Below are 57,671 nucleotides of genomic sequence, written 5' to 3'. Positions count from 1 at the left end.
AAGCGGGAGAGTCTCATCGTGGGTCTCTGTAAAAAATCGATTGGGCTTTTTAAGCTTTTGTGGTGAGGGGGCCAGCCCGCTCACCGCAGGCAAGCCTCTCACCAAAGGGTTCTTCAGTGACGGCTAGCCCGGATCACGGAAGCCTGGGTGGAAGTCTTCCGGCACCGAAACGCTGACATTATTGCGCGTCGCTATATCGATCCCTTCACTGGCGACCTCTGCCAGAAAATCAATCTGCTCCGGGGTAATCACATAAGGCGGCAGGAAATACACCACGCTGCCCAACGGACGCAGTAACGCACCGCGCTCCAGCGCATGCTGGAAGACCTTCAGACCACGGCGTTCCTGCCACGGGTAGGCTTCCTTGGTCGCTTTGTCCTTGACCATCTCGATGGCCAGCACCATGCCGGTCTGGCGCACTTCCGACACGTTCGGGTGATCCGCCAGGTGCGCGGTGGACGTGGCCATGCGCTCGGCAAGAGCCTTGTTGTTCTCGATGACGTGGTCTTCTTCGAAAATATCCAGGGTCGCCAACGCAGCGGCGCACGCCAACGGGTTGCCGGTGTAGCTGTGGGAATGGAGGAAGGCGCGCAAGGTCGGGTAGTCGTCGTAGAAGGCGCTGTAGACATCTTCGGTGGTGACGCAGGCCGCCAGCGGCAGGTAGCCGCCGGTCAGAGCCTTCGACAGGCACAGGAAGTCCGGGCGGATCCCGGCCTGTTCGCAGGCGAACATGGTGCCGGTGCGGCCGAAGCCGACGGCGATTTCGTCGTGGATCAAGTGCACGCCGTAGCGGTCGCAGGCCTGGCGCAGCAGTTTGAGGTACACCGGGTGGTACATGCGCATGCCGCCGGCGCCCTGGATCAGCGGCTCGACGATCACCGCTGCAACCGTGTCGTGATGCTCGGCCAGGGTCTGCTCCATGGCGGCGAACATGTTGCGCGAGTGTTCTTCCCAGCCCATGCCTTCCGGTCGCAGGTAACAATCGGGGCTCGGCACCTTGATGGTGTCCAGCAGCAAGGCCTTGTAGGTCTCGGTAAACAGCGGCACATCGCCCACCGACATCGCCGCCATGGTTTCGCCGTGGTAGCTGTTGGTCAGGGTAACGAAGCGTTTCTTGTTCGGCTGGCCGCGATTGAGCCAGTAGTGAAAGCTCATTTTCAGCGCGACTTCGATGCAGGACGAGCCGTTATCGGCATAGAAGCATCGGGTCAGGCCTTCCGGCGTCATTTTCACCAGGCGCTCGGACAGTTCGATCACCGGTTGATGGCTGAAACCAGCGAGGATCACATGTTCCAATTGATCGACCTGGTCCTTGATCCGCTGGTTGATGCGCGGGTTGGCGTGGCCGAACACGTTGACCCACCAGGAGCTGACCGCGTCCAGGTAACGCTTGCCTTCAAAGTCCTCCAGCCACACGCCTTCGCCGCGTTTGATCGGGATCAGCGGCAGTTGCTCGTGGTCTTTCATCTGGGTGCAGGGATGCCACAGCACCGCGAGGTCGCGTTCCATCCACTGTTTATTGAGGCCCATTTTCTGTCTCCTGGAGGCGGCTCGCGGCGTGCGCGGGCAAACAATCGCGCAAGCCTATGCAATGGCAGGCCGGGGGACAACCCATTGCGTCGATTGCGCTACTTTGGGCAGGCCGATAGACGTCGCTGGCGGGCGTAGGAAGCGTGACGTATTCTTCGCCGTTCTGTGAGTCGTCTGACTCGTCAAACTGCTGTTTCCTCGTTTTCCGGAGTTCGCTGAATGTCTGCTGGTTGGCTGCGCGCCTGTGCGCTGGTGATGATAGGGCTGTTCAGCGTTTCGGCGCTGGCCAAGGATAAAACCGCAATCGTGATCGGCGGCGGCCTGTCGGGTCTGACGGCGGCCTATGAGTTGCAGAATAAAGGCTGGCAAGTCACCTTGCTGGAAGCCAAGCCCAGCCTGGGCGGGCGTTCCGGCATGGCGACCAGCGAGTGGATCGGCAACGGCAAGACCCAGCCGGTGCTCAACAAGTACGTCGAAACCTTCAAGCTGAGCACTACGCCAGCGCCGGAATTCGTGCGTTCGCCGGGTTATCTGATCGACGGCGTGTACTACACCGCCGCCGACCTGGCCACCAAAGACCCGACCACCGCCGAGGCGCTCAAGCGTTTCGACAAGACCGTGGATGACCTGGCGCGCTCGATCGAAGACCCGCAAAACCCTTCCGCAAACAGCACGCTGCATGCGTTGGATCAGATCAACGTCTCCAATTGGCTGGATCGCCTGAGCCTGCCGCCGACCGCTCGTCAGTTGATCAACCAGCAAATTCGTACGCGCTACGACGAACCTTCGCGTCTGTCGCTGCTGTATTTCGCACAACAGAGCCGCGTTTATCAGGGTGTCGCCGACCGCGACCTTCGCGCCTCGCGCCTGCTCGGCGGCAGCCCGGTGCTGGCCCAGGCTTTCGTTAAACAACTGAAAACCATCAAGACCAGTTCGCCGGTTTCCGCCATTACCCAGGACAAGGACGGCGTCACCGTCAAAGTCGGCAGCGTGGGTTACCAGGCCGACTACGTGGTGGTTGCGGTGCCGCTGCGCGCCCTGAACAAGATCATCATGACCCCGTCGCTGGATGCCCAGCACATGGCCGCAATCAAGGGCACTAACTACGGCTGGCGTGACCAGATCATGCTGAAGTTCAAGACCCCGGTCTGGGAAAGCAAGTCGCGCATGTCCGGCGAGATCTACAGCAACACTGGCCTGGGCATGTTGTGGATCGAGCCTGCCCTGAAGGGCGGCGCCAACGTGGTGATCAACCTGTCGGGCGACAACGCACGGGTGATGCAGGCCTTTGGCGACAAGCAAATGGCCGATCAGGTGTTGATCCGCCTGCACGCGTTTTATCCACAGGCTCGTGGCTCGTTCACCGGTTATGAAATTCGTCGCTACAGCACCGACCCGTCGATGGGCGGCGCTTATTTGGCCTTCGGTCCTGGCCAGATCAGCAAATACTGGCGCCTGTGGGAACGTCCGCTGCAACGCGTAACTTTCGCCGGTGAACACACCGACACCTTGTACCCTGGCACCCTGGAAGGCGCATTGCGCACCGGCCAGCGCGCCGCCAGCCAGGTAGAAGACCTGGCCGCCGGCAAGTCGTTCGAACCGGCCAAAGTCGTCCCTGCCGCGACCGCAGCCGCCGCTGGCGCCGTGGCCGCGAAGAAAAAAGGTAACTTCTTCACCAACCTGTTCGGCGGCTCGTCGGACGAAGAGAAGAAACCGGAGCCGGTCAAGGCCCCCGAGCCCGTCACTCCGCCAGCCCCTGCTCCCGCCCCTGCGCCAGCCCCGGCCCCAGCGCCAGTGGAAGCACCCAAACCCGCAGCCCCGGTAAAAGCAGAGCCGGCCAAGAAAGCCACCAGCAAAACCCCGGTGAAAAAACCGGCGGCCAAAACCGAAACCAAAAAGGCCCCGGCCAAAGCGCCCGCCAAAAAAACCGAGCCGGCGAAGAAACCGGCGGCGGCGACAACTGAGACTAAGGCTCAGTAACGTTCAGGAATGGAAAAAGCGCGGCCCGAGGGTCGCGCTTTTTTTGTTCATTGATTGAGTGGATGGTAGTTATGCGTCTTCCACGGGCAAACTTTCAGCTATTTAAACTGCCGGTCCTACACGAATCGGTCATCTATCAGAGACTTCCCACAAGTCATTAGGAAAGAAATGATAGGTGGCTCCTGGTCATAATTTATATGCTCCTCAAAAATGGAGGACATATGAAATCACTCTTGCTGCTGACAATGTTGATTACACTTTCAGGCTGTGTCATTGGGGACTGTAAAAAGAATGAACTGATGATTCCGAAGAGAGATCCTGACTTGGCGCACAAGTGTCGAATGGATCCCTATAAACCGGAATGTTCAGTTAATTAAGCTATTGTAGTTTGAGCGCCTCCTCCATAGGAGGCGCAGCAACAGCATTAAAAATTCCACGTGAACATCGGCTCAAGGTTTGGCAGCGTTCTGATCCATCTTTGCGCTGGTTTTGGAGTGCGGCCTGGGACGAATCCAAACCGCGCCCAGCGCAGATCACCCGTCCTCCGGTCATAAATGACCAGGTTCCCATCGTCTTGAATCACCATACAGGTGTTGTACCACAGCGACTTGTCAATACTATGAGTACTTTCTGCAATCCATAACCGCCCTCTAGACGGGTCATATAGAAACCCGCTGTTGCTTATTACAAACTGCAGCGGTTCTCGCATTCTCCTCGGATGCAACGTCTTGCTATAAGCCTGATTGCCATCGGCGACCCAGCCAATAGCTCCATGATCGGTAATGACCAAGTTTCCGTCAGCCTGCAGCACTAACTTGAATCTCCCGCTTTCAGACATTAAATATTGCCCAGCGGACATTGCCTGATTGGCGGGCAGCACTGGCGATCCAGTTCCTTGAAAAGGGGTGTACGCAATAGCCATGATTTATCCTTAATGAGTAGTGGCCGAGCGCTTATCTAATCAAGGAGGGCTACATGAAAGGTCATATATATTTATCGCTTTTGAAAAAAATTCGCGTAAATGGTCAAATCGCCAGGGTCGGGCCTCCGGAATGAAGGGGCAAGCATCCTCGAGAGAGCTGCGGTTCTCATCCGCGCGACAAATCCTCAACCGCTGGCGAATAAAGCGACTCTCCCCGGTGTTATCGAATTGAGCTGCATTTTTTCCGAAAATTAGCCTTTAATCTCTGCTTAACGCGTGTTCCTGAGACTCTTGATCGTATTTCCCGATATTTCAAAGCGAAATTTTCCGCTTTAAATCGATAGATAAGTCGATAGTCTTGGGCCAGCTCTTACAGGATCTAGGCAATGCAGCTACGTAATTCTTCTTCGCGCTACGGTTGGGTCAGCATTTTTCTGCATTGGGGCGTGGCGCTGGCGGTGTTTGGTTTGTTCGCCATGGGGCTATGGATGGTCGGTCTCGACTACTACGACACCTGGCGCAAAGACGCGCCGGACCTGCACAAGAGTATTGGTCTGACGCTGATGGCCGTGATGCTATTGCGAGTGGTATGGCGTTTCATCAGCCCACCGCCGCCGACGCTGAGCAGCTACAGTCGAATGACCCGCCTGGGCTCCAAACTCGGCCACGGCTTCCTCTACGTCAGCCTGTTCGCGGTGATGATTGCCGGTTACCTGATTTCCACCGCAGACGGTGTCGGGATTCCGGTGTTCGGCCTGTTTGAAATTCCTGCATTGGTATCCGGACTACCGGACCAGGCAGACAACGCCGGTGCCATTCACTTCTACCTGGCGTGGGTGCTGGTCATTTTTTCCGGCCTCCATGCGTTGGCAGCATTGAAGCACCACTTTATCGACCGTGATGTGACCCTGACGCGAATGTTTGGTCGCAAAGCCTGAATTCAACCTCGACTCAAAGGAAAAGAAAGCATGTTGAAAAAAACGCTCGCTGCACTGGCCATCGGTTCGGCCCTGCTGTCCGCCAACGTCATGGCCGCTGATTACGTTGTCGACAAAGAAGGCCAGCACGCCTTCGTTGACTTCAAGATCAGCCACCTGGGCTACAGCTTCATCACCGGTACTTTCAAGGACATCGACGGCAAGTTCAGCTTCGATGCTGCCAAACCTGAAGACAGCAAAATCGAGTTCAACGTGAACACCGCCAGCGTGTTCACCAACCACGCTGAACGCGACAAGCACATTTCCAGCGCTGATTTCCTGAACGCCGGCAAATTTGCCAAGGCCACGTTTGTGTCCACCAGCGTCAAATCCACTGGCAAAGACACGGCTGACGTCACTGGCGACCTGACCCTGCTGGGCGTCACCAAGCCAGTTGTGGTCAAGGCCACCTTCCTAGGTGAAGGCAAGGATCCATGGGGCGGCTACCGTGCCGGCTTCGAAGGCACCACGACCATCAAGCGTTCCGATTTCGGCAAGCAGAAAGACCTGGGTCCTAAGTCTGATGCAGTCGAGTTGTACATCTCGTTTGAAGGCGTCAAAGCGAAGTAACTTTCGCCGTCGACACAAAAACGCCTCTGATCTTGCGATCAGGGGCGTTTTTTATTGGCCGGTAGAAAGCCATCGGCCTAGCTGATGCCGCCTGATATTCGACCGCCATAAAAAATGCCCCGAATCTCACGATCCGGGGCATTTTTCAGTACGGCGTCAACTCAGCGATTGCGTGTCAGCAAGGCTGGCTTCTCACCACGAGGGCGGCCTGGCAACTGATCGAGCTGCTCAGGTGTCGGGAAGCGATCCGCTTTCGACTCCTTGTGGATGATCTTCGGTGCCGGGCCGCGCGGGTTTTGTACCGCGGGTTCCTGACGTGGCTGATCATCGCTGCGAGCCGGACGACGGTTGCGCGACTCTTCGCGACGGGCCTGACCGTCACGGGGAGCACCGTTGCGCGGGCCATTACGCTTGGCCGGCGGTGTGCCGGTGGTAGCGCCGTCGCTGCTGCGCGGACCGCTCTGGCGACCTTGTGGCTTGCCGCCACGCGGAGCGCCAGCGCCGGCTGCCGTGCCCTGCGCCGGAGCGCCCGGACGACGGCCGCGACCCTGGGCGGGTTTGGCTTGCGGCACGTAGTCGACACGGTTACCGAAGTTATCGATATCGTCGTCGAGGAACTCGTCAGGTGCACGGTCAGCGGCAGCGCGGGGCGCTGGACGCTGTTGTTCACGGGCCGGGGTGCCTTCACGGGGTTTCTGTTCGCGGGCCGGGCGTTCGCCGCGACCGCTGGCCGCCGGTTTGTCCTTGCCGCCCTTGTCTTTGCCTTTGTCTTTACGACCGCCGCCACCGCCGCCGCCGTTCGGACCATCGCCGCGCGGGCCACGTGGATTGCGCGGGTTACGCACATCCGGACGCTCGCGCACTTCCGGTTTCTCGGCTTCCACGGCGCTCGAATCGAAGCCCATCAGGTCGCCGTCGGCGATTTTCTGCTTGGTCATGCGTTCGATGCTTTTCAGCAGTTTTTCTTCGTCCGGGGCCACCAGCGAGATCGCTTCACCCGAGCGACCGGCACGGCCAGTACGACCGATGCGGTGCACGTAGTCTTCGTCGACGTTCGGCAGTTCGAAGTTGACCACATGCGGCAGCTGGTCGATGTCGAGGCCGCGAGCGGCGATGTCGGTGGCAACCAGGATCCGCACTTCACCGGCCTTGAAATCGGCCAGGGCTTTGGTGCGGGCGTTCTGGCTCTTGTTACCGTGGATGGCCACGGCGCTCAGGCCGTGCTTGTCCAGGTACTCGGCCAGACGGTTGGCGCCGTGCTTGGTGCGGGTGAACACCAGCACCTGTTCCCAGGCGCCGGCGGTGATCAAGTGCGCCAGCAGCGAACGCTTGTGGCTCGCGGCCAGACGGAATACGCGCTGTTCGATGCGCTCGACCGTGGTATTTGGCGGCGTGACTTCGATGCGTTCCGGGTTGTGCAGCAGCTTGCCGGCGAGGTCGGTGATGTCCTTGGAGAAGGTCGCCGAGAACAGCAGGTTCTGGCGTTTGCTTGGCAGGCGCGCCAGGACCTTCTTCACGTCATGGACAAAGCCCATGTCGAGCATGCGGTCGGCTTCGTCCAGCACGAGGATTTCCACGTGGGACAGGTCGACGCTGCCTTGGCCGGCGAGGTCGAGCAGGCGGCCAGGGCAGGCCACCAGCACGTCGACGCCGCGGGACATGGCCTGAACCTGTGGGTTCATGCCGACGCCGCCGAAGATGCAGGCGCTGACGAACTTCAGGTCACGGGCATAAACCTTGAAGCTCTCATGCACCTGGGCCGCGAGTTCGCGAGTAGGGGTCAGGACCAGGACGCGCGGTTGGCGCGGGCCGTGACGCTGGGATTTGTCCGGGTGACCGTCAGGGAACAACCGCTCCAGGATCGGAAGGGCGAAGCCGCCGGTTTTACCAGTACCTGTCTGTGCCGCAACCATCAGGTCGCGACCTTGCAACACGGCGGGAATGGCCCGCTGTTGCACCGGAGTAGGCTCGGTATAGCCCGCTGCCTCGATGGCGCGGACTAAAGCCTCGGAGAGACCGAGGGAAGCAAAGGACATGAGTAATCCTGTTTTAGTTAGGGCTTGGCCCAATGGGATAGTCTTGCCGGGCGCGAACTGCGTTTGAGAGGACGCAATCCCGTCCGGTCCTGCTGGGCTTCGAAGGCTCCACTGCGACCGCTCGCGCGGGCTGAAAAGCTGCGCTGTAGCGGGGTCGAGAGGCCTTTAACGAGTCCGAGCGTCCGGGCGTGAGCCTGGCGGGAAGGCCGGAGTATAACAGAGCAATCACTGCGCGCCGCTTTCCTGCTGCTCAACGGTTTTATTCGGCTCGCCGGCGCTCGACACCGCCTGCCCGGGCAGGCCCGGCGTCGCGCCATACCGTGCGCTTAACTCGGCGTAAGCCGGTTCGCGCTTGAAACGCTTGAGTTCGGCGCCGAAGCGCGTCACCAGCAAGTCCATGCCGGCGTTGCGGCGCACCGCCAGGTATTGGCTCTGCCGGCTGATGACGGTCGGGCTTTCGCTGATCTTGTCGCGCAGGTTCAATTCGTCGAGTAAATGCTGGCCCACCCGGCGGTCGGTGATCAGCAGATCAATACGCCCGCGCAGCAATTTGCCGAAATTGGCTTCATGGGTGGGGGCCGGCTCGCGGGTGAACAGCGTCGATTGGCTGAAGTCCTCGCTATAGAGGTAGCCCGGCGAGATGCCGATGGTCAGGCCGGTGAGGTCTTCCAGGCTGCGAATCACGTGTGGCCGTGCATTGGCATAGAACATCACGAATTCCACGTCCGACAGCGGTTCGCTGGGGTAGAGCAGAGTGCTGTCGCGCTCTTCGCTGTGGAAAATATCCAGCGCACCGTCAGCCAGGCCTTGGTCGAGCATCGCCAGGCAGCGTTTCCATGGCAGGAACTGCCATTCCACTTCGATACCCAGGCGCTTGAACACAATGGCCGTGGTTTCATAGTCCAGGCCTACGGGCTTGCCGCCTTCTTCGTAGACGTAAGGGGCCCAGGGTTCGGTGACAATGCGCAATTTCTCGCCCCAAGCGGCGAAGCTCAGGCAAGTGCAAAGAAACAGGGTCAGGCACCGCACGATAAAAGGCATGCCGCTGAGATTACGTCGAGAAACCGCAAAGAGCCAGAAACAGCCGCCGCACGCTCTATCTCAGGCGCTCGGCGAGCGGAGTCGACAGTCTTCAAAAAAAACGCAGCCGTTATCGGGCTGCGTTCGGGGTCTTGCAAAGGGTCTTCAGCCAGAGATGCAGCGCTTAACGCGGCAACTTCAGGTTGTTCCACACCGCCAGGCTTGGTTCAGCCTGATTCAAGGTGTAGAAGTGCAGGCCTGGCGCGCCACCTTGCAGCAGGCGTTCGCACATCTCGGTGATGACTTGCTCGCCGAAGCCTTGAATGCTCTGCGTGTCATCGCCGTAGGCTTCCAGTTGCTTGCGGATCCAGCGCGGGATCTCCGCACCGCAGGCATCAGAGAAGCGCGCCAGCTTGCTGTAATTGGTGATCGGCATGATGCCTGGCACGATCGGGATGTTGACGCCCAGTGCCCGCACGCGCTCGACGAAGTAGAAATAGCTGTCGGCGTTGAAGAAATACTGGGTAATTGCACTGTCGGCGCCGGCCTTGGCCTTGCGTACGAAGTTGGCGACATCGTCTTTGAAGTTGTGCGCTTGCGGATGCATCTCCGGATACGCGGCGACTTCTATGTGGAAATGATCAGCGGTTTCTTCACGGATGAATTCAACCAGATCATTGGCGTGACGCAACTCGCCACTGGCCATGCCCATGCCGGATGGCAGGTCACCGCGCAGGGCCACGATGCGCTTGATGCCTGCGGCCTTGTATTGGCTCAGCAGGCCGCGCAAGTCGTCCTTACTGTCGCCGACGCACGACAAATGCGGTGCGGCAGGTACTTTGACTTCGCTTTCCAGCTGCAACACGGTGTTGATCGTGCGGTCACGGGTCGAGCCGCCCGCGCCGTAGGTGCAGGAGAAGAAATCGGGGTTGTAGCTGGCCAACTGACGGGCAGTGGCGAGCAGTTTTTCATGTCCAGCATCGGTCTTCGTCGGGAAGAACTCGAAGCTGTAGCGACGGTCTTGGGACATGGGGATACCCTTTGAAACGCATAAGCCTTGAAGGCTTGCATAGTCCCGTGGGAGAGCGGGCTTTTTGTGCCGAGGCAGCAAGCTTCCTCGGCACAAAAAACCTGCTCCCGCACGGGGAGCAGGCAACTGGACCGATCAGTAGCGGTAAGCGTGCGGCTTGAACGGACCTTCAACGGCCACGCCGATGTAGTCGGCCTGGGTCTTGGTCAGTTGAGTCACTACGCCGCCGAAGCCGCGAACCATTTCCAGGGCCACTTCTTCGTCGAGTTTCTTCGGCAGGACTTCAACGGTCAGGCGCTCGGCTTTCTGGGCTGGCGACAGGTCGGCGTACTTCTGGCCGAACAGGAAGATTTGGGCCAGCACCTGGTTGGCGAACGAACCGTCCATGATGCGGCTTGGGTGACCGGTGGCGTTGCCCAGGTTCACCAGACGGCCTTCGGCCAGCAGGATCAAGTAGTCATCGTTCTGAGCATCGAATGCGCCAGGGCCGGTACGGTGGATCTTGTGGACCTGTGGCTTCACTTCTTCCCATGCCCAGTTCTTGCGCATGAAAGCGGTGTCGATTTCATTGTCGAAGTGACCGATGTTGCAGACCACGGCACGCTTCTTCAGGGCCTTGAGCATGTTCGAATCGCAGACATTGACGTTACCGGTGGTGGTCACGATCAGGTCGATCTTGCCCAGCAGCGCTTTGTCGATGCTCGCCTCGGAACCATCGTTGATACCGTCGATGAACGGCGAAACCAGTTCGAAACCGTCCATGCAGGCCTGCATGGCGCAGATCGGGTCGACTTCGGAGACCTTGACGATCATGCCTTCCTGGCGCAGCGACTGGGCCGAGCCCTTGCCCACGTCACCGTAGCCGATAACCAGCGCTTGCTTGCCGGACAGCAGGTGGTCGGTGCCGCGCTTGATGGCGTCGTTCAGGCTGTGACGGCAGCCGTACTTGTTGTCGTTCTTGCTCTTGGTCACCGAGTCGTTGACGTTGATGGCCGGGATTTTCAGCTCGCCCTTGGCCAGCATGTCCAGCAGGCGGTGTACGCCGGTGGTGGTTTCTTCGGTCACGCCGTGAACGCGGGTCAGCACTTGCGGGTATTTGTTGTGCAGCAGCTCAGTCAGGTCGCCGCCGTCGTCGAGGATCATGTTGGCATCCCATGGCGCGCCATCCTTCAGGATGGTTTGCTCCAGGCACCACTCGTACTCTTCTTCAGTCTCGCCTTTCCAGGCAAACACCGGGATACCGGCCGCAGCGATAGCGGCAGCGGCCTGGTCTTGAGTCGAGAAAATGTTGCAGGACGACCAGCGAACTTCGGCACCCAGGGCAACCAGGGTTTCGATCAGCACGGCGGTCTGAATGGTCATGTGGATGCAGCCGAGGATCTTCGCGCCTTTCAGCGGCTGTTCGCCGGCGTACTTGCGACGCAGACCCATCAGGGCTGGCATTTCCGATTCGGCGATGATGGTTTCGCGACGGCCCCAGGCAGCCAGGGACATGTCGGCAACTTTGTAGTCGTTAAAATCTGCAGGCGTGATAACAGCGCTCATGAAGAGCCTCCATTCGTAATGTATGCGAATGGGCGCCGTTGTGCGTTTAGTGTCCGGCCAGGGAAGGCCAGTCAACGCCCCATCCGAGCCTGACAGGTCGAACCTGCTGCAGCGCCCCTCGGACAGGTGGCGGGAAAACGGTATCAGTGGAAAGTTACCGTTCTGAAACGCGGGCGATTATAGCGGGCTATGCTGATCTTCCAAAGGGTTTCTGTCGATGAATGTCCGAACGGTAATCGAGACCATAGTCGATGGCCAATAGAGCTCTGTTCCGGGCTCTGCCATGATGCCGGCATCCATCGCCAAGACGCCCGGGAGGCAGCATGAATTTTCACACTCGCAAATGGGTAAAACCCGAAGACCTCAACCCCAATGGCACGCTGTTCGGCGGCAGCCTGTTGCGCTGGATCGACGAAGAGGCGGCCATCTACGCCATCGTCCAGTTGGGCAACCAGCGCGTGGTCACCAAGTACATTTCCGAAATCAACTTCGTCAGCGCCTCGCGCCAGGGCGACATCATCGAGCTGGGGATCACCGCCACCGAGTTCGGTCGCACCTCCATCACCCTGACCTGCGAAGTGCGCAACAAGATCACCCGTAAAAGCATTCTGACCGTCGAGAAAATGGTCTTCGTCAACCTCGGCGAAGACGGCCTGCCGGCTCCCCACGGGCGCACCGAGATCAAGTACGTCAAGGACCAGTTCCAGGAGGATGTCGCGGGCGAGTAATCGTTGGCGCAAGGATTGTTCCAGGACCAGTGAACAGTGCTGAACCGCGCGTGTCGTAGCTAAACGACACGCCACCGGTTCAGGACATTATGGACACCCCAAAAGACGGCAAGACCCCGAACCTTTCGGCCCAGGAAAAGCACGACATCGACAAAAACCAGCCGCCTCGTGCGGCGGTGCTGCACGAGATCATCCGGACCCAGGGCGATCAGGAGCTGGAGCGCAGCGTCGCCGCGTTGTGGTGGTCGGCCTTCGCCGCCGGCCTGACCATGGGCCTGTCGCTGATGGCCATGGGGCTGCTCAATTCCCGCCTGCCGGAGGGCGAGGCGTTCAAGGTCATCGCCAGTTTCGGCTACTGTGCCGGTTTCCTCGCAGTGATCCTCGCTCGTCAGCAACTGTTTACCGAAAACACTCTGACCGCGGTGTTGCCGGTGATGACCAAACCCACCGTGAAAAATTTCGGGCGTCTGTTGCGGCTCTGGTCGGTGGTGCTGTTCGGCAACCTCTGCGGCACCTTGCTGGTGGCCTACGTGATGCTCGAACTGCCGATCTTCGACAGCAAGACCGACCTGGCCTTCCTCGATATCGGCCGCAAGATCATGGAGAACGACGTCAGTCAGATGTTCGCCAAGGGCATCGTGTCCGGCTGGATGATCGCCACCATGGTCTGGATGATCCCGTCGATGGAAAGCGCCAAGATGTGGATCATCATCCTCATCACTTACCTGATGGCCCTGGGCGACTTCACCCACATCGTGGTCGGCTCGGCGGAGGTCTCGTACCTGGTGTTTGCCGGCGAGTTGTCGTGGAAGGATTTCTGGCTGGCGTTCGCCGGCCCGACCCTGGCCGGGAACATCATCGGCGGCAGTTTCATCTTCGCGCTGCTGAGCCACGCACAGATCCGCAGTGAAAGCGGGCCGCCGAAGGAAGGAGCGGACCAGCCCGAGCAGGCTGATCCGGCGAAAAACAAACGCTCAGCCGCCGACGTTGACTGACACCGGGGGGCGCCGCTGCAGGTAGATAAACAGCAGCGCCGTGAGCACGGTCACGCAACTGACCGCCGCGCCGGTCCATGGCAGGTCGGCCAGGTCGGCGCCGCTGGCCACCACCAGGCCGCCGATCCAGGCGCCGGCGGCGTTGCCCAGGTTGAAGGCGCTCTGGTTCAGGGTTGAACCGAGGTTCGGCGCTTCGTGGGCCTGGTCGATGATCAGCAGTTGCAGGATAGGGCACAGGGCAAAGGCAAAAATCCCCCATAGCACCAAGGTGATCGCCGCCGGAATCGCCGAGTGACTGGTCTGGGTAAATGCCGCCAGCACCGCCACCACCGCCAGGCCCATGCCCACCAATGACGGCAGTAAACGGCTGTCGGCCAGGCGCCCGCCGAGCATGCTGCCCGCCGTCAAGCCCACGCCGAACAGCAACAGCATGACGGTCACGCCGTGCGGGCTGACGCCGGTGACGTCCTGCAGGATCGGCGCAATGTAGGTGAACACCGAGAACAGGCTGATCGACGACAGCACACTCATGCCCAGCGCCAGCAACACATTGACCTTGCCCAGTACCTTGAATTCGCTGGCCAGGTTGGCCTTGTCCATGGCGATGTGCTTGGGCAACCACAACCATTGCGCCAGCGCCGCCACCAGGCCAATCACCGCCACCGCCCAAAAGGTCGAGCGCCAGCCGGCGTACTGGCCAAGCGCGGTGCCCAGCGGCACGCCGAGCACATTGGCCAGGGTCAAGCCGGTGAACATCATGGCAATCGCCTGGGCCCGTTTGTTCGGCGCCACCAGACCGGCCGCCACCACCGAACCAATGCCGAAGAACGCGCCGTGGCATAGCGCGGTGACAACCCGCGCCGCCATCAATGTGGCGTAGTTGGGCGCCAGCGCACACAGCACGTTGCCGAGGATGAACATCAACGTCATGCCCAGCAGCGTCGCTTTGCGCGGCATGTTGGCGGTGCCGATGGCCAGGATCGGCGCGCCGAACACCACGCCCAAGGCATAACCGGTGATCAGCAGCCCGGCATCGGGAATGCTCACCGCCAGGTCGCGGGCGACATCGGGCAACAGCCCCATGATCACGAATTCGGTGGTGCCAATGCCAAAAGCGGCAACGGCCAATGCAAGCAAAGCGAGGGGCATGCGCAAGGTCTCTGTCGGATAGTCTTGACGCTGTGATCAGGCGTACGCCTGCCGGTGGCCGTGCCCAGGAAGGGCGGCAAAGGCAGAATTTATTGGAATTAGATGTGCGCAACTGAGTGCGGCGTGGTCGCTTGCAGTATAAACAGCTGCTGAAATATGGCGAATCAATTCTATTTTGACGAACAAGGAGAGCGGCGTGCTCGCGACGGTTTTGGTGTTGATGGCGGCGTTGTTGCACGCGGCGTGGAATACGCTGATCAAGTTCAGCGCCGAGCGGCTCTTGGTCGTGGCGTGCATGGACGGCGTGGCCCTTTTGTTCGTCTTGCTGATGCTGCCGTTCGTGACCGTGCCGCCGATTGAAATCTGGCCGTGGATTCTGGCTTCGGCGGCCTTCGAACTGCTGTACCGCTATTTGCTGATCCAGGCGTATCGGGTCGGCGACCTCGGTCTGGTTTATCCACTGATGCGCGGGCTGTCGCCGTTGGTAGTCCTGGCGTTGACCTTGATCTTCGCTGGCGAAGTCCTGACCCACCAACAGATCTTCGGCATTTTGCTGATCCCGTTCGGCATGCTCTGCCTGCTGTGGCAGGGCGGCGGCGGGGCGCGTTTGCCGTGGTCGATGCTGCCGGTGGTGGTGCTGATCGGACTGTGCATCGGCAGCTACACCTTCATCGATGGCCAAGCGTTGCGGCGCTGGTCGCATCCGTTGGATTACCTGACCTGGGTAACGTTGATCAGCGCGTGGCCGTTCCCGCTGCTGGCCTGGGTCAGCAAGCGTCCGGCGTTCAAGCTGTTCTGGCGCGAACAATGGCGCCTGGGCCTGGCCGTCGGGTTCTGCGTGTTGTTCAGCTACGCTTTGGTGCTGTGGGCGATGCAACTGGGCTCGATCGCCGAAGCGGCGGCGTTGCGCGAGATCAGCGTGATCCTGGTGGTGCTGTTCGGCATGCGTTATCTGAAAGAACCTTTCGGCCGGCCACGGCTCTTAGCCTGTGGGTTGGTGCTGGTCGGCATCCTGGTGATGAAGTTCTGACCGTCCGCCGCCCGCCATGACGTTCCATCACTGGAACAAGCAAACACTCGAAGAAGGAACGGCATTATGACGGTGGCTCTGTGGTGCATCTTGATCGCGATTTTCCTGCCGTACCTGTGCACGGGCGTCGCTAAATTCAGCGGCGGACAGTTCGGCTTGAAACAGAACCACGATCCGCGGGGCTACCTGGATTCCCTCGACGGCGTGGCCAAGCGCGCCCATGCCGCGCAGTTGAACGGCTTTGAAGTCACCCCGGCTTTCGCGGCGGCGGTGATCGTCGCGCATCTTGTGGGCAATGCTGAACTGGTCACGGTCAACGTGCTCGCGGTGTTGTTCATCACCAGTCGCCTGCTGTACATCATTTGCTACCTGGCGGACTGGGCGCTGCTGCGCACGCTGATGTGGACCGTCGGGATGGGGATTATTGCGGCGTTCTTTTTTGTGTCGGTTTGATGTGTTTGGTGTCAGTTCGAGCCTCTTCGCAAGCAGGCTCGCTCTGGGATCGCTGATGATCCTTGGTGGGAGCGAGCGTGCACGCGATGGCGGCCTTAGGGATTTGTCTTGACCGGATCCGTCACCTGCGGCACTTGCGGCAACGCCAGGCCCTTTGGCCAGGCCATCCAGATTTGCCCTTGCTGTTTCATGTCGCCCGCCAGTTGCCCGGCCGCTTCGCCGGTGCCCCAGAACAGGTCGGCGCGCACTTCGCCGGTGATCGCGCCGCCGGTGTCTTGCGCGGCGACGGGCCGCACCAGAGCGCTGCCGTCCGGGCGGGTGGTCGACAGCCATAACAGGCTGCCCAACGGAATCACCTTGCGATCCACCGCCGCGCTGTAACCGGCAGTCAACGGCACGTTCAGCGAGCCGCGCGGGCCTTCATTGCTCTCAGGGTTGCGGGTGAAAAACACGTAGCTCGGGTTGCTGCCCAGCAGTTCTGGAATCCGCGTCGGATTGGCCTTCGCCCAGTCACTGATGGCGCCCATGGTCACGTCTTCTTTCTTCAACTCACCCTGATCCACCAGCCAACGACCGATGGGCCGATAGGGATGGCCGTTCTGATCGGCGTAGGCAATGCGCAACTGACGGCCGTCGGCAATCTGGATGCGCCCCGAGCCCTGGATTTGCAGGAACTGCAGATTCATCGGGTCAGTCAGCCAGGCAATCACCGGCGCCTTCACGCCCTTGGTTTCGATGGTCGCGGCATCGTCATAGGGCTTGAGCACGCGGCCTTCGAGGCGTCCGCGCAGGCGTTTGCCTTTCAATTCGGGGTAAAGGCTGTCGAGGGCGACGATGATCATGTCTTCCGGCACGCCGTACACCGGAATGTTGGCGGTTGCGGTTTGGGTCAGGCTGCCGGGGTACACCGGTTCGTAATAACCGGTGATCAAGCCGTTGGCGGTGTTGTTCGCCGAGCGCAAACCGTAGACGTCGAGATTCTGTTTCAAAAAGTCGCGCACGGCCATGGCGCTCTGGGGCACGCTGGCGGAGGCGGCGCAGGTCGCGCCCCATACCGCGTCGGCCTTGAGCCGGGTGCAGGCGCTGCGCCATGAAGCGAAGCCGGCCAGCAGGTCGTTGTCGGACACCGCCGGCAGCGAATCCCAAGTCGCGCCAACGTAGGTCGCCACGGCGTGAGGTTGCGGTTTTTCCGGGCTGCCGCCGTTGCAGCCAGCCAACAGCGCGACCATGGGTAGAGACCATGCCAGGCAATGGCGCCAGCTTTTGGAACGGGTGTTCATGGGGTATTTCCTTGGCGGGTTGCGCGGCCCTTTATGTGCCGATGCAACCCGTATTGTTAATAGGGCTATTGGTCTTTCTCGGTCAGCCGAGGATACTGGCCGCCGTTTCCCGTGACCTGAAGCCACCATGACATTCAAAAGACTTTCCGTTGTATTGCTGGCCTGCCTGGCGCTGTCCGCCTGTGGCGGGGTCGATCCGAATTCACCGCTGGGCCAACGCAAGGCGATCTTCAAGCAAATGCTCAAAACTGGTGAAGACCTCGGCGGCATGTTGCGCGGTCGTATTCCGTTCGACGGCCCGAAGTTCGCCGAGGGCGCGGTGAAGCTCGATGCCCTGTCCCATGAGCCGTGGAAGCATTTTCCGCAGGTTCGCGAAGAAGATCACAGCAGCGCCAAGGACAGTGTCTGGCAGCAACAGGCACACTTTCAGGAGCTGGCCCGCACGCTGGAAGCGGCCACCGGTGAATTGGTGGTTGCCAGTAAAGTCCAGCCGTACAAGGCCAGTAACCTGGGGCCTGCGGTGCAGAAAGTCGAAGATGCGTGCAGTGCTTGCCATAAAGAGTTTCGGGATCACTGACCGTTGCCGGATTCGTCTGCTGCTTAGTCGGGAAAGACCTTGGTTCAATTATTTGTCCAGCTCATCCAGCGCGTCCTGTAGCTCTTTGCGGGATTCGGCGAGTTTGTCTTTGCGTTTGTTGATTCGCTCGGGATCGCCCTTTTTCATGGCTTTGTCGAGATCCGCCTGACGCTTGCTGACTTCGTGCTTGGCGTCGAGCACTTTGTTTTCACGTTCCTTTTTCAGCGAAGCGTCGGTGCAGTGGTCAGTGGCTTCGCTCAGGGCCTTTTCCAGGCCAGCCTGCTGATCCGCGTTGCCGTGAACTTTAGCCAGCTCGATCTGGTTGACGATGCCCTGTCTCTTAGCGGCGCAGCCGGTCAAGCCTGGGGCTTCTTCGCCCGCCATCGAAGGGGCGGCCATCACGCTGCACAGGGTCAGCAGGGCGATCGATGCAAGACGTTTCATAAATGGCTCCATGGCAAAAGGTCAGCGAATCTAAGGGGCAATGGGCTGTTGGAGCGCATTGCTGACATCTGGTTCCGGGCTGCCAGCGGGCAATGGCGGTGAAAATCCGTCGATGCCGGCAGCGGCCAGTTGCGCACCCAAGGCCAAAACCTCGGGGGCACGAAAAAAAGCGCTCAATTGCGCCGCTCGCCCTGGCCCGATACCCGGCTCGGCTTGCCACTGTTCCACGGTACGTTGGGCCAGGATCGACCATGACGTGCCTAGGTCGGCCTCGCCGGTTGGTGGCAGACCCAAGGCTTTCAACCAGCGAGCGAACGGCCGTTGCCGGGCGTCATTGAAGCTGTTGTACAAGCGCGCACTGCTGCGTTCGCCGAAACCATCAATGGTAGCAAGCTCTGGCGGCTCCAGCGTCAACCAATCCAGGATGCCGTTCAGGCGACCTGTTGCCAGAAGTTTCTCCCAGGTGCCGGGGCCGACGTGGGGCAAGGCTAGCCCTCGCTTGCCGCTGAGCCAGGTGAGCCGCGCTAGGAACTGACTTTCACAGCCTGGCGTCGGCCGGAAACAACTCAAGCCATGGAAGTCCTCTGCGAGCGGAATCGCCAGTTCAAGGCGTTCGGGGCTGCGCACCACCACGCTGTCGAGCCGCGGAATGGTCAATCCGGCCAGGCTGATGGCGACTTGATCCCCGGGGCGAATGTCCAGTTCCTGCCAGCGTTTGAGCGAGCTGACACTGACGCGTTTGATCTGTCGGTCGTCGAGCAGTACCGGCACCAGATCCAGCACCGGAGTGATGCGGCCGGTGCGGCCGATCTTGAATCGGACTTTGCGCACTTCGGCCAAGGCTTGGGCGAAGGGGTATTTCCAGGCGATCGCCCAATGCGGTGCTTTGGCCTGCCAGCGTTCGGCGTCGGGCCGGCGTTCCTGGCGCAGCACGATGCCGTCGCTGGCGAACGGCAAGGGCGAGCGGTACCAGTGTTCGCGCCAGCGCTGGGCTTCGGTGAATCCAGAGACCTTGTGGCTGAGCGCTGCAGTCGACGGGAAACCCAATCGGTCCAGAGCGGCGAGGCGTTCAGCAAAAGCGAGCGGCCCTTGCGGCCAGTCCCAGACAAACAAACCGATGCTCTGCGCTTGCTCGGCGGTCAGCGTGTGCCGCGCCATCATCCCGGCGACCGTGGCCCGGGCGTTGACGCTGCCTGCTTGCGCTTGGCGGTGGGCGGTCAGCCGCCAATAAAGCTCGCCTTGTACGACTACGTCCTCGGCGCTGGAGAGTTGCCGGGGAATGGCGTTGATCGAGCGCGCAGCGTCCGTCCAGTCATGACCGCGAGTGCCATCGCCGCGACTGATCGCTTGAACAAACCGGCCTTCGCGGTAGATCAGCGTCACCGCCACACCGTCGACTTTCGGTTGCGCCCATACGTCGGCGCGGGTGCTGAGCCAGGTTTCGACGGCCCCGGCGTCGTTGAGTTTGTCGAGGCCGGTGTGAGGAACTGGATGAGGCACGGTTCCCTTGGCGCTGCGCAACGGATCCGGCGGGAGTTGCAGGCCAAGGCACAGGCGCCAGCGGGTCAGACGCTGGCGTGATTGATCGTACAGTTCATCGGCGATCAACGAGCGACCTTCGCGGTGGTAGGCGTCATCCCAAGTATCAATTCGCTGTTGCAGGTGGGTGATTTCGCTGAGGGCGCGCGCAGCGGGCCAATCGGGGCAATCATTAGCGCGGGTCGGCAGGCAGAAAAAGATCAGCAGCAGGCACAGGTAGCGGAGCATCGTGAGCGTCCTTGCTCGGGTAGACCTGTTGCAGCGTAGGCCAGTGATGGGGGATGAGTTGGGTGGGTGTTTTGCCGGGTGTTTCGGTTGTTCTGGAGGACCCTTTCGCGATCAGGCTCGCTCCCACAGGGATCTGCGTTTTCCCCGTCAAATGTGGGAGCGAGCCTGCTCGCGAAGGCCGCGACCCGGTCCCTAGCGAACACCCAATAAAAAGCCCCGCACTGGGCGGGGCTCTTGATGTTGCCGGGGAAATTTACAGGCCGGCAGCAGCGCGCAAGGCGTCGGCGCGGTCGGTTTTTTCCCAGGTGAACGTGGTGAAGGTATCGTCGCCCACGGTCTTGGTTTGCGGCGTGCGACCGAAGTGGCCGTAGGCTGCGGTTTCCTGGTACATCGGGTGCAGCAGGTCGAGCATTTTGGTGATCGCGTACGGACGCAGGTCAAACACTTCGCGGACCAGTTTGACGATTTTGTCGTCGCTGATTTTGCCGGTACCGAAGGTGTTCAACGAGATCGAAGTAGGCTGGGCCACACCGATGGCGTAGGACACTTGAATCTCGCAGCGCTCGGCCAGGCCGGCCGCCACGATGTTCTTGGCCACGTAACGACCGGCGTAGGCAGCCGAACGGTCAACCTTCGATGGATCCTTGCCGGAGAACGCGCCGCCGCCGTGACGGGCCATGCCGCCGTAGCTGTCGACGATGATCTTGCGACCGGTCAGGCCGCAGTCGCCCACCGGGCCACCGATGATGAACTGGCCAGTCGGGTTGATGTGGAATTGAGTGTCTTTGGTCAGCAGTTCTGCAGGCAGTACGTGCTTGACGATCAGCTCCATCACGCCTTCGCGCAGGTCGTTGTACGACACGTCAGGGTTGTGCTGGGTCGACAGGACAACGGCGTCGATACCCACCACCTTGCCGCCTTCGTAACGGCAAGTCACTTGCGACTTGGCGTCCGGGCGCAGCCAAGGCAGCAGGCCGGATTTGCGGGCTTCGGCCTGGCGCTGAACCAGTTGGTGGGAGAAGGTGATCGGGGCTGGCATCAGCACGTCGGTTTCGTTGCTGGCGTAGCCGAACATCAGGCCCTGGTCGCCGGCGCCCTGATCTTCAGGTTTGGCACGGTCGACGCCTTGGTTGATGTCTGGGGACTGCTTGCCGATGATGTTCATCACGCCACAGGTTGCGCCATCGAAGCCGACGTCGGAGCTGTTGTAGCCGATGTCCAGAATGACGTTACGCACCAGGTCTTCCAGGTCGACCCAGGCCGACGTGGTGACTTCACCCGCGATGATTGCCACACCGGTTTTCACCAGAGTTTCGCACGCGACGCGGGCGAATTTGTCTTCAGCAATGATGGCGTCCAGCACCGCATCGGAAATCTGGTCGGCGATTTTGTCTGGATGCCCTTCGGACACGGACTCGGAGGTGAAGAGGGAATATTCGCTCATCTCGATGTTTTCCTGAATTTACCGATGGTGAGTGTCGCCAGCTGGCCGCTGAAAGTGGCGGACCTGAATCTGGAAACCATTACGTAAGCCTACATAGAGGCTTTCCCCGGGAACGAGTCCCGCAGCGGTGGCCCAACGGGCCAAATCGTCCTGTTCAAACCCCAACCACAGATCACCGCAGGCCTCCCTGGCCCAACTCTGGTTGTGGCTACATAACTCTGTCACGAGCAAACTACCGCCCGGTTGCAGCAGGCTGGCCATGCGCTTGAGCGCTTCGGCCGGCGCAGCGAAATGGTGCAACACCATGTTCAGTACAACGCAATCGGCGGTCAGGCTTACGCCGTCCAATGCATCGGCCAATTGCAGGCTGACATTCGTCAACGCTTCCTTTTCACACAGCAGGCGTGCCAGTTCGAGCATCGCCGGGCTGTTGTCCAGTGCCGTCACCTGATGGAAGCGGCGCGCCAGGTCCGGCAGGAATGCACCGTCCCCGGGGCCGACTTCGATCACCGTGGCGTCACCGTTGAAACTCAACTTGTCGAGCATCGCCAGCACGCTGTCGCGGTATTGCGGCAGGCCGGCGATCAAGTCCTGCTGGGCGCGGAATTTATCCGCCACCCGGGCGAAAAAGTCCTGGCTGGCCGCTGCCCGTTGCCCGTGCACCTGGGCGATGCGCGACTGTACGTCGAGCGGCAGCGCCAGGTTGTCGACTTCTTCGAGCAGCGCGGCGTGCAGTACGCCGCCGAGCAGTTCGGTATGGGGCAGGGCGCGACGGTAGAAAATCGCATTGCCTTCTCGCCGGGTCGCCACCAGGTCGGCCTGGGCCAGGACCTTGAGGTGATGACTCATGCCGGACTGGCCGATGCCGAAGATGTGCGCCAGCTCCAGCACGCCGAACGAATCGTTGGCCAGCGCGCGCAATACATTCAGGCGCAACGGGTCGCCGCCGGCCTTGCACAGGGCCGCCAGCTCGTCGCAATCGTCATGGCGAATGGAAGGCACGCGTAAATTCATAAGGCCAGCAGTCTAGTGACGCGTCGAAATCCCTGCAAGGCCAATATCAAAAAGTTTTGATATTGCTCGATAGATGGCACTTCTCAGGGTTAGCTTTAGTCAACAAACCAACAGCGGAAAGGATTCATCAGTCGTTTACGCTGTTATCCATTGGAAAAACGCCGTCAGATGACTATCTGTCATTGCCGCGAGCAGGCCTGTGAGGGAAAATGCTCGCCTTTTTTCCGTATTGATTATTCAAACCCCAGGAGATCAGCGATGCCCAGCCGTCGTGAGCGTGCCAACGCCATTCGTGCCCTCAGCATGGATGCCGTGCAAAAAGCCAACAGCGGCCATCCCGGTGCCCCTATGGGTATGGCGGATATCGCCGAAGTACTTTGGCGTGACTACCTGAAGCACAACCCGAGCAATCCATCCTTCGCCGACCGTGACCGCTTTGTGCTGTCCAACGGGCACGGCTCGATGTTGATTTACTCGCTGCTGCACCTGACCGGCTACGACCTGTCGATCGATGACCTGAAAAACTTCCGCCAATTGCACAGCCGCACCCCGGGCCACCCGGAATACGGCTACACCCCTGGCGTCGAAACCACCACCGGCCCATTGGGCCAAGGCCTGGCCAACGCCGTAGGCTTCGCCCTGGCGGAAAAAGTCCTGGCAGCGCAGTTCAACCGTCCTGGCCACAACGTAGTCGATCACCACACCTACGTGTTCCTGGGTGATGGCTGCATGATGGAAGGCATTTCCCACGAAGTCAGCTCGCTGGCGGGTACTTTGGGCCTGGGCAAACTGATTGCCTTCTACGATGACAACGGCATCTCCATCGATGGCGAAGTCGAGGGCTGGTTCACCGATGACACGCCGAAGCGTTTCGAAGCCTACAACTGGCAAGTGATCCGCAACGTCGACGGTCACGACCCAGAAGAAATCAAGACCGCCATCGAAACCGCGCGCAAAAGCGAGCAGCCGACCCTGATCTGCTGCAAGACCACCATCGGTTTCGGTTCGCCGAACAAGCAAGGCAAGGAAGATTGCCACGGCGCCCCATTGGGTGACGCGGAAATCGCCCTGACCCGCGAAGCCTTGAAATGGACGCACGGTCCGTTCGAAATCCCGGCCGACATCTATGCCGAGTGGGATGCCAAGGAAGCTGGCCTGGCGGCCGAAGCCGAGTGGGACCAGCGCTTTGCCGCTTACTCCGCCGAATTCCCGGAACTGGCCAATGAATTGGTGCGTCGCCTCAGCGGTGAGCTGCCGGCCGACTTCGCCGAAAAAGCCTCGGCCTACATCGCGGAAGTCGCGGCCAAAGGCGAAACCATCGCCAGCCGTAAGGCCAGCCAGAACGCACTGAACGCTTTTGGCCCGTTGCTGCCGGAACTGCTGGGCGGCTCCGCTGACCTGGCCGGCTCTAACCTGACCCTGTGGAAAGGCTGCAAAGGCGTGACCGCCGAAGACGCCAGCGGCAACTACATGTACTACGGCGTTCGCGAGTTCGGCATGAGCGCAATCATGAACGGCGTTGCCCTGCACGGCGGCCTGGTGCCTTACGGCGCGACCTTCCTGATGTTCATGGAATACGCCCGCAACGCCGTGCGCATGTCGTCGCTGATGAAGAAACGCATCATCTATGTGTTCACCCATGACTCCATCGGTCTGGGCGAAGACGGCCCGACGCACCAGCCGGTCGAGCAATTGGCCAGCCTGCGTTGCACGCCGAACCTCGACACCTGGCGTCCGGCGGATGCCGTGGAATCGGCAGTGGCGTGGAAATACGCCCTGGAGCGTAACGACGGTCCTTCGGCGCTGATCTTCTCGCGGCAGAACCTGCAGCACCAAACCCGTGACGCCGAGCAACTGGACGCCATCACCCGTGGCGGCTACGTGCTCAAGGACTGCATCGGTGAGCCGGAACTGATCCTGATCTCCACCGGTTCGGAAGTGGGCCTGGCGGTACAGGCTTACGACAAGCTGACCGCGCAGGGCCGCAACGTGCGCGTGGTGTCGATGCCATGCACCAGCGTGTTCGATGCCCAGGACGCCGGCTACAAGCAATCGGTATTGCCGTTGCAAGTCAGCGCGCGAATCGCCATCGAAGCCGCTCACGCCGACTACTGGTACAAATACGTGGGCCTGGAAGGCCGCGTCATCGGCATGACCACCTATGGCGAGTCCGCACCGGCGTCGGCCTTGTTCGAAGAGTTCGGTTTCACCCTGGAAAACATCCTGGGTCAGGCTGAAGAGTTGCTGGAAGACTAAGGCAATACGGTGATCTGACGGTCACCGCTATTCCCTGTGGGAGCTGGCTCGCCAGCGATGGCGTCCGTTCAGTCAGCCTGTGTGCTGAAGTGGATGGCCCTATCGCTGGCAAGCCAGCTCCCACAAGGGATGTGTTGCAACAAGCATTGCGTCTGCCCGCGTACTATCGAGAACCCCATGCCCCAACCGCGTCCCTACAAAGTTGCACTCAACGGCTACGGCCGGATTGGTCGTTGCGTCTTGCGTGCTTTGTTTGAACGAGGCGCGGCGGCCGGGTTTGAAATTGTGGCGATCAACGACCTGGCCGATATGGCCAGCATCGAATACCTGACACGCTTCGACTCCACCCACGGACGTTTTCCCGGTGAAGTGCGGGTTGAAGGCGACTGTCTGCATATTAATGGCGACTGCGTGAAGGTCCTGCGCAGCGCTACCCCCGAAGGCATCGATTGGGCGTCCCTGGACGTCGACTTGGTGCTGGAGTGCTCCGGCGCTTACCACACCCGTGAAGACGGCCAGCGTTTTCTCAATGCCGGTGCGCCGCGCGTTTTGTTCTCGCAGCCGATGGCCAGCGAGGCGGATGTCGACGCCACCATCGTTTACGGTGTGAACCAGGATTGCCTGACCGGTGATGAACTGCTGGTATCCAACGCTTCTTGCACCACCAACTGCGGCGTGCCGCTGTTGCGCCTGCTGGATCAGGCCATTGGTCTGGAATACGTGTCGATCACCACCATTCACTCAGCGATGAACGACCAACCGGTGATCGACGCCTACCATCACGAAGACCTGCGCCGCACCCGTTCGGCGTTTCAGTCGGTGATCCCGGTGTCCACCGGTCTGGCGCGGGGCATCGAACGTCTGCTGCCGGAACTTGCCGGGCGCATTCAGGCCAAAGCCGTGCGGGTGCCGACGGTTAACGTGTCCTGCCTCGACATCACGATGCAGACCGTGAGCGATACCGACGCGACCGAGGTCAACCGGATTCTGCGCGACGCCGCCACCAGCGGCCCGCTCAAAGGCCTGTTGGCTTACACCGAGTTGCCGCACGCTAGCTGTGATTTCAATCATGACCCTCATTCGGCGATCGTCGATGCCAGCCAGACCCGCGTTTCCGGCCCACGGCTGGTGAACATCCTGGCCTGGTTCGACAACGAATGGGGCTTTGCCAACCGAATGCTGGACGTGGCCGAGCACTACCTGCAAGCCGCTGCTCCGCTCTCTGTGCCTAACAATCAGTAAACAGGAATTGCGACCCATGACCGTGTTGAAGATGACCGACCTCGATCTGCAAGGTAAGCGCGTATTGATCCGTGAAGACCTCAACGTCCCTGTGAAGGACGGTGTGGTCACCAGCGACGCGCGCATCCTGGCCTCGCTGCCGACCATCAAGCTGGCCCTGGAAAAAGGCGCGGCCGTGATGGTGTGCTCGCACCTTGGTCGCCCGACCGAAGGCGAATTTTCCGCCGAAAACAGCCTCAAGCCTGTCGCTGATTATCTGAGCAAGGCCTTGGGCCGCAACGTGCCGCTGGTGGCCGACTACCTGGGCGGCGTCGACGTCAAGGCCGGCGACATCGTGTTGTTCGAAAACGTACGCTTCAACAAAGGCGAGAAAAAGAACGCTGATGACCTCGCCAAGCAATACGCGGCGCTGTGCGATGTGTTCGTGATGGACGCGTTCGGCACCGCTCACCGTGCCGAGGGCTCGACCCACGGCGTGGCCAAGTTCGCCAAAGTCGCCGCCGCCGGCCCGTTGCTCGCCGCTGAACTCGATGCATTGGGTAAAGCGCTGGGCTCGCCCGCCCAACCGATGGCGGCGATCGTTGCTGGCTCGAAAGTGTCGACTAAACTCGACGTGCTCAACAGCCTCAGCCAGATCTGCAACCAGTTGATCGTCGGCGGCGGCATTGCCAACACCTTCCTCGCCGCCGCCGGTCACCCGGTCGGCAAATCGTTGTACGAGCCGGACCTGCTGGACACCGCCCGCGCCATCGCGGCCAAAGTCAGCGTGCCGTTACCAGTGGACGTGGTGGTTGCGAAAGAATTCGCCGAAACCGCCGAAGCGACCGTCAAACTGATCGCCGACGTGGCTGCCGATGACATGATTCTGGATATTGGCCCGCAAACCGCGGCCAACTTCGCCGAACTGCTGAAATCATCGAAAACCATTCTGTGGAACGGCCCAGTCGGCGTGTTTGAATTCGACCAGTTCGGCAACGGCACCAAAGTATTGGCCCAGGCGATTGCCGACAGCTCGGCATTTTCGATTGCCGGCGGCGGCGACACACTGGCGGCCATCGATAAATATGGCGTGGCCGAGCAAATTTCCTACATTTCCACCGGCGGCGGTGCGTTCCTCGAGTTCGTCGAGGGCAAGGTGCTGCCTGCGGTCGAAGTCCTGGAAAGTCGGGCCAAGGCCTAACCTGCATTGACCCGGCAAAGGAGTGTTCAGATGGTCAAGAAGCTACCGCTGCTGATCGTCGCGGGTGTGCTGGCGGCTTGCGGGAGTAACCCGAAAGCCAAGCCGGAACCCGCGCCGCCCGCAGCGCCGGACAAGGGTTGCTACCAGGCCGATTGGCAGGCGGAAACCAACCCGGTGCTGAACAAGCGCTCGGGCCCCGATGGCCTGGACAAATACGAGACGCAAGGGCCGACCAAGGAACATGGCTGCCCTTGACGGGTCTGACTCAATAACTCAGGGCTGGCGGCGTGTGCCGGCAGCCGAGGATGCTCGATGAAAGGCTTTATCGCCGTGGCTGCGCTGGCTCTGCTGGCCGGTTGCGCCAACATGGATTTGTTCAAGTCATCGGCCCCGGCGGATCAATGGACCACTTGGACCTGCGACAGCCAGGCCAAAGTGCTGTGGCGCTACGCGGACGACAGCCGCCAGCAGGTCGATGTGCGCCTCGGCGGCAGCGACCAGGTCTACCGCCTGAAGCTTGAGCCGGGTGCCGAAGGTTCGTTGTACAGCGACAACATGCTGGCGTTCCATGTCAAAGGCGAGGAAGGCCTGGTGTATTGGGTCGCCACCAATGACTTGATTGGGCGTGGGTGCAAGGCGCAGTAATTGCAATACTGCAGTTGAGCTTTTGTGGTGAGTGGCAAGCCCCCTCGCCACAGGGTTTCAGCGACACAGGTTTTTGCAGCACCGAATACCGCAGACCGGGCCCGACCCCGATCCGCAATCACTTGAATAGCCGCCGCCGCTCCGGCAGGCTGGCACGATTAACGACCCTCAACCGGGAGAGACACACACAATGGCACTTATCAGCATGCGCCAGATGTTGGACCACGCAGCCGAGTTCGGCTACGGCGTTCCAGCCTTCAACGTCAACAACCTTGAGCAGATGCGCGCCATCATGGAAGCCGCTGACAAGACTGACTCCCCGGTGATCGTCCAGGCTTCGGCCGGTGCTCGCAAATACGCTGGCGCACCGTTCCTGCGTCACCTCATCCTGGCCGCGATCGAAGAGTTCCCGCATATCCCGGTGTGCATGCACCAGGATCACGGCACCAGCCCTGACGTGTGCCAGCGCTCGATCCAGCTGGGCTTCAGCTCGGTCATGATGGACGGCTCCCTCGGCGAAGACGGCAAGACCCCGACCGATTACGATTACAACGTGCGTGTCACCCAGCAAACCGTGGCCATGGCGCATGCTTGCGGCGTTTCGGTAGAAGGCGAACTGGGCTGCCTGGGTTCCCTGGAAACCGGTATGGCCGGTGAAGAAGATGGCATCGGCGCCGAAGGCGTTCTGGACCACAGCCAAATGCTGACCGACCCGGAAGAGGCCGCTGACTTCGTCAAGCGCACCCAGGTCGACGCCCTGGCCATCGCCATCGGCACCAGCCACGGCGCCTACAAATTCACCAAGCCACCGACTGGCGACGTGCTGGCCATCGACCGCATCAAGGAAATCCACAAGCGCATCCCTAACACCCACCTGGTGATGCACGGTTCGTCTTCGGTTCCGCAAGAGTGGCTGGCGATCATCAACCAGTACGGCGGCGACATCAAAGAAACCTACGGCGTGCCGGTTGAAGAAATCGTCGAAGGCATCAAGCACGGCGTGCGCAAGGTCAACATCGACACCGACCTGCGCCTGGCGTCCACCGGTGCGATGCGTCGCCTGATGGCCACCAACCCGAGCGAATTCGACCCGCGTAAATTCTTCGGCGCCACTGTCACCGCCATGCGTGATGTCTGCATCGCCCGCTATGAAGCTTTCGGCACCGCCGGTAATGCTTCGAAGATCAAACCGATCTCGCTGGAAGCGATGTATCAGCGTTACTTGAAAGGTGAGTTGAACGCCAAGGTCAACTAAGCCTGGGCGTGACACTGCACTGATAAAAAACCCGCCGAGAGGCGGGTTTTTTATTGGGGTAATAAAAAGGGAGTTAAATATATCTTTCCCTTTTTAACTGATAGTTGGGCGATACGATGCGTACTGTTTTAGGCATATTGCCACCTACTTCCATGTATGTTTGTTAAGCGTAGCGGAGTGTTTAAAAAATCGTGCCTGATGGGAGCGTTGCGAGATTGTATGTAATAACCTACTGATCTGTTATCGCGAAATTGTATTGTGAACTGTTATTTCTTACAGGTGTTTTGTGGGGTTAATTTGATTACGGTTGGGAGCAAGGAGGCAGTATAAATAAATCCGCCTCCTTCTCAATCACTTATGGGATGAAAAAAATGGAAACTGAAAATGGCGCTGAAATTGCTGGTAGTCTGAATGTCCAATTTAAACATCCAGAATATGGTAGTTCCGAGTTGGAGCTTCGTAATGAGAAGATTTTTTCTCGTCGTGAAGGGTTATTTTTTATTAATCCAAAGCAGAGAGAGTTGGGTGGGCATGAATATTATCTGAGCCTTACGTTTAAAGTGGGCCTTGAGGTTGGAAAAATTTATACGTTAGACGAAGATGACTCCGTTAAAGCTCATTTGGAGATTGATAGTATTGAAGGTGATAAAAGTGCTAGCGGTACGTTTCTTTTATCAAGGGGTACGCCATATTTCGAGGGAGAATTTAAACTCTTTGAGGAAGGGGTCTTTTCAGCAGATGGAACATTCTCTTTTTACAGCGTGAGTAGCTGATGCTGATCTGACGCCATGCAGAAAAAGGGGCATCTTTTAATCGCATAAATAATTCTGTTCCCTTTTCTGATCCATTTCTAATCATCAACCAATACATCGGCGACATCAAAGAAACCTACGGCGTGCCGGTTGAAGAAATCGTCGAAGGCATCAAGCACGGCGTGCGCAAGGTCAACATCGACACCGACCTGCGCCTGGCGTCCACCGGTACGATGCGTCGCCTGATGGCCACCAACCCGAGCGAATTCGACCCGCGTAAATTCTTCGGCGCCACTGTCACCGCCATGCGTGATGTCTGCATCGCCCGCTATGAAGCCTTCGGCACCGCCGGTAATGCTTCGAAGATCAAACTGATCTCGCTGGAAGCGATGTATCAGCGTTACTTGAAAGGTGAGTTGAACGCCAAGGTCAACTAAGCCTGGGCGTGACACTGCACTGATAAAAAACCCGCCGAGAGGCGGGTTTTTTTATGGGTGACGAATTTCAGCGTTCAATCGGGAGATCGAACCCGCGCTGTTCAATCACCCTGAATACATCACTCACATCTTGAACCATGATCCGCGCGATGTTGGTGACGGTATTGACGTCATGCTCGGCGTAGTCCGGCAGGCTGGTGCAGGCCATCAGGTTAAGGTATTTGAGCACCGCGTTCAGGCGTTCGCTGACGCAGGCGTGGAGGTCGGCGAGCGGGGCGTTGCTGTCGATGTGCAGGATTGGAGTGTCGCTGGCGAGGTGGCTGCCTGGGGTGAAGCGGTCGTTCGTAGTCATAGGTAGATCTTCTCGTGGATATGAAGAAAAGCTACAGCCGTTCGCTGCGAAACGAATGGGTGGTAGCTGTGTGCGGGTTCGCAGACCGAGGCACGAGAAAAACCCGGCAGACCCGAAGGTCTCCCACACACAGCCACCATAAAACGTACTACGGGCGCCGAGGCGACCATCGTTGCTATGGTGCTTGGTTCTAACGCGCTGTAGGGCTGCGAAACCCTATCGCCCACTGCTGTCGGCGACGGGGCGAACTATAAGCGGCGGCTTGAAGGGCTGCAACCGCACTGTAGGAAAGTGCAGCACCCCCGTGGCGAGGGAGCTTGCTCCCGCTCGGCGGCGCAGCCGCCGCAAAACCGGGCGCTGTGTGTGTCTGAGGAAACCGAGTGCTCTGGCTTGGGGCCGCTTCGCTGCCCAACGGGGGCAAGCCCCCTCACCACAAAAGGCGTGTTCCTACAGGTTTATCGGAAGTGACCTGGTCCTAAACCACCGATGTGTGCGTTGTGAGGCTATGTGTCATAACCCGCAAAGCTGTTATCGCGAGATTGTATTGCGATCTGTTATTTCTTACAGGTGCGTTATGGGGGGAACTCGATTACGGTTATGGATAAGGAGGATGCATGAATAAACTATCCACCTCTTACTGCTTTTAGTGTGTTTGCTTTTTTTATTAAATAGGTGAAGAAAAATGACATCGAAAAAAGTTGATTCCGTACAGGCGTCGGTGGCAGAGCTCGGGTTGCGCTCTGGTTCGGTAATTGGGAAATTTCGTGGCGATATCTCATATCCCCACGGCGGGGACTATGAGGCGAGTTACTTGCGGGGGGGGTGTAATCCTGAATCAGATGCTGATTTTATGTATGTGCACTCTGATCAAGAGGCTCCTGACGACACTGGGAATACTTATAACTCCACCGTTATGTTCCACTTCAAAAAACCGCTTAGTATTGCTCGGTATGATTTTTCGGATGAGAAAGTGCGGGAGCACACAACAATCATCGTGGATAGTCAGTTTGGGAGGAGATGGCAGCCGAAATCGGGGGCTCTTTTGGTTACCAGCATAGGTCTGGACTCATACAAAGGCAGGTTCAATATCTATAAAGAGGAGCGGGAGGAAGGTTTTGCCGTTACGGATGGCGAGTTTGAATTCAACTTTGCTGATGAAGGGGACATTTGACTGGGAAGGACGAGTGGATCAGAAGCACTTGGGAACGGTTTTCATGCGTTGGATTTTTTACTTGTGGGATGAAAGGGGGACAGATTTATGTCGATTTGTTGACCTTTTTCTGTGGTGAGCGAGCTTGCTCCCGCTCGGTGGCGCAGCCGCCGCAAAACCAGGCGCTGCGGTGTGTCTGAGGAAACCGAGTGCGCTGGCTTGGGGCCGCTTCGCAGTCCAGCGGGGGCAAGCCCCCTCACCACAAAAGCTGTTTTCCTATCGGTTTATCGGAAGTGCTGCACCCTGTGGCCAGGGCCCCACAAAAACCAAAGCCCGCAGCTTATTTGTCGTGATCAATATCCAGCTTTCTGAACGTCACTTTCCCACCCTCGCTCTTGTACCCGCTGTTGTCTTGCACATACACCCCAGCCTTGAAGTACAGCGGTTTATCCCGCCAGGTGGCGCTGATTTTGGTGTCCCACTGATACCCTGCCGCGCTGATGCCCAAAGCGCCGCCGGGGCTGAGGTGGATGAGGTAGGAGAACTCGCGGTCGAGCTTGATCCCGGTGGCGATGGTGATTACTCGGCCCTCGTCGTCATCGGGGCGCATGCGCACTTTGGCGACGATGTTGCCGTTGGCGGTTTTGGTTTTGTATTGGTATTCGACTTTCACCAGCGGCTTCTGACTGTTGTAGGCATGAATCTGGCCGATGACGATTTTCCCGGAACTGGGCACTTGATTCACCGTGAGGGTCGCGCGCAGGGAGTTGTCGGCGTCCGGGTAGTACCAGTTGCGCAGGGTGCCGTTGCTGAAGGTCTCGCGCAATTCGCTGCGCGGGTAGATGGCGTTCTCGGTGCGGGAACCGGTCACCGGGGCCCAGAAGAACAGCGTGCCAGTGTTGGAGTGGAAGTACTGATCCTTGAAGCCCTTGACCAGTTTGGGGGTGTCGATGGTCGCCGGAGGGCTGCCGACAGGAACGCTCAGGTTCCAGGTTGCCAGATCAATCATAGTTAAATGGTTTTCCACGTATCTCAGCTGCATGCACGGGCCAGAATCCTCTGGGCCGTGCATCGGGGGCGGCCTTTATAAACGCGGCGGGACCGTTTGTTAATGCTGGCCACGACAAGTGACTGGCGTCAAAGTTCTGTTAAAAGGCCATCTCCGGCGGTTTCGGGGGGCTGTAGAGGTGACCGTTAGTCGGTTGCCGACCGGATTGACAGCGTGATGGCTTGATGACAGCTTCTGCTTTCACGGATCCGGGTCTAGAGTGAGGGCACAGTACTTGTCCGGTTTTTTGACCTGAATCCGACACGACGCCCCGATACGAGAAGCAGCATGGAATGCGCGCAAATCACGCCAGTTGACGGCAGCTCCGTCCTTTTAATCGTTGATGACTATCCTGAAAACCTGATCAGCATGCGCGCGTTGCTGCAACGCCAGGACTGGCAGGTGATTACCGCCGCCTCAGGTTTCGAGGCGCTGAGCCTATTGCTGCAGCACGATGTCGATCTGGTGTTGCTGGATGTGCAGATGCCCGGCATGGACGGTTTCGAAGTCGCGCGGCTGATGCGCGGCAGCCAACGCACGCGGCTCACGCCGATTATTTTCCTCACCGCCAACGAGCAGTCCCAGGACGCCGTGATCAAGGGCTATGCCAGCGGCGCGGTGGATTACCTGTTCAAACCCTTCGATCCGCAAATCCTCAAACCCAAGGTCCAGGCGTTGCTGGAGCACCAGCGCAATCGCCGGGCCTTGCAGCGCTTGAGTCTTGACCTGGAAGCCGCCCGCGCCTTCAACGCTTCGGTGCTGGATAACGCCGCCGAGGGCATCCTGGTAGTGGACGAGGGCGGAATGATTCGTTTCGCCAACCCGGCGATGTCGCGCTTGCTCAATGCCACGGTGACCGAGCTGCAGGACACCGAATTCCTCGATTACCTGCAGAAACCCCATGTGCCGCTGTGGGCCGAGAGTGAGTTCCTGGCCGGTTACCGGCGTGGCGAAACCTTGCGCCTGCACGATGCGCTGCTGCGCACCGCGCCCGGCCAGCAAGTGCCGGTGGCTTTGTCCTGTGCGCCGTTGCCGAGCGAACAGAAAGCCATGGTGGTGACTGTGCTCGACATGTCGGTGGTGCGCCACCTGCATCAACAGCTGGAATTCCAGGCGGTCACCGACCCGCTGACCGGTCTGCTCAACCGCCGCGGCTTCTACCAGACCGTGGAAACCCTGCTGCTGCGCGGCGAACGCACCGACCGCGCGTGGGTGCTTCTGTACCTCGACCTCGACGGCTTCAAGCGGGTCAATGATTCACTTGGTCACGACGCGGGTGACCGCGTGCTGCGCTGGGTTTCCGAGCAATTGAAAGCCTGCCTGAAGCCGTTCGACATTTTGGCGCGCATGGGCGGTGATGAATTCACCGCGCTGCTGGATCTGGAATTCCCCGAGCAAGCGGCGAAGATTGCGGAGAGACTTATCGAACGGGTGTCGATCTGTCAGCAAATCGACGGTCTGGACGTGGCGCTGGGCGCCAGCATCGGCATCGCGACGTTCCCCGATTGCGGCTCCAACCTGGATGGCTTGATGCGCGCCGCCGACATCGCCATGTACGAGGCCAAGCGCGCCGGGCGCCAGCAATATCGCTTCTACGATCACGAAATGAACGGCCGCGCCCGCTCGCGCTTGATGCTCGAAGAAAGCGTGCGCACGGCGATCGAGAACCGCGATTTCAATCTGGTGTATCAGCCTCAGGTGTCGATCATCGATGGTCGGATTCGCGGCTTCGAGGCGTTATTGCGCTGGCAGCATCCCAGCGTCGGCGATGTGCCGCCGGGGCTGTTCCTGCCGCTGCTTGAGGAAGCGCGGTTGATCAGCCGTTTGGGCAGCTGGATTTATCATCGCGGCGCCGGCCAGCGCAAAGCCTGGGAAACGCTGTTCGCCGAAGACCTGGTGCTGGGCGTGAGCCTGAGCAGCACGCAATTCGGCCTGCCCAACCTGGCCACTGAATTGCGCCAGGTGCTGGAGCGCCACGGCTTGCAACCGCATCAATTGGAAGTCGAGGTGACCGAAGACGCCTTGATGAACAACCCCGATGAAACCCGCAAGCAACTGCGCCTGCTGCGCAATCTGGGGGTGCGGGTGGCGCTGGACGACTTCGGCTCCGGTGCCTGCTCGCTGGCGCATCTGCGCGACTTGGAGCTGGACACGCTCAAGCTCGACCGGCATCTGATCGCCCGGCTGCTCGATTCGCCCCGGGACGCGATCCTGGCGCGCAGCGTGATCGCGCTGTGCAAGGAGTTCGGTTTGCTGGTGATTGCCGAAGGCGTGGAAACCCTGGCGCAGTATCAGTGGTTGCGCGAGCACGGCTGCGGTTATGTGCAAGGCTTCTTGGTGGCGCGGCCGCTGATGGCCGAAGACGCCGAGGACTTCGCCCAGCCGTTCGACTGGGGCGCATTGGACGCCTGATTTTTCGCTACACTGGCGACCCTTCCCGTGACCGACACCGTGCGCCCCATGACTGCGTTGAAGTACCTCCAGGCCTACCCCGCGACCTTGCAGGATCAGGTGCGCCAACTGATCGACCAGGGTCGCCTGGCCGAGTACCTGAGCCAGCGTTATCCGGATCGCCACGCAATCCAGAGCGACAAGGCGCTGTACACCTTCGCTCTCGATCTGAAGCAGGAATACCTGCGCAACGCGCCGGCCATCGACAAGGTGCTGTTCGACAACCGCCTCGACCTGACCCACCGTGCCCTTGGCCTGCACACCACGGTGTCGCGGGTGCAGGGCGGCAAACTCAAGGCCAAGAAGGAAATCCGTATCGCCTCGTTGTTCAAGGAGGCGGCGCCGCAGTTCCTGCAAATGATCGTGGTGCACGAACTGGCGCACTTCAAGGAATCTGACCACAACAAGGCGTTTTACAAACTCTGCGAGCACATGTTGCCGGGTTACCACCAATTGGAGTTCGACCTGCGGGTCTACCTGACCTACCGCGATCTGCAGGGCAAAACCGACGCATGACAAGGACTGAGCGATGGACGTGAGCAAGACCAAAAGCAGCTTTTATCGCCGTTTGTACGTGGCTTACCTGATCGATAGCGGTTTGGCTGCCAGCGTCCCGGCGCTGACCGAACTCACCGGCATGCCGCGACGCACCGCCCAGGACACCATCGCCGCGCTCGCCGACCTGGACATTGTTTGCGAGTTTGAGCAGGAGGCTGGAGCGCGCAACCACGCCGGGCGCTACTGCATTCGCGAATGGGGCGCGATCGATCGCGGCTGGATCGAGCGCAACTTGCGGCAGATCAAAACAGTGCTGGACTATCCCTGAGGTCGGGTTCAGGACCGGCGCATGCCGATATGCGGAATGTCATCCTCCAGGTATTCCTCGCCCGCCACCACAAATCCGTACCGCCCGTAATAGCCCTGCAAATGCGCCTGGGCTGACAGGTAGATCGGCACTTGCGGCCAGATCTGCTGCGCGTGCTTCAACGCCCGGTCGAGCATCTGATGGCCGAGCCCGGTGCCACGGGCTTCGGGCGCGGTGACCACGCGGCCGATGACCACGTCGCCGCCCTGGGATGGCGGATCGAGCAGACGCAGGTAAGCCACCAGGCGTTCGCCGTCCCACGCCATCAAATGATGGTTGTCGCCCGCCAGATCCTGGCCATCGACGTCTTGGTAGACGCACTGCTGCTCGACCACGAACACCTCGGCGCGAAGCTTGAGCACGGCGTACAGCTGTTCCTTGCTGAGGTCGTGGTGATGTTTACAGACCCATTCAATTGTCATGCGGCAAATCCCTGAAAAACCTGATTGGGATACTAAGCGCCCATCGGGCGATTGTCATGGGCGCGACGTGGCACGAAAAACTGTGATAAAGACCAAAATGCCATCATTCATTTCTCGCCACCGGGCCGTCTTTGTGTAATCTGGCGAATAGCACGTTGCCAAGGTTTCCATGAACTACTGTTAGGGACCGGGGTGCGCCGGTAAGGGGCCTCAGAGGATCAGCTGAAAAATACACCGGGCAGGCTGCCCGCTAAGGATTTTTGGCATGCCGCGATTGCATCGAGCCTGCGCGTTGGTTGGCTTGCTGTTGCTGAGTCAGGGAGTGCTTGCGCAAAAGCTGCGGCTGGTGGCCGACGCGTGGCCGCCGTTTACCGACGCTACGTTGCTCAATGGCGGCTTGGCCACGGATATCGTCAGTACTGCGCTGACGCGTGCCGGGTACGCCAGCGAATTCGAGCAAGTGCCTTGGGCCAGGGCTTTGCTGGGGATTGGCGAAGGGCGCTACGACGTGCTGATCAACGCCTGGTACAACGACGAGCGCACCCTCATCGGCCAGTTCTCCGGCGAGTATCTGCTCAACCGCGTGCGCTTCCTCAAGCGCAAAGACGCGCCCATCGAATTCAACAACCTGCAGCAACTGCACACCTACCCGATTGCGGTGATTCGCGGCTATGCCTATTCGCCGGAGTTCGACAATGACGTGGCGCTGCAGAAAATTCCGGTGCACAACTTCGCCATGGCGGTGCGCATGCTCGCGGCGGATCGGGTAAAGCTGACGCTGGAAGATGAATACGTCGCCCGCCATTACCTGGCTCGCGAGTCGGCGAAGGTGCGTAATTCGGTGGAATTCCTGCCCAAGGCCTTGAGCGAGAACAGCCTGCACATCCTGGTCAGCCTGAAAAACCCGGAGCACCAGAAAATCGTCGCCGGGTTTGACCGGGTGATTGCAGAGATGAAGGCCGATGGCAGCTACGCGCGGTTGATGAAGCAGCATGGGATGTAGCGGAGCCGCTTCGAGCGACAAGCGCCAAGCTGCAAGATTCAACCCTCGCTGGTCTCCTTGATCAGGTGCGCTGCCAGGGTCCGCAACGGTCCGAGCTGGCGGCAGATGAGCCCGAGTTGCGTCTGCACCAGACGCTGACCTTCATCGATTTCATCCGGCATTTGTTCCAGGTCCGCCGCCAATGTTTCTTCTTCATCACTCTGGATCGCGATCGGCTGCTTGGTCAGCAGGCCTTGGGCGATTTCATCGATGCTCGCGGCGAGTTTCACTCCGGCGCCGTCGATCAAATGCTCGCGCACATCCGCCGGCAGTTGGGTGTCACGGTGGGCGCCGAGGCCTGAGAGGTAACTGAGCAAGGTGTGCGACAGCACCAGAAAGCGGAAACCCACGTCCGCTTCTTTGCGGAAATGCCCCGGCTCCATCAGCATGTTCGCCAGAGTGGTCGACAGCGCGGCATCGGCGTTGTGGGCGTTGCGCCGGGCGAGGCGATAAGCCAGGTCGTCGCTCTTGCCGGCGGCGTATTGCTGCATGATCTGGCGCAAGTAAATGCTGTTGCACGACAAGGTATTGGCCAGCACTTTGTTCAGGCGCCGGCCCTGCCAGTCCGGCAGGAACAGGAACACCGCCAGGCCGGCGATCAGGCTGCCGAGCAAGGTATCGAACAGCCGTGGCAGGAACATCCCGTAGCCATCGCCTACCTGGTTGAAACAGAACAGCACCATCAGCGTGATCGCCGCCGTGGCCAAGGTGTAGCGGGTGGTACGGTTAGTAAAGAACACCACCCCGGCGGCAATCGCGAAGCACGACTGCACCAGCGGATTGGGGAACAGGTCAAACAGCGCCCAGGCCAGGGTCAGGCCGATGGCGGTGCCGATGATCCGCTGGCCGAGTTTGCGCCGGGTGGCGCCGTAGTTCGGCTGGCAGACGAACAGCGTGGTGAGGATGATCCAATAGCCTTGCGACGGGTGAATCAAATGCACCATCGCGTAGCCGACGCTCAATGCCAGGGGCAAGCGCAGTGCATGGCGGAACAGCAACGAGGTCGGCGTCAGTTGCGTGCGCAGGCGCACCCAGACGTCCTTGAAGTTACGCGGCGAGCGGTCGAGCAGGCTGCTGTCGGTGGCGTCGGCCAAGGCATCCGGATTACTGGCATCGCTGAGCAAACGGTCGAGGGTGCCGAGGTTGGCTGCCAGCGCGCGCAACGAACGCAGCAGGCCGCGCCAGGCCGGGTTGCTCTGGATGCGCAAGTGTTCCAGCGAGGCGTGCAGGTCGCCGAGGGCTTCGGCAAAACTGTCGTCGTAGACGAACGGCTGGCGCAACTGGATCGACTCGGCCAATGCGCGGCACGCCTTGCCCTGTTGCCGTAGCAGGCGCTGACAACGGAACAGCACGTCGCTGTGAAAGAACGCGTCGGACAGAGCGTTGTAGGGGTAGTGCGAGGAGCTGGCGCGCTCGTGGATGTCCTGGGCGAGGAAGTACAGCTTGAGGTAGCGACTGACCTTCGAGCCCGGGCGACCGTTGCCGACCCGGTGCAGGATGATTTCCTTGGCCGCGTTCAGCGCCGCCACCACCCGGCCGTTCTGCTGGGCCAATTCCAGGCGTCGGGCTTCGACATCCATCTGCCGGATCGGCTCGAACAGCGAGGATTTCAGCTTCAGGTACAGCCCCAATTCGCGGAACAACCGCGCCAGGCTTTGCTGCACCGGTTGGTTGGAAAACAGCGCCTGCCACAGCACCGACAGCAAGCCGTACCACGCCGCGCCGGCCACCAGCAGCATCGGCTCATGCCAGAAATCGGTGACCGCGCCGCCGCGCTGGTCGACGCCGATCATGGTGTACACCGACAGAATCAAAGTCGCCGAGGCGATGGCGCCGTAGCGCTCGCCCAAGGCGCCGAGCATGGTCAGGCCAAACGCCGCCAACGCCAGGGCAATGCTGAAAATGATGGGGTAGGGGAACAGCAATTCCACCGACAGCGCGGCGACGCTGAAACACACCAGGGTCACGGCCAGGGCGTTGAGGCGGCCCTGCCAACTGTCGTCGGTCTCGGCCAGGGCGCTGGCAATAATCCCCAGGAAGAGCGGGATCAACAGGCCCATCTCATCCTTGTACCAACACAGGGCCATGGTGCCGGTCAGGGCGATGAACACCCGTACGCTGTAGCTGAATTTATCCAGCGCCCAGAGGCGGCGCAGTGACTGACTGAACGGGGTCGATGGCATGAGGTGCGAAGGCCTTCCGGGGCGATGCCGCTAAATTGAGGCAGTTATGACGACGACGCAATGGCGCCGATCACATCTGACAGCAAAATGTGTTCCTTGATACTGCATGCCTGCCGCAAAGTCTTCAGGCTGGCCAGTCAACATGTGGGAGCTGGCTTGCCAGCGATGGGGAGGGCACATGCGGCATCTTTGTTGACTGTCACACCGCTATCGCTGGCAAGCCAGCTCCCACAGGTAATTGGCTCAGACGTACTGCGCAGCGGCATACCCCGACGCCCACGCCCACTGGAAGTTGAAGCCACCCAGATGCCCGGTCACGTCCAGCACTTCGCCGATGAAGTACAGACCGGGGCTCTTCAGCGATTCCATGGTCTTGGACGACACTTCCCGGGTATCGACGCCACCGAGGGTCACTTCGGCGGTGCGGTAGCCTTCGGTGCCGGCGGGGACGACGGTCCAGTTCGCCAGTTTCTCGGCAATCGCCGCCAGCTCGGCGTGGGTGTACTGCTTCATCGGTTTGGAGACGAACCAGTTGTCCGCCAGCAGGTTGGCCATCTTCTTGGTGAACAGCTCGCCCAGCAGGGTTTTCAGTTCGCTGTTCGGGCGTTCGGCTTGCTGCTGTTGCAGCCAGGCTGGCACGTCGTGGTCCGGCAGCAGGTTGATTTCCACCGGGTCGCCGGATTCCCAGAACGACGAGATCTGCAAAATCGCCGGGCCGCTGAGGCCGCGATGGGTGAACAGGATGTTCTCGCGGAAGCTCTGGTCGTTGCAGCTGACCAGGCAATCCACCGAAGTGCCGGACAGCTCGGTGCACAGTTCCTTGAGCTGATCGGTAATGGTGAACGGCACCAGGCCGGCGCGGGTCGGCAGCAACTCGTGGCCGAACTGCCTGGCCACTTGATAGCCAAAACCGGTAGCGCCAAGGGTCGGAATGGACAAACCGCCGGTGGCGATCACCAATGACTGGCAGGTGACCTGACCGAGCGTGGTGTCGAGCAGATAACCGCTGTCGACTTTCTCGATGGTCTGGACCGCCGTGTCGAGGTGCAGGCTGACGCCGGCCTGGTCGCACTCGTTGAGCAGCATTTCGAGGATGTCGCTGGATTTGTTATCGCAGAACAACTGCCCGAGTTTTTTCTCGTGGTACGGCACGCCATGCTTGCCGACCAGGCCGATGAAGTCCCACTGGGTGTAGCGCGCCAGCGCGGATTTGCAGAAATGCGCGTTATGCGAGAGGAAATTGCTCGGTTCGGTGTACATGTTGGTGAAATTGCAGCGACCGCCGCCGGACATGAGGATTTTCTTGCCAGCCTTGTTGGCGTGGTCCAGCAACAGCACCTGACGCCCGCGCCCCGCCGCAGTCAGCGCGCACATCAACCCTGCGGCGCCAGCGCCAATGATCACGACTTCGGTAGAGCGCAAAACGGTGTCCTCTTGATGTGTCACCACAAAACTAATTGTGGGAGCGGGCTTGCTCGCGAAAGCGGTGTGTCAGTCAGTCTATGAGCCAACTGACAGATTGCATTCGCGAGCAAGCCCGCTCCCACAGGGGGATTGCGGTGCTCTTACAGGATCCGCACGCGCAACGAGCGGCCCTTGATCTTGCCGTCGTTCAGGCGCTGCAAGGCCTGTTTGGCGACGCCGCGCTCCACGGCCACGTAGGCCTGAAAATCGAAGATCGCGATCTTGCCGACCTGGGCGCCAGGGATGCCGGCGTCGCCGGTCAGGGCGCCGAGAATGTCGCCCGGGCGGACCTTGTCCTTGCGCCCAGCGCCGATGCACAGGGTGCTCATCGCCGGCAGCAGCGGGGCGCCGCCCTGGGAGGTCAGGTTGCTGATCTGGTCCCAGTTCAGCGGCGCTTTCTGCAGTTGTTCGATGGACTGCGCGCGGTGTGCTTCCGACGGCGCCACCAGGCTGATCGCGATGCCTTTCTCGCCAGCGCGTCCGGTGCGGCCAACCCGGTGAATGTGGATTTCCGAGTCGCGAGCCAGTTCGACGTTGATCACCATGTCCAGCGCATCAATGTCCAGGCCACGGGCGGCGACGTCGGTGGCCACCAGCACCGAGGTGCTGCGGTTGGCGAACATCGCCAGCACCTGGTCGCGGTCACGCTGTTCCAGGTCGCCGTGCAGGCCGACCGCGGAAATACCTTTGGAGGTCAGGTGATCGACGGTTTCCTGCACTTGCTGCTTGGTGAAGCAGAACGCCACGCAGGACGCCGGGCGGAAGTGGCCGAGCACTTTAGTCACGGCGCTCATGCGCTCGTCCGGGGAGATCTCGTAGAAACGCTGCTCGATCTGCGTGTCGTCGTGGAAGGCCTCGGCCTTGACGATTTGCGGCGTGCGCATGAACTTCGAGGCCAGTTGCTTGATGCCGGTCGGGTAGGTCGCGGAGAACAGCAGGGTCTGACGACGCTCCGGGGTCTGCGCGATGATTTCTTCGATGGAATCGTAGAAACCCATGTCGAGCATGCGGTCGGCTTCATCGAGGATCAGGGTATTGAGGCCATGAAGCACAAGCGAACCCTTGCGCAAATGCTGCTGAATGCGCCCCGGCGTGCCGACGATGATGTGCGCGCCGTGCTCCAGGGAAGCGATCTGCGGACCGAACGACACGCCGCCGCACAGGGTCAGGACCTTGATGTTGTCTTCGGCACGGGCCAGGCGCCGGACTTCCTTGGCGACCTGGTCGGCCAGCTCGCGGGTCGGGCAAATCACCAGGGCCTGGCAACCGAAGAAGCGCGGATTGATCGGGTTCAGCAGGCCGATGCCAAACGCCGCGGTTTTGCCGCTGCCGGTCTTGGCCTGGGCGATCAGGTCCATCCCTTTGAGGATCACCGGCAAGCTTTGCGCCTGGATCGGCGTCATCTGGGCATAACCGAGGGAGTCGAGGTTAGCCAGCATGGCGGCGGACAGCGGCAAAGTATTAAAAGCGGTGGCGATGGTGGTCACGGGACGGGCCTGCAAAACAAAATGTCGCGCAGTGTATCAGGCCCGTGGCCATTGGCCCGCAGTTTCCTGACGAGAAGTCGCCAGGCGCGGGCATGGAATGACCGCATCCTAGGGCTCGATATGTTCTTCGGGGCGCTTGACCCGTCGCCCGTCATTGGTCGACAGCTGGGAAAAAATCGTCGCCGCCAGCATCGCCATGATCCCGACCGTGACGAAGGTCAGCTGAAATGCGCCGAGCACGGTGTCCACCCCGTCATTGCCGACTTCTGCGGTAAATCCACCGAGCAACGCACCGGCACAGGCCACGCCCAGGCTCAGGGACAGCTGGGCGACTACCGACAGCAAACTGTTGCCGCTGCTGGCGCTGGCATCGTCGAGGTCGATCAGGGTCACGGTGTTCATCGCGGTGAATTGCAGCGAGTTGATCGCACCGAGGATCGCCAATTGGCCCAGCAGTAGCCAGTATGGCGTCTGCTCGCTGACCAGGCCCATGCTCGCCAGCATGATCCCCAGCGCCAGGGTGTTGCCGGTAAGCACGATGCGGTAGCCGAAACGCTCGATCAGCGGCCGCGCCACCGACTTGGCAAACATCGCCGCCGCCGCCAGCGGCAACATGCTCATGCCGGCCTGGGACGGTGAATAACCGAGCGCCACTTGCAACAACAGCGGCACCAGGAACGGCAGGGCGCCGCTGCCCAGGCGGGCAAACAGGTTGCCGAGGATGCCGACGGCAAAGGTCCGGGTCTTGAACAGCGACGGCGCAAACAGCGGGTTATCGATGTGCCCGGCGCGCAGCCAATACGCCGCCAGGCACGCCATGCCGCCGAACAGCAGCAACATCACCCGTAAGTGCGGCAGGTGCAGTTCGCCCAGGCCTTCCATAGCGATGGTGATCAGCACCATCGCCGCACCGAACAGCAGGAACCCGATGCCGTCGAAGCGCGTGCGCTCGCTGCCGCGCAGGTCCGGGATGAATTTCCACACCGCGTAGCAACCGATCACCCCGACCGGCAGATTGAGCAAAAAGATCCAGTGCCACGACAGGTATTGCACCATCCAGCCGCCCGTCGTGGGCCCGAGCAACGGGCCGAGCAGGCCGGGAATGGTGATGAAGCCCATGATCCGCACCAGCTCCGAACGCGGGTACGCGCGCAACACCACCAAACGCCCGACCGGCAACATCAAGGCGCCGCCCAGGCCTTGAACCACACGCGCGCCAATCAGCATGCCCAAAGAACTGGACAACGCACACAGCAAGGAGCCGATGCTGAACAGCAGGATCGCGCCGAAGAAAATCTTCTTGGTGCCGAAGCGGTCGGCGATCCAGCCCGAGGCGGGGATCAGCAGCGCGACGGTGAGCATGTAGGCGATGACCACGCCTTGCATGCGCAACGGGTCTTCGGCCAGATCGCGGGCCATGGCCGGCAGCGCGGTGTTGAGGATGGTCCCGTCGAGGGACTGCATGAAGAACGCAATAGCGACGACCCACGGCAACCAGCGGGCGGTAACAGGGTCGAGAGGTGGGCGGTTGGGCATGGGACCTCTGTTTGTGAGTGATGCGGTTGTGGCGAGGGAGCTTGCTCCCGCTGGGCTGCGCAGCGGCCCGAAAATTTTATGAGTGCTGCGCACTCAAGCGGGAGCAAGCTCCCTCGCCACAGGCTTGCGGTGTCTACAGCGTCAGAGTCAGTCTGCTGACCAGCGCCCCCGGCAACAGCGCCGACGCCGTCGCTCGTTGGCTGTAAGTGCTGGCCGACAGCAGCAATTCCCGCTCCGCAGTCAATGCTTCCAGTTGCGATCCAAGCAGGCTGAAAGCGCTATCGTCGAAGCGCATGGTGCTGACCGGCGCCTGGATCTCGCCGTTCTCGACCCAGAACGTAGCGAACCGGGTCATGCCAGTCAGGCGCGCCGCCGGTTGGTCGGAGAAGTTCAGGTACCACAGGTTGCTGATGTACAGCCCGGTGCCCAGTTGGCGAAGAATCTCGCTCTGCGGCAAGGTCCCGGCGGCCATGTTCAGCGCGCTGGGGGATTCACCGCCGTCGGCACCGTTGGCGGTGAGGCCGTACTCGGCAGCGCTGCGGGAACTGACCAATTGCGCCCCGGCCTGGCCGGCGACGATCAAGGCCAGATCGCTGCGCGGATACCCTTCGCCGGAAAACGCCGGGCTCAGGGAGCCGCTGACTTTCTCATCCAGCGACAGCAACGGACTGAACGACTGATCGCCACTATAAAGTTTCTGTAACGGGCTGCTTTTACTGGCAATCGACTGCGCGGAAAACCCGCCCCAGCACAACATGCCGACGATTTCTTCCAGCGCCGCCGGTGCCAGGTAGGCGCGGTATTGCCCCGGCGCCAAGGTACGTAACGGGCGACCCAGATGTTCCAGCTGTTCCCGCGCCTGGGCGAAACGGCTGGTGAAACCTTGGTCACTCCAGGCATGCCCGGCATAGCTGGCTTTCACCGCTTGGCCGTTGGCATGGAACAGGCTGAAATCGAAATTGAAGCTGTTCGCCTGATGCCAGCCGAATGCCCCGCAAGAGCTGGCAAAACCGCGGCTGATCGGCCCGGCGGCGTAGAAGCCGACCAAGTCCAGCCCTTCGGCGGCCTGGGCGATTTGTGCCACCACGTGTTCGGTGTCCGGCAACGGATGGTCCTGCACGTTCTGGCTCTGCCAGCCGTTGTGATTGAGCAGCAGGTACGGATCCGGCGGCAGCAACGGCAAGGTGTCGCGCAACTGTTGCAAGCCTTCGGACAAACGCTGCACGTCGGTTTGCGGGTCACCGGACAGGGTAATGTCGAGGTCGGCGTGGCGTCCGTCGTTGATCAGTTTGAAACCGACGCTGGCCTGTTGCACCTGTCCGGCCTGACGCACCTTGGCGTGGTTGAAACGCACGAAGGCCGAGGACTCGGCGGCGTAGCTGAGGGTGAATTGTTCAGGCTCGCGCAGGGCACTCTGCAGCCAGGTGACCAAGGACTTGAACAGTGCCGCTTGATTGTTCGACGTCGGCATCAGGCGTCCCCTCCAAACACATCAATGTTGCTGAACACGCACGCCGGCGAGGCATGGCCGACGCGGATCACCTGGTTCGGTTCGCCCTTGCCGCAGTTCGGCGTGCCCAACACCTTGAAGGTGCTGGCATCGCCCACCGCCCGCAGGCTCTTCCAGAAATGCGCAGAAATCGCCCGGTAATTGGGGTTCTTGACCACGCCTTTGAGTTCGCCGTTTTCGATCAACTGGCCCCACTCGCAGCCGAACTGGAATTTGTTGCGCGCATCGTCGATCGACCACGAGCGGTTGGTGCTCATCAGAATGCCGTGTTCGATGCCGCCGATCATTTCCGCCAGCGGCTGATCGCCAGGCTCGATGTTGAGGTTGGCCATGCGGTCGATCGGCGGTCGGTTCCAGCTGCAGGCGCGGCTGTTGGCGACGCCTTCCATGCCTGCACGGAACTGCGACAGCGCGCCGCCCAGTGGCCGGATCAGCAACCCGTCGCGAATCAGGAACTGCTTGCAGGCCGCGCTGCCGTCGTCGTCATGGGCGTAGCTGGCCAGTTGTTCGGGGATCTCCGGGTCGAATGTCACGTTGAGCAACTGCGAACCGTATTGCAGGTGCCCGAAGTCGCTGACCTTGACGAAACTGGTGCCGGCGTAATTGCGCTCGTCGCCGAGGATGCGGTCCAGTTCCAGCGGGTGGCCGATGGATTCGTGGATTTGCAGCATCATCTGGTCGGGCATCAGCAGCAGGTCGCGCGGGCCGGATGGAGTGTTTGGCGCCAGCAGCAATTGCAGCGCCTGCTCGGCGATCTTCGGCCCGGCGCCAATCAGGCCGCAGCGACTGATCACATCGAAGCCGCCCTGCTGGCCAAAGTTTTCGCGGCCCAGGGTGCGGGTCTGGCTGTCGTGGCCGTCGTAGGCGGTGACGTCCAGGCTCGGGTAGACGAAGCGCTGGGCCTGGCGCAACTCGGCGCCGGCGCTGTTGAGGTAGATCTGTTCGACGTCGGTGATCCCGATGCTCACCTGCCAGTTGACCAGGCGCTCGTCCCTGGGCACCGAGGCGGACTCGGCGCCGAGCAATTGGTAGCAGTCGCTCAGGGACGGGAAGGGCTGCTCGAGGTGCGGCGACAGGTAATCACCGCGCGCGCTGGACACATCCTGCTCGCTGAGGTCGAGCAAGGCGTGCGGTTTGAGGCGTCGGGCCTGTTGCTCGGCGCGGTCGAGGGCCGCCTGCAGGCCTTGCTGCGACAGGTCGTTGGTGGCGGCATAGGCTTCGACGCCGTTGACACGGACGGTCAACATCGCCCCTTCATCACGGCTCAGGCTGGGCGGTTCGGCGACATTCTTGCGCACCGACAAATACTGCCCGGCTTCGCGCACGTAGCGCACCGAAAAGAACTCGGCGCCCGTGCGCAAGGCAGCCACGCGCTGCTTGAGCTGGGGGTGGAAGTCGAACATTCGGGAACCTCCATGGTGGGGAGCGGTGTGGCGGTTTTGCGAGGGGATGAAACGATTGCGCGGCACTAGAGTAGGCCTGCGCGGGGGATAGGATCAAGTGAAGAGGGAGTGTAGGAGTGTTTACCTGGGTGTGTCAGATGAAGATGTACTGCCTGGCTAGGCCTCATCGCTGGCAAGCCAGCTCCCACAGTTTTTTTGGGTGAACACACGGCCTCATCTCCTGCAAGTTCCCACAGTTTTTTGGGTGAACGCAATGATTGCGAACAACGCGAAACCCTGTGGGAGCTGGCTTGCCAGCGATTAGCCGTGACGCGGTATTACGACTTATTGAGCAACAGGCATCACTTCACGCATCGCCTTACCCTTCACCGGCGCGTCCCCGGCGACGTAATAGTCGGCGGTACTGCGTGGCAATGGCTGGCGGCCACGGATCTTGTCGGCGATTTTCTCGGCGATCATGATCGTCGGTGCGTTGAGGTTGCCGGTGGTGATGATCGGCATGATCGACGCATCGACCACCCGCAGGCCTTGCATCCCATGCACGCGACCTTCGCCATCGACCACGGCCATGTCATCGGTGCCCATCTTGCATGAGCACGAGGGGTGGAAAGCGGTCTCAGCGTGTTCGCGGATGAACTGGTCGAGTTGCTCATCGGTCTGCACCTCGATGCCCGGGCTGATTTCCCGACCACGGAACGGGTCGAGCGCCGGCTGCTGCATGATCTCGCGGGTCAGGCGGATGCCGTCGCGGAACTCCTGCCAGTCCTGCTCGGTGGCCATGTAGTTGAACAGGATGCTCGGGTACTCGCGCGGGTCCTTGGACTTAGCCTGCACGCGGCCGCGGCTCGGCGAACGCATGGAACCCATGTGCGCCTGGAAACCGTGTTCTTTCACCCCGTTGCTGCCGTTGTAGTTAATCGCCACCGGCAGGAAGTGGTACTGGATGTTCGGCCAATCGAATTCCGGACGCGAGCGGATGAAACCACCAGCCTCGAACTGGTTGCTGGCACCGATGCCGGTGCCGTTGAACAGCCATTCGGCACCGATCGCCGGCTGGTTGTACCAGAGCAGCGATGGGTACAGCGACACCGGTTGGGTGCAGGCGTATTGCAGGTACAACTCGAGGTGATCCTGCAGGTTTTCACCAACGCCGGGCAGGTCGTGGACCACCGGAATGTCAAGCGTGTTCAGCAGCTCAGCCGGGCCGACGCCGGAGCGTTGCAGGATCTGCGGCGACGCGATAGCGCCGGAGCACAGCAGCACTTCTTTGCGGGCGCGGGCTTCAACGCGCTCTTCAGCGGCGCCGATCAGATAACGCACGCCAACTGCACGCTTGCCGTCGAACAGGATCTTGTCGGTGAGGGCGTGGGTGACGATGGTCAGGGTCGAGCGCTTCTTGGCGATGTCCAGGTAACCGCGCGCGGTGCTGGCACGACGGCCATTCGGCGTCACGGTGCGGTCCATCGGCCCGAAGCCTTCCTGCTGGTAACCGTTGAGGTCTTCGGTGCGCGGGTAACCCGCCTGCACGCCGGCCTCCACCATGGCGTGGAACAGCGGATTATTACCCGCCTTGGGCGTGGTCACGCTGACCGGGCCGTCGCCACCGTGGTAGTCGTTGGGCCCAATGTCGCGGCTTTCCGCTTTGCGGAAATACGGCAGGCAGTTGAGGTAATCCCAATCCTCCAGGCCGGGAAGCTTGGCCCAGTTGTCGTAGTCCATGGCGTTGCCGCGGATGTAACACATGCCATTGATCAACGACGAGCCGCCCAGGCCTTTGCCACGACCGCACTCCATGCGCCGACCGTCCATGTGCGGCTCGGGATCGGTTTCGTAGGCCCAGTTGTAGCGTCGGCCTTGCAGCGGGAACGCCAGCGCGGCGGGCATTTGCGTGCGGAAGTCGAGGCGGTAATCCGGGCCACCGGCTTCGAGCAGCAGGACGGTGACGCCGGCGTCCTCAGTCAAACGAGTCGCCAGGGTGTTACCGGCCGAGCCGGCACCGATGATGATGTAATCGAATTCTTGGGACATTGAATGCACCCTCTTTGAAAGTGGTCAGGTCGCCACAGCCGAGGCGCCACCTACCCTGTGGCGAGGGAGCTTGCTCCCGCTCGGCTGCGCAGCAGTCGCAAAGTCAGCGACTGTGGTGTGTCTGAAGAAAGGCGGGGCCTAGAGGAGGGGCCGCTTCGCAGCCCAGCGGGAGCAAGCTCCCTCGCCACAAAAGCAGCCACTCCGGCTCCGATCTATCAGAACACCGAGACGTAATCGCCCAGCTCGACCTGTACCGATTTGATGCGCGTGAAGTTGTTCAGCGAGCTGATGCCGTTCTCACGGCCCACGCCCGACTGCTTGTAGCCGCCGACCGGCATTTTCGCGTCGGACTCGCCCCAGGCGTTGATCCAGCAGATACCGGCTTCCAGTTGATGAATCACCCGGTGGGCGCGGTTCAGGTCTTGGGTGACGATGCCAGCGGCCAGGCCGAAGTCGGTGTCGTTGGCGCGGCGGATCACTTCTTCTTCGCTGTCGTAGGTGAGGATGCTCATCACCGGGCCGAAGATTTCTTCACGGACGATGGTCATGTCGTCGGTGCAATCGGTGAACACGGTCGGTGCCACGAATGCACCTTTGGCGAATTCACCGTTGGTCAAGCGCTCGCCGCCGCACAGCACGCGGGCGCCTTCGGCTTTACCTTTGGCGATGTAGCCCAGCACGCTTTCCATGTGGGCGAAGCTGACCAGCGGGCCGAAGTTGGTGTTTTCGTCCTCCGGGCTGCCAATGCGGATACGCGCAACGCGCTCGGCGATCTTGGCTTCGAACGCGGCTTTCAGTTGAGTCGGCACGAACACGCGGGTGCCGTTGGTGCAGACTTGGCCGGAGCTGTAGAAGTTGGCCATCATCGCGGTGTCGGCGGCGCGATCGAGGTCGGCGTCGTCGAAGATGATCAGCGGCGACTTGCCGCCCAGCTCCATGGTGACTTCCTTGAGCGACGAACTCGAGGCGCTGGCCATGACTTTCTTGCCGGTATCGGTGCCGCCGGTGAACGAGACTTTCTCGATGCGCGGGTGCTCGGTCAGCCAGGTGCCGACTTCACGGCCGCTGCCGGTCAAGACGTTGAACACACCCGCCGGCACGCCCGCTTCGGTGTAGATCTCGGCCAGTTTCAGTGTGGTCAGTGAGGTGACTTCGCTCGGCTTGAAGATCATCGCGTTGCCGGCAGCCAGGGCCGGGGCGGATTTCCACAGGGCGATCTGGATCGGGTAGTTCCACGCGCCGATACCGGCGACCACGCCCAGCGGCTCGCGACGGGTGTAGACGAACGACGTGGAGCGCAGCGGGATTTGTTCGCCTTCGATGGCTGGCACCAGGCCTGCGTAGTATTCCAGCACGTCGGCGCCGGTGACGATGTCGACGTACTTGGTTTCGGAGAACGATTTGCCGGTGTCTAGGGTTTCCAGAGCGGCTAACTCGTCGTTGCGCTCACGCAGGATATCGACGGCGCGACGCAGGATGCGCGAACGCTCCATGGCGGTCATGGCGGCCCAGATTTTCTGGCCCTTTTCAGCGCTGACCACTGCACGCTCGACGTCTGCCTGGGTAGCGCGTTGCACCTGGGCGAGGACTTCACCGTTCGCCGGGTTGATGGCTTCGAAAGTGGCGTCGCTGCTGGCGTCGCAGTAGCCGCCATCGATGTAGAGTTTTTGCAGTTCGAAACGGGCCATAAAGTCCTCGCTAATGCATTGAGTGGTTGGCGTGGACCACTGGGCACATCCCGTTGTCCGGGGTAGCGCTGATCAGTGGCGGTTCAGGGGTCGAGCAGTCTGCTGTGCTCTAACTCACCTGCTTGGCCAATTGAAAATCCATGTATTCGTAAGCGATCTGGTGCGCCTGCTCGGTGTCGAAAGCGTCTCCCGACAGCGCGCCGCGCAACCACAAACCGTCAATGAGGGCAGCCAGGCCTCGGGCGGCGCTGCGCGCTTGATCAAGTGGCAACACGCGGCGGAACTGGCAGCACAGGTTGGAATACAGACGGTGATCGTTGATCCGCTGCAACCGGTGCAAAGACGGGTGGTGCATGCTGGTGGCCCAAAAGGCCAACCAGGTTTTCATCGCCGGGCCATTGACCTGGCTGGCGTCGAAGTTGCCTTCGATGATCACCTGCAGGTGCGCCCGTGGGCTGCTGTCCTCCAGTGCCTGGCGGCGCGCGGTGACGTTCTCGCTGAGCACCGTCATCAGGTGCTGCGCCGTGGCGGCGATCAAGCCGTTCTTGTCCTGAAAGTAATGACTGATGATGCCGTTCGAGACACCAGCCAAACGGGCGATCAGCGCAATGCTGGCGTCCCCCATGCCGACCTGATCCACCGCTTGCATCGTGGCTTCGATCAACTGCTGGCGGCGGATGGGTTGCATACCGACCTTGGGCATCTTGCACATCTCCTTAAGACTGCCGACGGACGTCGAGCGTCCACCGGATTGACGGCCAGTCTATTTTGTTTTGATTGAACGTTCAATCAATAAAAAATCAGCAGTCAGCATTGCAAGGCAGATAACGGCACTAACAAAAACGCCGCGATCCTCTCGCGGCGTTTTTGTGTCTGGCGTTGCTTACCCCAGGTTCTTGCCCAGCAAGGCGTGGTACAGCTCGCTGTCGCCGAGAATCCCGACCACGTGGTTGTTGTCGTGCAGCACCAGTTTGTTGCCGGTCTGGTAGCGAATCTGCAGCGCATCGCGCATGCCGATGTTCGAGTCCACCAGTGTCGGCCGGCGTTGCAGGCCTTCTACCGCTTGGCCTGGTACCCAGTTTTGCAGGTCCAGCGCCGCGCCGTTCTGGCGTGCGCCCTTGATGGTGTTGCCTTCGGCCAGGTCGAGCCAGGAATCGCCGCCTGGGTCCAGGCACACCGAACCATTGATGCGTTTGCAGTTGTCGAGGGTGCGCATCAGGCTGCGGCCGCACAACACGTTCAGCGGGTTGGTGTGGGCGACGAAGGTCCGCACGTAATCGTCCGCCGGGTTGAGCACGATCTCTTCCGGCTTGCTGTACTGGATAATCCGCCCGTCTTTCATGATCGCAATACGGCTGCCGAGCTTCAGCGCTTCATCGAGGTCGTGGCTGACGAACACGATGGTTTTGCTCAGCTTGCGCTGCAGCTCCAGCAGTTCGTCTTGCAGGCCTTGGCGGATCAGCGGGTCGAGGGCCGAGAAGGGTTCGTCCATCAACAGAATGTCGGCGTCCATCGCCAGGGCGCGGGCCAGGCCGACACGCTGCTGCATGCCACCGGACAACTCGTCAGGCTTCTTGTTGCGCCATTGGGTCAGGCCTACCAGTTCGAGTTTGTCGTCGACCAGTTTGCGCCGTTCTTTTTCCGGGCGGCCCTGCATTTCCAGACCGAAGCTGATGTTCTCGCGCACCGTCAGCCAAGGCATCAGGGCGAACTTCTGGAACACCATGGCAATGCGCTTGGTGCGCATCATTTTCAGTTCGGCGGGTGTGCAGGAAGCAATGTTGATCTGCTTGCCTTCGTGCTCGACAAACAGCTTGCCGCGGCTGACGGTGTTCAGACCGTTGATGCAGCGCAGCAGGCTGGATTTACCCGAGCCGGACAAGCCCATCAGTACGCAGATTTCACCTTTTTCGACATCCAGGCTGGCCTTTTCCACGCCGACGATCTGCCCGGTTTTCTTCAGGATTTCGCTGCGGGTCAAACCTTGATCGAGCAGCTTGAGGGCCTCGCGTGGATCCTTGGTGAAGATCACGTCCACGTCTTCGAAGCGAATTATGCTCATGCGTCACCCCCTACTTTGGCGTCGGGTTGTTTGCAGATACGGTCGAGCATGATCGCCAGCAGCACGATCGCCAACCCGGCTTCAAAGCCCAGGGCGATATCGGCGGTGTTCAGTGCGTTGACCACGGGTTTGCCCAGGCCATCGGCGCCCACCAGTGCGGCGATCACCACCATCGACAGCGACAGCATGATGCACTGGGTGATACCGGCCGCGATGCTTGGCATCGCGTAGGGCAGCTCGATGCGGGCGAGCAACTGACGGCGCGAGCAGCCGAAGGCCTTGCCGGCGTCCATCAATTCTGCGGGAACATCACGGATGCCCAGGTACGTCAGGCGGATCGGCGCGGCAATCGCGAACACCACCGTAGAGATCAGACCCGGCACCACACCCAGCCCGAAGAGGGTCAGGGTAGGAATGAGGTATACGAAGGTCGGTACGGTCTGCATCAGATCCAGTACCGGACGCATCATGGTGTAGAACATCGGTTTGTGCGCGGCAAGGATGCCCAGCGGCACGCCGATGACCACGCAGACCAGGGTGGCGAACAACACCTGGGCGAGGGTTTCCATGGTTTCCTGCCAGTACCCCAGGTTGAGGATCAGCAGAAAGGAGGCGATGACGAAAACCGTCAGTCCCCATTTGCGTTGTATGAAGTGAGCCAGTAGTGCGATGAGGCCGATCAATGCCAGCGGGTTGAACCAGGTCAGCGCAAACGTCACGCCGTGGATCATCGTTTCCAGTGTCACGGCGATTGCGTCGAAGGTGTTGGCGCCGTTTTGCGTCAACCATTCAACGAAGCCCGCGATGTACTGGCCTAAAGGGATTTTCTGATCAATCAGCATGGTAGTGAACGTCCGCATGCAAGGAAATAAACAGCCCGAGGGAGCAAGCCCCCTCGGCGTAAGCGATTACTTGGCCAAACTGGCTTTCACGGCCTCCAGGCCTGGTTTACCGTCAATGGTGGTCACGCCAGCGAGCCAGGTATCGAGGACCTGTGGATTGTTTTTCAGCCAGGCCTTGGCGGCGGCTTGAGGCTTCATCTTGTCGTCCAGGATGTTGCCCATCAGCTTGCTTTCCATGTCCACGGTGAATTCCAGGTTCTTCAGCAACTGGCCGACGTTGCTGCACTCGGTGACGTAGCCCTTGCGGGTGTTGGTCGCGACAGTGGCGGCACCGAAGTCCGGGCCGAAGAAATCATCGCCACCGGTCAGGTATTGAATTTTGAAACGGGTGTTCATCGGGTGCGGCGCCCAGCCCAGGAACACCACGTCGGTGTTGCGCTTCTGCGCGCGGTCGACTTGCGACAGCATGCCGGCTTCGCTGGACTCGACCACTTTGAACCCGGCTTCTTTTAGACCGAAGGCGTTCTTGTCGATCATGCTCTGGATCAGGCGGTTGCCGTCGTTGCCCGGCTCGATGCCGTAGATCTTGCCGTCGAGTTCTTTCTTGAATTTGGCGATGTCGGCGAAGTCGTGCAGGCCTTTGTCGTACAGCCCTTGCGGCACGGCCAGGGTGTATTTGGCGCCGGTGAGGTTGGTGCGCACAGTGTCGACAGTGCCGGCTTCGCGGTAGGCCTTGATGTCGTTTTCCATGGTCGGCATCCAGTTGCCGAGGAACACGTCCATGTTCTTGCCGTCGGCCAGAGACTTGTAGGTCACCGGCACGGAGATCATCGTGGTCTTGGTCTTGTAGCCCAGGGCCTCAAGGACGACGCTGGTCGTGGCCGTGGTCGCGGTGATGTCGGTCCAGCCGACATCGGAGAAGTTAACGGTGCTGCACTGCGCCGGTTCGGCGGCCTGCGCCAGGAACGGCAAACTGAATAGGGCGGCCAACAACAACGACGGGGAACCTTTCATGGGTGGACTCCTTGATGTTTTTTTTGGCAGTGTTCCGACTGGACCACCGCACTTATAGGTTGCGGTTGGATGGCGTTCTGGAGACAGCTCTACCACGGCGCCCAACAATCGAGTCGCTACGATCATGTACCAGTGAAAATCTGACGCCTACAGGGTGGGTCGTATCCAGTACAGGGATGGTCGCATCCAGTGTCGGTGAGGTCGTTTACAGCTAGTTTCAGCCCTTTTTGCCGCTCTGGACCGTAAATAAACCGTGAAAACGCGCCACTGCCCGAGGGCGACGTTGCTGAGCATGAGTGCGTCGGTGTGAGACGCAGAACCCCGAGACAAAAACTAGATCATGCGGCCATCCCGGCGGACTGCGGTTTGAGCGTAGCAGCTTCGCCACCGGGCGCTTCGGCGCGCCTGGATGCGCAGGTTTCTGGAGATCGGCAGCAATGGCTATCAGCGTTTTCGACTTGTTCAAAATCGGCATCGGGCCGTCCAGTTCGCACACCGTCGGCCCGATGCGCGCGGCTGCGCTGTTCGTCCAGGCATTGCGCGAGCGCGATCTGTTGGCACAGGTGCGGCGTGTCGAAGTGCAGCTCTACGGGTCGCTGTCCGCCACCGGCATCGGTCACGGCAGCGACAACGCCACGATCATGGGCCTGATGGGCGAGTGGCCGGATGCGATCGATCCGTCGCTGATCGGCCTGCACATCGCGACCCTGCGCGAAACCGATACGCTGATGCTCGATGGGCGTTTCCCGGTGCCGTTTATCTGGGCGCGGGACATGCGCCTGCTCGACGAGAACCTGCCGTTCCACCCCAACGCCATGACCCTGGTGGCGCAAGACGCCGACGGCGAGCTGCATCGCGACACCTACTATTCGGTCGGCGGCGGTTTTGTCGTCGACCAGGCGCAGGCGTCCAGTGGCGTGGTCGACAGCGACCTGACCGTGCTGCCTTATGACTTCTCCAGCGCCGCCGAACTGCTCAGCCTGTGCCAGAAGCACAACCTGCGGGTTGCCGAACTGATGATGGCCAACGAGAAAGTCTGGCGCAGCGAGGAAGAAATCCGCGCCGGCCTGATGAAGCTCTGGCGGGCCATGCAGGATTGCGTCGAGCAGGGCCTCAAGCACGAAGGCATTTTGCCGGGCGGCTTGAACGTGCGGCGGCGTGCTGCCAAGTTGCACCGCAGCCTCCAAGAGCTGGGCAAACCGAACGTGATCGGCTCGACCCTGAGCGCCATGGAGTGGGTCAACCTGTTCGCTTTGGCGGTCAACGAAGAGAACGCCGCCGGCGGGCGCATGGTCACGGCTCCGACCAACGGCGCGGCGGGAATTATCCCGGCGGTGCTGCACTACTTCATGAAGTTCAGCGAAGCGGTGACCGACGCCAATGTCGTCGATTACCTGTTGGGCGCGGCGGCGGTGGGGATTTTGTGCAAGAAGAACGCGTCGATCTCTGGCGCCGAAGTGGGCTGCCAGGGCGAAGTGGGTTCGGCCTGCGCGATGGCGGCGGCGGGGCTGGCGGAAATCCTCGGCGCGACCCCGGAACAATTGTGCAACGCCGCAGAGATCGGCCTGGAGCACAACCTCGGTCTGACCTGCGACCCGGTGGGTGGGCTGGTGCAAGTGCCGTGTATCGAGCGCAACGCAATCGCCGCAGTGAAAGCAATCAACGCCGCGCAAATGGCTTTGCGGGGCGACGGCCAACACTTTATCTCGCTGGATCGGGTGATCCGCACCATGCGCGATACCGGGGCGGACATGCACGATAAATACAAAGAGACATCGCGGGGTGGGTTGGCGGTGAGTGCGGTGGAGTGCTGACTGCTTCGGCCAATGAACTTCTGGTACCCATGAAACCCTGTGGCGAGGGAGCTTGCTCCCGCTGGGCCGCGAAGCGGCCCCCAAAAACCAACAACTGCAGATTCAACACAAACCACATAGCGGCCGCTGCGCAGCCGAGCGGGAGCAAGCTCCCTCGCCACAAGATCAGAACAGTCAAAACTGCGCGCTAAATGCACACGTCGACTCAAACACGCCACCTTTTAGCGCGTCGCTCTCAGATAAGCGACGTGATCCGCCCAAGTGATCCAATCCCGTGCCGACCGTCCGTCACCCGTGCTTGTGGTGACACTCCGTGAAAACCCCCGCAGCCCTGTTCCCACAAGTGCTACCGATTTGCTCACACCCGGCGCGGCAGCGCATTCGCAGGCAATGATGTCACTTATAACCCCTACTCGCTGCGCGTCATATATAGACACATCCACAGGTCGTTTTCAGGAGTTATTGAATACCCATTCAAGTTTAGGCATGGCAATTGCTCTGTCATAACAAAGCCCGTCTCCCCTGCGAGAACGTTGGCAATAACAAGAGCCTCCGCCTGAGGCCATCACCCGCTTTGTGTGAGGAGATACCGCGATGACGTCGTTCAACTCCGGGGCCCAACCCCAGAACCGTGCGCCTCAATCCATCGGCTTTTTGCTGCTGGACAATTTCACGCTGATTTCTCTGGCCTCCGCCGTGGAACCACTGCGCATGGCCAACCAATTGTCTGGTCGCGAGCTGTATCGCTGGACCACCCTCACCGTCGATGGCGGTCAGGTCTGGGCCAGTGACGGTCTGCAAATCACCCCCGATTGCTCCATGCACAAAGCCCCGGCCCTGGACACAGTGATTGTCTGCGGCGGCATCGGCATTCAACGTACCGTCACCCGCGAACACGTGTCATGGCTGCAAAGCCAGGCGCGCCAGTCGCGCCGCCTCGGCGCGGTCTGCACCGGCAGTTGGGCCCTGGCCTGCGCCGGTCTGCTCGATGGGTTCGATTGCAGCGTGCATTGGGAATGCCTGGCCTCGATGCAGGAAGCCTTTCCGCGCGT

49 protein-coding genes, 2 pseudogenes and 1 riboswitch (2 of these 52 cut by a window edge) are annotated in these 57,671 nt (G+C 60.5%); of the genes and pseudogenes, 23 read left to right on the top strand and 28 right to left on the bottom strand.

From position 1 onward, the window contains the following. A protein-coding gene (locus RG836_RS04785; protein WP_310843622.1) for a 16S rRNA (uracil(1498)-N(3))-methyltransferase crosses the window boundary here: on the bottom strand, positions 1–17 show its start. It extends 703 nt beyond the left edge of the window; the window shows 17 of its 720 coding nt (coding positions 1–17); the start codon lies at positions 15–17; the stop codon falls past the left edge of the window. A 106-nt stretch (positions 18–123) separates the two neighbouring features. Further along, positions 124–1,530: an adenosylmethionine--8-amino-7-oxononanoate transaminase gene (locus RG836_RS04780; RefSeq protein ID WP_310843620.1), complete on the bottom strand. Its 1,407-nt coding sequence runs from the start codon at positions 1,528–1,530 to the stop codon at positions 124–126. Positions 1,531–1,749: 219 nt separating this feature from the next. On the opposite strand from RG836_RS04780, the gene RG836_RS04775 reads away from it, so the two are divergent. Then, entirely contained in the window at positions 1,750–3,510 is a 1,761-nt protein-coding gene (locus RG836_RS04775; protein WP_310843618.1) for a flavin monoamine oxidase family protein, read from the top strand. A gap of 424 nt (positions 3,511–3,934) precedes the next feature. Here RG836_RS04775 and llpB read toward each other — a convergent pair whose 3' ends face one another. Continuing rightward, the gene (gene llpB, locus RG836_RS04770) at positions 3,935–4,432 is read right to left on the bottom strand and encodes a lectin-like bacteriocin LlpB (protein ID WP_310843617.1); all 498 of its coding nucleotides are present in this window, start codon (positions 4,430–4,432) and stop codon (positions 3,935–3,937) included. Positions 4,433–4,818: 386 nt separating this feature from the next. Here llpB and RG836_RS04765 point away from each other — a divergent pair, with 386 nt between their 5' ends. Beyond that, positions 4,819–5,370 carry a cytochrome b gene (locus tag RG836_RS04765; protein ID WP_310843616.1) on the top strand — a complete coding sequence of 184 codons (552 nt, stop codon included), beginning with the start codon at positions 4,819–4,821 and terminating at the stop codon, positions 5,368–5,370. Between the two features lie 30 nt (positions 5,371–5,400). After that, entirely contained in the window at positions 5,401–5,979 is a 579-nt protein-coding gene (locus RG836_RS04760) for a YceI family protein (protein ID WP_310843615.1), read from the top strand. 161 nt (positions 5,980–6,140) lie between these two features. Here RG836_RS04760 and RG836_RS04755 read toward each other — a convergent pair whose 3' ends face one another. The 4 genes from RG836_RS04755 to ahcY form a co-directional block, all read right to left on the bottom strand. Continuing rightward, positions 6,141–8,015, bottom strand: a complete 1,875-nt coding sequence (locus RG836_RS04755) for a DEAD/DEAH box helicase (protein WP_310843614.1) — start codon at positions 8,013–8,015, stop codon at positions 6,141–6,143. A 225-nt stretch (positions 8,016–8,240) separates the two neighbouring features. Beyond that, the gene (locus RG836_RS04750; protein WP_310843612.1) at positions 8,241–9,056 is read right to left on the bottom strand and encodes a substrate-binding periplasmic protein; all 816 of its coding nucleotides are present in this window, start codon (positions 9,054–9,056) and stop codon (positions 8,241–8,243) included. A 163-nt stretch (positions 9,057–9,219) separates the two neighbouring features. Beyond that, complete coding sequence (metF, locus tag RG836_RS04745) at positions 9,220–10,065, bottom strand: methylenetetrahydrofolate reductase [NAD(P)H] (RefSeq protein ID WP_310843611.1); 846 nt, start codon at positions 10,063–10,065, stop codon at positions 9,220–9,222. Between the two features lie 135 nt (positions 10,066–10,200). Further along, positions 10,201–11,610: an adenosylhomocysteinase gene (gene ahcY / locus RG836_RS04740; RefSeq protein ID WP_310843609.1), complete on the bottom strand. Its 1,410-nt coding sequence runs from the start codon at positions 11,608–11,610 to the stop codon at positions 10,201–10,203. A gap of 23 nt (positions 11,611–11,633) precedes the next feature. Beyond that, a riboswitch (S-adenosyl-L-homocysteine riboswitch) is annotated at positions 11,634–11,736 on the bottom strand. Positions 11,737–11,933: 197 nt separating this feature from the next. Between ahcY and RG836_RS04735 the strand changes: the two genes are divergently transcribed. Together RG836_RS04735 and RG836_RS04730 are read left to right on the top strand one after the other, a co-directional pair. Then, entirely contained in the window at positions 11,934–12,338 is a 405-nt protein-coding gene (locus tag RG836_RS04735) for an acyl-CoA thioesterase (RefSeq protein WP_310843608.1), read from the top strand. Positions 12,339–12,427: 89 nt separating this feature from the next. Beyond that, complete coding sequence (locus tag RG836_RS04730; RefSeq protein WP_310843607.1) at positions 12,428–13,333, top strand: formate/nitrite transporter family protein; 906 nt, start codon at positions 12,428–12,430, stop codon at positions 13,331–13,333. Here RG836_RS04730 and RG836_RS04725 read toward each other — a convergent pair. Further along, on the bottom strand, positions 13,313–14,482 hold the full coding sequence (locus RG836_RS04725) for an MFS transporter (RefSeq protein WP_310843606.1): 1,170 nt from the start codon (positions 14,480–14,482) through the stop codon (positions 13,313–13,315). The genes RG836_RS04730 and RG836_RS04725 overlap by 21 nt on opposite strands. 196 nt (positions 14,483–14,678) lie before the next feature. On the opposite strand from RG836_RS04725, the gene RG836_RS04720 reads away from it, so the two are divergent. Both RG836_RS04720 and RG836_RS04715 read left to right on the top strand, forming a co-directional pair. Continuing rightward, on the top strand, positions 14,679–15,512 hold the full coding sequence (locus RG836_RS04720; protein WP_310843605.1) for an EamA family transporter: 834 nt from the start codon (positions 14,679–14,681) through the stop codon (positions 15,510–15,512). A 66-nt stretch (positions 15,513–15,578) separates the two neighbouring features. Then, positions 15,579–15,965 carry an MAPEG family protein gene (locus tag RG836_RS04715; protein ID WP_310843604.1) on the top strand — a complete coding sequence of 129 codons (387 nt, stop codon included), beginning with the start codon at positions 15,579–15,581 and terminating at the stop codon, positions 15,963–15,965. 95 nt (positions 15,966–16,060) lie between these two features. On the opposite strand, the gene mltA is transcribed toward RG836_RS04715, so the two are convergent. Then, positions 16,061–17,245, bottom strand: coding sequence for a murein transglycosylase A (gene mltA, locus RG836_RS04710; RefSeq protein ID WP_310843602.1), 1,185 nt, complete (start codon positions 17,243–17,245; stop codon positions 16,061–16,063). 127 nt (positions 17,246–17,372) lie between these two features. Between mltA and RG836_RS04705 the strand changes: the two genes are divergently transcribed. Beyond that, positions 17,373–17,822 (top strand): c-type cytochrome, encoded by a 450-nt coding sequence (locus tag RG836_RS04705; RefSeq protein WP_310843600.1) that lies wholly within the window; start codon positions 17,373–17,375, stop codon positions 17,820–17,822. A gap of 48 nt (positions 17,823–17,870) precedes the next feature. On the opposite strand, the gene RG836_RS04700 is transcribed toward RG836_RS04705, so the two are convergent. The 4 genes and pseudogenes from RG836_RS04700 to RG836_RS04685 form a co-directional block, all read right to left on the bottom strand. After that, positions 17,871–18,266: a DUF1090 domain-containing protein gene (locus RG836_RS04700; RefSeq protein ID WP_310843599.1), complete on the bottom strand. Its 396-nt coding sequence runs from the start codon at positions 18,264–18,266 to the stop codon at positions 17,871–17,873. A 102-nt stretch (positions 18,267–18,368) separates the two neighbouring features. Then, positions 18,369–20,033 (bottom strand): annotated as a pseudogene (ligB, locus tag RG836_RS04695) (NAD-dependent DNA ligase LigB); the annotation flags it as partial. Positions 20,034–20,286: 253 nt separating this feature from the next. Beyond that, a complete protein-coding gene (gene metK / locus RG836_RS04690; RefSeq protein WP_310843597.1) occupies positions 20,287–21,477 on the bottom strand; it encodes a methionine adenosyltransferase in 1,191 nt (396 codons plus the stop codon). 18 nt (positions 21,478–21,495) lie between these two features. After that, positions 21,496–22,491, bottom strand: coding sequence for an ArsR/SmtB family transcription factor (locus tag RG836_RS04685; RefSeq protein ID WP_310843596.1), 996 nt, complete (start codon positions 22,489–22,491; stop codon positions 21,496–21,498). Between the two features lie 258 nt (positions 22,492–22,749). On the opposite strand from RG836_RS04685, the gene tkt reads away from it, so the two are divergent. From tkt to RG836_RS04645, 8 genes and pseudogenes are all read left to right on the top strand, one after another. Next, positions 22,750–24,747 carry a transketolase gene (gene tkt, locus RG836_RS04680; RefSeq protein WP_310843595.1) on the top strand — a complete coding sequence of 666 codons (1,998 nt, stop codon included), beginning with the start codon at positions 22,750–22,752 and terminating at the stop codon, positions 24,745–24,747. Between the two features lie 177 nt (positions 24,748–24,924). Continuing rightward, the gene (epd, locus tag RG836_RS04675) at positions 24,925–25,989 is read left to right on the top strand and encodes an erythrose-4-phosphate dehydrogenase (RefSeq protein WP_310843594.1); all 1,065 of its coding nucleotides are present in this window, start codon (positions 24,925–24,927) and stop codon (positions 25,987–25,989) included. A 16-nt stretch (positions 25,990–26,005) separates the two neighbouring features. Beyond that, positions 26,006–27,169, top strand: a complete 1,164-nt coding sequence (locus tag RG836_RS04670; RefSeq protein WP_310843593.1) for a phosphoglycerate kinase — start codon at positions 26,006–26,008, stop codon at positions 27,167–27,169. Between the two features lie 30 nt (positions 27,170–27,199). Further along, positions 27,200–27,424: a hypothetical protein gene (locus RG836_RS04665; protein WP_310843591.1), complete on the top strand. Its 225-nt coding sequence runs from the start codon at positions 27,200–27,202 to the stop codon at positions 27,422–27,424. A 57-nt stretch (positions 27,425–27,481) separates the two neighbouring features. Further along, positions 27,482–27,814, top strand: a complete 333-nt coding sequence (locus RG836_RS04660) for an MliC family protein (protein ID WP_310843590.1) — start codon at positions 27,482–27,484, stop codon at positions 27,812–27,814. 190 nt (positions 27,815–28,004) lie between these two features. Next, complete coding sequence (gene fba / locus RG836_RS04655; protein WP_008081027.1) at positions 28,005–29,069, top strand: class II fructose-bisphosphate aldolase; 1,065 nt, start codon at positions 28,005–28,007, stop codon at positions 29,067–29,069. 371 nt (positions 29,070–29,440) lie between these two features. Then, positions 29,441–29,842: a hypothetical protein gene (locus tag RG836_RS04650; RefSeq protein ID WP_310843588.1), complete on the top strand. Its 402-nt coding sequence runs from the start codon at positions 29,441–29,443 to the stop codon at positions 29,840–29,842. 47 nt (positions 29,843–29,889) lie between these two features. Continuing rightward, positions 29,890–30,258 (top strand): annotated as a pseudogene (locus RG836_RS04645) (class II fructose-bisphosphate aldolase); the annotation flags it as partial. A gap of 67 nt (positions 30,259–30,325) precedes the next feature. On the opposite strand, the gene RG836_RS04640 reads toward RG836_RS04645, so the two are convergent. Further along, positions 30,326–30,610: a fructose-bisphosphate aldolase gene (locus RG836_RS04640; protein WP_310843586.1), complete on the bottom strand. Its 285-nt coding sequence runs from the start codon at positions 30,608–30,610 to the stop codon at positions 30,326–30,328. Between the two features lie 682 nt (positions 30,611–31,292). Between RG836_RS04640 and RG836_RS04635 the strand changes: the two genes are divergently transcribed. After that, positions 31,293–31,781 (top strand): hypothetical protein, encoded by a 489-nt coding sequence (locus RG836_RS04635; protein WP_310843585.1) that lies wholly within the window; start codon positions 31,293–31,295, stop codon positions 31,779–31,781. A 319-nt stretch (positions 31,782–32,100) separates the two neighbouring features. On the opposite strand, the gene RG836_RS04630 is transcribed toward RG836_RS04635, so the two are convergent. Further along, entirely contained in the window at positions 32,101–32,769 is a 669-nt protein-coding gene (locus RG836_RS04630) for a polysaccharide lyase family 7 protein (RefSeq protein ID WP_310843584.1), read from the bottom strand. 327 nt (positions 32,770–33,096) lie between these two features. On the opposite strand from RG836_RS04630, the gene RG836_RS04625 reads away from it, so the two are divergent. From RG836_RS04625 to RG836_RS04615, 3 genes are read left to right on the top strand one after another with little or no spacing between them, the layout of a single operon-like run. After that, a complete protein-coding gene (locus RG836_RS04625) occupies positions 33,097–35,220 on the top strand; it encodes a putative bifunctional diguanylate cyclase/phosphodiesterase (RefSeq protein ID WP_310843582.1) in 2,124 nt (707 codons plus the stop codon). Positions 35,221–35,268: 48 nt separating this feature from the next. After that, complete coding sequence (locus RG836_RS04620) at positions 35,269–35,775, top strand: M48 metallopeptidase family protein (protein WP_310843580.1); 507 nt, start codon at positions 35,269–35,271, stop codon at positions 35,773–35,775. A 13-nt stretch (positions 35,776–35,788) separates the two neighbouring features. After that, on the top strand, positions 35,789–36,085 hold the full coding sequence (locus RG836_RS04615) for a winged helix-turn-helix domain-containing protein (RefSeq protein ID WP_310843578.1): 297 nt from the start codon (positions 35,789–35,791) through the stop codon (positions 36,083–36,085). An 8-nt stretch (positions 36,086–36,093) separates the two neighbouring features. Here the strand turns inward: RG836_RS04615 and RG836_RS04610 are convergent, their stop codons facing one another. Beyond that, positions 36,094–36,546 (bottom strand): GNAT family N-acetyltransferase, encoded by a 453-nt coding sequence (locus RG836_RS04610; protein ID WP_310843576.1) that lies wholly within the window; start codon positions 36,544–36,546, stop codon positions 36,094–36,096. Positions 36,547–36,811: 265 nt separating this feature from the next. On the opposite strand from RG836_RS04610, the gene RG836_RS04605 reads away from it, so the two are divergent. Beyond that, entirely contained in the window at positions 36,812–37,549 is a 738-nt protein-coding gene (locus RG836_RS04605) for a substrate-binding periplasmic protein (RefSeq protein ID WP_310843575.1), read from the top strand. Between the two features lie 38 nt (positions 37,550–37,587). Here the strand turns inward: RG836_RS04605 and yccS are convergent, their stop codons facing one another. From yccS to RG836_RS04545, 12 genes are all read right to left on the bottom strand, one after another. Beyond that, positions 37,588–39,771: a YccS family putative transporter gene (yccS, locus tag RG836_RS04600; RefSeq protein ID WP_310843574.1), complete on the bottom strand. Its 2,184-nt coding sequence runs from the start codon at positions 39,769–39,771 to the stop codon at positions 37,588–37,590. Between the two features lie 243 nt (positions 39,772–40,014). Further along, positions 40,015–41,193, bottom strand: coding sequence for a BaiN/RdsA family NAD(P)/FAD-dependent oxidoreductase (locus tag RG836_RS04595; protein ID WP_310843572.1), 1,179 nt, complete (start codon positions 41,191–41,193; stop codon positions 40,015–40,017). A gap of 143 nt (positions 41,194–41,336) precedes the next feature. Continuing rightward, complete coding sequence (gene dbpA / locus RG836_RS04590) at positions 41,337–42,674, bottom strand: ATP-dependent RNA helicase DbpA (RefSeq protein WP_310844436.1); 1,338 nt, start codon at positions 42,672–42,674, stop codon at positions 41,337–41,339. 156 nt (positions 42,675–42,830) lie between these two features. Then, positions 42,831–44,351 carry a multidrug transporter subunit MdtD gene (gene mdtD / locus RG836_RS04585; protein WP_310843570.1) on the bottom strand — a complete coding sequence of 507 codons (1,521 nt, stop codon included), beginning with the start codon at positions 44,349–44,351 and terminating at the stop codon, positions 42,831–42,833. Between the two features lie 40 nt (positions 44,352–44,391). After that, positions 44,392–45,729 carry a TldD/PmbA family protein gene (locus RG836_RS04580; RefSeq protein WP_310843569.1) on the bottom strand — a complete coding sequence of 446 codons (1,338 nt, stop codon included), beginning with the start codon at positions 45,727–45,729 and terminating at the stop codon, positions 44,392–44,394. Beyond that, the gene (locus RG836_RS04575; RefSeq protein ID WP_310843567.1) at positions 45,729–47,171 is read right to left on the bottom strand and encodes a TldD/PmbA family protein; all 1,443 of its coding nucleotides are present in this window, start codon (positions 47,169–47,171) and stop codon (positions 45,729–45,731) included. The genes RG836_RS04580 and RG836_RS04575 overlap by 1 nt, the downstream gene beginning before the upstream one ends. 324 nt (positions 47,172–47,495) lie before the next feature. Next, entirely contained in the window at positions 47,496–49,199 is a 1,704-nt protein-coding gene (betA, locus tag RG836_RS04570; protein WP_310843565.1) for a choline dehydrogenase, read from the bottom strand. Between the two features lie 215 nt (positions 49,200–49,414). Further along, the gene (gene betB / locus RG836_RS04565; protein WP_310843564.1) at positions 49,415–50,887 is read right to left on the bottom strand and encodes a betaine-aldehyde dehydrogenase; all 1,473 of its coding nucleotides are present in this window, start codon (positions 50,885–50,887) and stop codon (positions 49,415–49,417) included. A gap of 109 nt (positions 50,888–50,996) precedes the next feature. Then, positions 50,997–51,590, bottom strand: coding sequence for a transcriptional regulator BetI (betI, locus tag RG836_RS04560; RefSeq protein WP_310843563.1), 594 nt, complete (start codon positions 51,588–51,590; stop codon positions 50,997–50,999). Positions 51,591–51,770: 180 nt separating this feature from the next. Next, positions 51,771–52,949, bottom strand: coding sequence for a choline ABC transporter ATP-binding protein (gene choV, locus RG836_RS04555; protein ID WP_310843562.1), 1,179 nt, complete (start codon positions 52,947–52,949; stop codon positions 51,771–51,773). Continuing rightward, entirely contained in the window at positions 52,946–53,791 is an 846-nt protein-coding gene (gene choW / locus RG836_RS04550; protein WP_310843560.1) for a choline ABC transporter permease subunit, read from the bottom strand. The genes choV and choW overlap by 4 nt, the downstream gene beginning before the upstream one ends. Before the next feature lie 66 nt (positions 53,792–53,857). Beyond that, positions 53,858–54,805, bottom strand: a complete 948-nt coding sequence (locus RG836_RS04545) for a choline ABC transporter substrate-binding protein (protein WP_310843559.1) — start codon at positions 54,803–54,805, stop codon at positions 53,858–53,860. A gap of 437 nt (positions 54,806–55,242) precedes the next feature. Here RG836_RS04545 and RG836_RS04540 point away from each other — a divergent pair, with 437 nt between their 5' ends. Together RG836_RS04540 and gbdR are read left to right on the top strand one after the other, a co-directional pair. Then, positions 55,243–56,619 (top strand): L-serine ammonia-lyase, encoded by a 1,377-nt coding sequence (locus RG836_RS04540; protein WP_310843558.1) that lies wholly within the window; start codon positions 55,243–55,245, stop codon positions 56,617–56,619. Between the two features lie 594 nt (positions 56,620–57,213). Beyond that, positions 57,214–57,671, top strand: the start of a protein-coding gene (gene gbdR, locus RG836_RS04535; RefSeq protein WP_259497202.1) for a choline metabolism transcriptional regulator GbdR. It continues 646 nt past the right edge of the window; 458 of the gene's 1,104 nt are visible here — the first part of the coding sequence; it begins with the start codon at positions 57,214–57,216; its stop codon lies off the right edge, out of view.

Source organism: Pseudomonas rhizozeae, from assembly GCF_031583775.1.
Taxonomy (GTDB): Bacteria; Pseudomonadota; Gammaproteobacteria; order Pseudomonadales; family Pseudomonadaceae; genus Aquipseudomonas.
Note: the sequence above shows the minus strand (reverse complement) of the source record. Positions and strands in the feature narration are given on the sequence as shown.

Excerpts from the sequence above, each read along its gene's own strand:
- RG836_RS04780 (WP_310843620.1), bottom strand. The coding sequence starts at position 1,530 with ATGGGCCTCAATAAACAGTGGATGGAACGCGACCTCGCGGTGCTGTGG.
- RG836_RS04775 (WP_310843618.1), top strand. The coding sequence starts at position 1,750 with ATGTCTGCTGGTTGGCTGCGCGCCTGTGCGCTGGTGATGATAGGGCTG.
- llpB (WP_310843617.1), bottom strand. The coding sequence starts at position 4,432 with ATGGCTATTGCGTACACCCCTTTTCAAGGAACTGGATCGCCAGTGCTG.
- RG836_RS04765 (WP_310843616.1), top strand. The coding sequence starts at position 4,819 with ATGCAGCTACGTAATTCTTCTTCGCGCTACGGTTGGGTCAGCATTTTT.
- RG836_RS04760 (WP_310843615.1), top strand. The coding sequence starts at position 5,401 with ATGTTGAAAAAAACGCTCGCTGCACTGGCCATCGGTTCGGCCCTGCTG.
- RG836_RS04755 (WP_310843614.1), bottom strand. The coding sequence starts at position 8,015 with ATGTCCTTTGCTTCCCTCGGTCTCTCCGAGGCTTTAGTCCGCGCCATC.
- RG836_RS04750 (WP_310843612.1), bottom strand. The coding sequence starts at position 9,056 with ATGCCTTTTATCGTGCGGTGCCTGACCCTGTTTCTTTGCACTTGCCTG.
- metF (WP_310843611.1), bottom strand. The coding sequence starts at position 10,065 with ATGTCCCAAGACCGTCGCTACAGCTTCGAGTTCTTCCCGACGAAGACC.
- ahcY (WP_310843609.1), bottom strand. The coding sequence starts at position 11,610 with ATGAGCGCTGTTATCACGCCTGCAGATTTTAACGACTACAAAGTTGCC.
- RG836_RS04735 (WP_310843608.1), top strand. The coding sequence starts at position 11,934 with ATGAATTTTCACACTCGCAAATGGGTAAAACCCGAAGACCTCAACCCC.
- RG836_RS04730 (WP_310843607.1), top strand. The coding sequence starts at position 12,428 with ATGGACACCCCAAAAGACGGCAAGACCCCGAACCTTTCGGCCCAGGAA.
- RG836_RS04725 (WP_310843606.1), bottom strand. The coding sequence starts at position 14,482 with ATGCCCCTCGCTTTGCTTGCATTGGCCGTTGCCGCTTTTGGCATTGGC.
- RG836_RS04715 (WP_310843604.1), top strand. The coding sequence starts at position 15,579 with ATGACGGTGGCTCTGTGGTGCATCTTGATCGCGATTTTCCTGCCGTAC.
- mltA (WP_310843602.1), bottom strand. The coding sequence starts at position 17,245 with ATGAACACCCGTTCCAAAAGCTGGCGCCATTGCCTGGCATGGTCTCTA.
- RG836_RS04705 (WP_310843600.1), top strand. The coding sequence starts at position 17,373 with ATGACATTCAAAAGACTTTCCGTTGTATTGCTGGCCTGCCTGGCGCTG.
- RG836_RS04700 (WP_310843599.1), bottom strand. The coding sequence starts at position 18,266 with ATGAAACGTCTTGCATCGATCGCCCTGCTGACCCTGTGCAGCGTGATG.
- metK (WP_310843597.1), bottom strand. The coding sequence starts at position 21,477 with ATGAGCGAATATTCCCTCTTCACCTCCGAGTCCGTGTCCGAAGGGCAT.
- RG836_RS04685 (WP_310843596.1), bottom strand. The coding sequence starts at position 22,491 with ATGAATTTACGCGTGCCTTCCATTCGCCATGACGATTGCGACGAGCTG.
- tkt (WP_310843595.1), top strand. The coding sequence starts at position 22,750 with ATGCCCAGCCGTCGTGAGCGTGCCAACGCCATTCGTGCCCTCAGCATG.
- epd (WP_310843594.1), top strand. The coding sequence starts at position 24,925 with ATGCCCCAACCGCGTCCCTACAAAGTTGCACTCAACGGCTACGGCCGG.
- RG836_RS04670 (WP_310843593.1), top strand. The coding sequence starts at position 26,006 with ATGACCGTGTTGAAGATGACCGACCTCGATCTGCAAGGTAAGCGCGTA.
- RG836_RS04665 (WP_310843591.1), top strand. The coding sequence starts at position 27,200 with ATGGTCAAGAAGCTACCGCTGCTGATCGTCGCGGGTGTGCTGGCGGCT.
- RG836_RS04660 (WP_310843590.1), top strand. The coding sequence starts at position 27,482 with ATGAAAGGCTTTATCGCCGTGGCTGCGCTGGCTCTGCTGGCCGGTTGC.
- fba (WP_008081027.1), top strand. The coding sequence starts at position 28,005 with ATGGCACTTATCAGCATGCGCCAGATGTTGGACCACGCAGCCGAGTTC.
- RG836_RS04650 (WP_310843588.1), top strand. The coding sequence starts at position 29,441 with ATGGAAACTGAAAATGGCGCTGAAATTGCTGGTAGTCTGAATGTCCAA.
- RG836_RS04640 (WP_310843586.1), bottom strand. The coding sequence starts at position 30,610 with ATGACTACGAACGACCGCTTCACCCCAGGCAGCCACCTCGCCAGCGAC.
- RG836_RS04635 (WP_310843585.1), top strand. The coding sequence starts at position 31,293 with ATGACATCGAAAAAAGTTGATTCCGTACAGGCGTCGGTGGCAGAGCTC.
- RG836_RS04630 (WP_310843584.1), bottom strand. The coding sequence starts at position 32,769 with ATGATTGATCTGGCAACCTGGAACCTGAGCGTTCCTGTCGGCAGCCCT.
- RG836_RS04625 (WP_310843582.1), top strand. The coding sequence starts at position 33,097 with ATGGAATGCGCGCAAATCACGCCAGTTGACGGCAGCTCCGTCCTTTTA.
- RG836_RS04620 (WP_310843580.1), top strand. The coding sequence starts at position 35,269 with ATGACTGCGTTGAAGTACCTCCAGGCCTACCCCGCGACCTTGCAGGAT.
- RG836_RS04615 (WP_310843578.1), top strand. The coding sequence starts at position 35,789 with ATGGACGTGAGCAAGACCAAAAGCAGCTTTTATCGCCGTTTGTACGTG.
- RG836_RS04610 (WP_310843576.1), bottom strand. The coding sequence starts at position 36,546 with ATGACAATTGAATGGGTCTGTAAACATCACCACGACCTCAGCAAGGAA.
- RG836_RS04605 (WP_310843575.1), top strand. The coding sequence starts at position 36,812 with ATGCCGCGATTGCATCGAGCCTGCGCGTTGGTTGGCTTGCTGTTGCTG.
- yccS (WP_310843574.1), bottom strand. The coding sequence starts at position 39,771 with ATGCCATCGACCCCGTTCAGTCAGTCACTGCGCCGCCTCTGGGCGCTG.
- dbpA (WP_310844436.1), bottom strand. The coding sequence starts at position 42,674 with ATGCTGGCTAACCTCGACTCCCTCGGTTATGCCCAGATGACGCCGATC.
- RG836_RS04580 (WP_310843569.1), bottom strand. The coding sequence starts at position 45,729 with ATGCCGACGTCGAACAATCAAGCGGCACTGTTCAAGTCCTTGGTCACC.
- RG836_RS04575 (WP_310843567.1), bottom strand. The coding sequence starts at position 47,171 with ATGTTCGACTTCCACCCCCAGCTCAAGCAGCGCGTGGCTGCCTTGCGC.
- betA (WP_310843565.1), bottom strand. The coding sequence starts at position 49,199 with ATGTCCCAAGAATTCGATTACATCATCATCGGTGCCGGCTCGGCCGGT.
- betB (WP_310843564.1), bottom strand. The coding sequence starts at position 50,887 with ATGGCCCGTTTCGAACTGCAAAAACTCTACATCGATGGCGGCTACTGC.
- betI (WP_310843563.1), bottom strand. The coding sequence starts at position 51,590 with ATGCCCAAGGTCGGTATGCAACCCATCCGCCGCCAGCAGTTGATCGAA.
- choV (WP_310843562.1), bottom strand. The coding sequence starts at position 52,949 with ATGAGCATAATTCGCTTCGAAGACGTGGACGTGATCTTCACCAAGGAT.
- choW (WP_310843560.1), bottom strand. The coding sequence starts at position 53,791 with ATGCTGATTGATCAGAAAATCCCTTTAGGCCAGTACATCGCGGGCTTC.
- RG836_RS04545 (WP_310843559.1), bottom strand. The coding sequence starts at position 54,805 with ATGAAAGGTTCCCCGTCGTTGTTGTTGGCCGCCCTATTCAGTTTGCCG.
- RG836_RS04540 (WP_310843558.1), top strand. The coding sequence starts at position 55,243 with ATGGCTATCAGCGTTTTCGACTTGTTCAAAATCGGCATCGGGCCGTCC.